The following is a 56,663-nucleotide window of genomic DNA, read 5'->3' as shown; positions in this document are numbered from 1 at the left end:
CTGCGGGTGGCGAGCGAAGTCCACATCGTTACCATATCGAGCGATACCAGCGAATTTCCACCGATGGACGCAAGCCGATATCTCGCCCGGCATGGCATAGGTTCTCAGTTGCACGAATGGCCCCAAGAGGCGCGCACGATCGCGCAGACGCTTTTGGACGCAGCGGGAGAACTGGCGGCATCTTCTCTCGTTATGGGAGCCTACGGGCACTCTCGGCTGCGTGAGACGGTGCTCGGCGGGGTGACCCGCGACCTCCTGTCCGACACGTCCGTTCCGCTGCTGCTGGCGCATTAGCCGCTCCGTGAGAATATCCGGTGGCGCCCAAGCACAGCAGGCGCTCCGCACATGATCCAATTCTATTGACGGGATGCTGAGCGGACGTGTGCGGCATACGAACTGAGAATCGGATTTTCGGCAGCATTGTTGACCTGCGATCCGGGGAAACCGCTTGCGCGGATTGAGCCGTTGGCCGTCCCTGGGTCCTTCGAAGGATTATCCGAATATGGCTGTTGGACAGATTGCTTTCATGCCTCATCGGGACTGGCGAGTCGTGCTGTTCGAGGCGGACGGCACGCGCCATGACTCCGTAGATACACTTATTTCGAGTCTCTTCCGGATCGGTCACCGTGGCCGCCATCAGAAATTGCGGCGTCGCAACGAGCTTCGGGCTTGTCCTCGAACGCCTGGCGCTGGGCGTGGTGGCCCTGTGTTAGGGCGCACGGAAAAATGCCGCGCAAGACAACAGGAGGCCGGAATATGTCGACATCGAACGCACTCTTCCCAGGCCGCGCCGACACGCAAGCGGGAACCTGTCACGTCGTCGCGTGCCTGGATCGATCCGAGCACGCGGCCGGCGTCGTTTTCCATGCATTTGCGATCGCCCAGGCGCTCGAGGTTCCGGTAACGCTGCTGCAGGTGCTGGAAGGCCAGCCGGCAAAGGAGATGCGGCCTGACCCGATCGAATGGGATCTTCGCCGGCACGAGGCGAGACGCAATCTGGGGAAACTGGCAGCCGCTCCCGAGCCCTCGACTACCATCGCCGAGATCAAACTTGCAGAGGGTGCAACTGCCGAGGAAATCTGCCGGTTCACCTGCGGACAGCCCGATTGCCTTCTCGTACTTGGCACCCAGGGCGAGAATGGCGCAAGCCAGAAAGGCATTGGCGGCACGGCCCACAATGTTCTCGATCGGGCGCCCGGTTCGATCCTGCTGGTCCCGATCGCGGCCTCTGCCGCGCCGGCGCCGAGCTATCGGCGCATCCTTGTGCCCGTGGATGGATCGACCTGGGCCGAAAGCGTCATCCCGCTCGCGGCCCGGCTTGCGAAATCGGCACAAGCGGAACTGATCCTCGCGCACGTCGTCCCGACGCCGGAACTCACTGAAACCAGGCCCCTCGAGCCTCGCGATCTCGAACTCCAACGGCATGTTGTCGAACGAAATGAAGCGACGGCGCGCGCCTATCTCGACCATGTTCGGACATATGTGGCGGCCATGGGGCTGACAGTTCGGGCGATCTCGATGCGCAGCGAGGATGTTCGCGCTGCTCTGGCCGGGTTGATCCGCGCCGAAGCGGCCGACCTCGTCGTGCTGTCGGCGCGCGGCCATGGCGGCCGCCATCACATGGACGTTCCCTATGGCAGCGTCGCCGCCTACCTCATGACCCATTCGCCCGTGCCGATGCTGATCGTTCGTCCATCCGTGACTGCAGTGGAGCCGATGGTGCTGGCGAATGTCCAGAATGCTCGCCTCCCGGCCGTAGGTCCGGTCTGAGAATGGCGGATGTCGAGGATGCGGACCCGATAGTCGCCGCTGCGCACGAGCTTGCGCGCCGTCACCGTCTTGTGGGCTTGGCCCGCAGAGCGGCGCCGCTGACAACCTGGTCGCAGCTGCCGGCATTGCGTGCATGGCTGAGTATGGCCCGGATCGCCGCTGGCGCCGCGGAGCCGCAAAGCAGCTCGGCGGCCGAATGGCTGCTCGACAACGATTATCACGTTCAACGCGCAATCCTCCAGATCAAGGAGGATATGCCGGCCCAGTTCTACCGGCGCCTGCCCGGCCTCGCGGGTGAGGCGGCGAAGGGCCTGCCTCGCATCTATGCCCTGGCCCATGGGCTGCTCCACGCGTCGCATCTGCAGATATCGCTCAATACCGCGATCCCGATCATCGAACGCTATCAGGATGAAGAGCCGCTGAGCATTGCCGAGCTCTGGGCGTTTCCGGCCATGCTGCGCCTGGCCTGCCTCGAGCTTCTGGTAACCGGCTTCGGACGCATATTCCCGGATGTGGCGCCGCCGTTCGAGGTGGGGCCCGATGCCGCCAAATCCGCCGCAGCGGACGATACCGAATGCGTTTCGCGCGCGATCGCCAATCTCGCGGTGATCTCGACGATCCAGTGGAAGGACTTTTTCGACCGGACAAGCCGCGTCGAGGCGATCCTGAGGCTCGACCCTGCCAAGGTTTATCCGCACATGGATTTCGACACGCGCGACCGCTACCGGCATGCGATCGAGCAGCTGTCTGATCATGGCGGCCTTCCCGAATGGGAGGTCGCCGAACGCCTGCTCATTCAATGCAGGGCCAATGACGAGGCGCCGGCCGATCATGTCGGCTACTGGCTGGTCGGCGAGGGCCGGCCGGCGTTCGAGGATGCGATCGACGTGCGGCCGTTGGCGCTGGAATCGATCGGCCGCAGACTCCTGCGCTATCCTGCGGCGCTTTATACCGCGGCGCTGTTCTTGGCCGGACTTGTCAGCTTTGTCGTCCCGGCGCTCTACCTTGCGCTGGTCGAGGCGACCGCAATGGGGTGGCTGCTGGGCATCGCGCTCACCGCGCTGCCGGCTACCATCCTGAGCGTCACGATCGTCAACTGGGTCGCGACACTGCTCGTGTCGCCCCGGGTGCTTCCGAAACTCGATTTCGAAAAGGGGATCGCCGACGATTGCCGGACAGCGGTCGTAATGCCGGTGCTTGTCGCGCATCCGGCGGACGTGGCGGCGATCCTCCAGCGGCTGGAAGGCCACTATCTCGGCAATCCCGATCCAAGGCTGCAGTTCGTTCTGCTGAGTGACCATGCCGACGCCGACAGCGCAAGCCTTCCTGGCGATGCGGATGTCGAGGCCGCGCTGGAAAATAGCGTCAAACGCCTCAATGATACCTATGGCAGCGCGGGCAGCGGCCCGTTCCATATGCTGCACCGGCCGCGTCTCTATAATTCCGCTCAGTCGGTCTGGATGGGATGGGAACGCAAGCGCGGAAAGCTGGAGCAATTCAACGGCTATATCCTGCGCGGCGACCTCAGCCCTTTTTCACTCACCGCCGGCCGCGTCGAAGCGCTTCGCGCGGTCCGATTCGTCGTGACCGCAGACGCCGATACCCGCCTGCCGCCGGGTGTAGTCAATCGGATGGTGGCGACGCTCGCCCATCCGCTCAACAAGGCCCGTTTCGATCCGCGCACCGGGCGGGTGGCAAGCGGCTACACGATCCTCCAGCCGCGCGTCGAGATCGCACCTGAAACCAGCGGACGATCGCTGTTCACACGCTACTTCGGCGGCGACACCGCGATCGATATCTATTCGCGCGCCGTATCCGACGTCTACCAGGACCTATTCGGGTCCGGCATATTCGTCGGCAAAGGCATCTATGACGTCGCCGCCTTCGAGCGCAGCGTCGAAGGGCGAATTCCCGAGAACAACCTACTCAGCCATGACCTGTTCGAAGGGCTGCATGGTCGCGCGGCGCTCGCCAGCGACATCATCGTCTATGAGGGCTTCCCTTCCGGCTATCTCGATTACCGCCGGCGCTGGCACCGCTGGGTGCGCGGCGATTGGCAGCTGCTGCCCTGGCTGCTTCCCCTGGTGCCGGGCCGCGCGGGAACGCGCCTTCACAACCGTCTCACCTGGTTCGATCGGCTCAAGATCTTCGACAATCTTCGCCGCAGCCTCGTGCCGCCCAGCCTCGTCGCCCTGCTGCTGGGTGGATGGTTCATCCTGGGCGGCAACCCCTGGATATGGACATCGCTCGCCATCGTCGCGCCGGCAGCCTATCTGTTCACCGACGTCGTCACCGGTCTCGCGCGCGGCCGCCGGCGCGGCGTTCTCCAGGGTGTCCTGCGACGGCTGGGCGATGAACTGGGACGATGGGCGCTGTCGATCGCCTTCCTGATAAGCGATGCCGCCATCGCGCTCAATGCGATACTGATCACGCTCTGGCGGCTAGGCACCGGGCGTGGACTGCTGGAGTGGACGTCTGCAGCGCACACGACAGCGCATTTTGCCGCGCTCGATCCGCGGCGGGCCGCTTGGCGCGAGATGTGGGTGTCACCCGCATTCGCGCTTGCAGTCGGCTCGGGGCTGGTGCTGGCACATGCTGCGGCCCTCCTGCCCGCCGCGCCGCTACTGATGCTGTGGGTGCTGGCGCCTGAAATCGCGTACCGGATAAGCCGTCCGCGCCGCTCCTCGGTCGAGACGCTGGGCGCCGAAGACCGTCTGTTCCTGCGCAGCATCGCACGGCGGACATGGTTGTTCTTTGAAACCTTCGTGAGGCCGGAGGACAACTGGCTGCCGCCCGACAATTACCAGGAGCCGCCCGAGGAGGAGATCGCCCATCGGACGTCGCCGACCAATGTCGGCATGATGCTGCTCTCCACGCTGACGGCATGGAAGCTGGGGCATATCGGCGTGACCGATCTCGAGATGCGACTGCGTAATGCGCTGGACGCGCTCGACCGGCTCGATCGCTACCGGGGACATATGCTCAACTGGTATGATACCCGTACATTGCAGCCGCTCGAGCCGCGCTACGTCTCCACGGTCGACAGCGGCAATCTGGCCGTCAGTCTTGTCGTCGTGAACGAGGCGTGCCGCGATGCTGTTCGAGCCCCCGTGCTTTCCCCTGCATTATGGTCCGGTCTCGACGACACCCTCGATCTGCTTGTCGGCGCGCTTGCGGCCGATCGCGCCGACCCGGATCATGCCTGTCGTACTCTTGTTGCGGCGATGCGGGACGCCGCAACTGCGGCGCGGGACGACAGCGCCTGCTGGGGCGACCGGCTGGACGCGCTCTGCGATCGGGACTGCCCCGAGCTGCAGGAAAGGATCCGCAATGGCATCGCCAACGCGGGGACACTCCCGACGAACGTGATCCGCGACGTTCAGCTGTGGCTCGAGCGGGTTGATCATCATCTGCGCAGCATGCGCCGCGACGTGCAGATATTCCTCCCGTGGCTGACGCTGTTGACGCGCGCGCCCGCCGATTGCGCCGACATCGCCGCCCGGATCGGCCCCATGCTCGCGGGCGAGCGCACGCCCGCCGAAATCGAGGCCGCGTGCGCGGAGGCGAGCGCGCTGCTGGACACATTCGGCGGCTCCCTCGATACTTGCGAAGCAAGGAGCTGGGCGGAAGAACTCGGTTCGGCTCTCGCCCGCGCCGCGGATGCCCATAAGACCATGCGCGACCGGCTGGATGGCATCGCCCGGCGAGCGGGCGCCTGGGCCCATGGCATGGATTTTGCTCTGCTGTTCGATATGAGCAGCCGGCTGTTCCATATCGGCTACAATGTCACCGCCGACCGCATCGATCAGCACCATTATGACCTGCTGGCGAGCGAAGCGCGGCTAGCGAGCTTTTTTGCCATCGCCAAGGGCGATGTGCCTCCCGAGCATTGGTTCTTCCTCGGCCGCCCGATCACGAAGAAGGCCTCGGGCCTGTCGCTGGTCTCGTGGAACGGCTCGATGTTCGAATATCTCATGCCAAACCTGTTCCTGCGCAGCGATCCCGCAACACTTCTCGGCCAAAGCGACCGGACCGCCGTCGATCTTCAGCATGCCTACGCGGCCAAGCATGGCATCCCCTGGGGCATATCCGAATCCTCCTTCGCCTCGATGGGTTCCGATCGCGTGTATCGCTACCATGCGTTCGGCGTCCCGGGGCTGGGCTTGCGCCGTGGGCTTGCGCGCGATCTGGTGGTGGCCCCCTATGCGACTGTGCTCGCACTCGCTGCGCGAACGGTCTTGGCAGTCCGTAACCTTCGTGATCTCGCGGGGCTGGGCATGCTCGGGCGATACGGCTTCTACGAGGCCATCGACTTCACACCCGAGCGGGTACCGGACGGAGAGCGCTTCGCGGTGGTTCGATCCTATATGGCGCACCATCACGGGATGAGCATGGCCGCTCTCGGCAATGCGCTGTGCGGCGATATGTTCGTCCGCTGGTTCCACGCCGACCCCCATATCCGCACGATCGACCTCCTCCTCAACGAACGCATTCCCTGGGAACTCCCGCCCGAGATTTCGCGCATCGAACTCCGCGAGCCGCAGCCGGTCGCCGAGGGCGCGATCCCCCGTCTCCAGCCCTGGAACCCTGGCTCCATCGGCGGTTCCACTGCGCTGCATGCGATCGGCAATGGTCGTCTGACCAGTCGTCTGGCGGCGAATGGGGGAGGGGGGCTCTACTGGCAGCGTTATGCGCTCACCCGCCCCGATCGGATCCCTGGCGACGCCGGGCTCTGGATCTATGTCCGCGATCGGGACACCGGCGCGCTTTGGTCGGCGACGCCGGAGCCGGTGCGCGCGCCGGCCACCCAGGCGCGCGTTCTCTTCGAGGCGCATCGGGTCGAATATCATCGTCGGGATCACGATATCGCTCTGACCATGGCTGTCGGTATCCCGCACGGGGACGATCTGGAGATCCGCCGGGTCACTGTCGTCAACGAGAGTGACCGGCCGCGAACACTCGACTTCACGAGCTATGCCGAGGTCATGCTCGCGCCGCCGCTCGACGGCGCGCGCCACCCGGCGTTCAGCAAGCTCTTCGTCGGCAGCGAGCTGCTGCCGGGCGTGAATGGCCTGCTGTTCACGCGCCGACCACGCGATGCTGACGATCGTCCGCCCGTGCTGCTTCACCGGATCATTGCCGACGACAAGGGCTTCACGTTGCGGGGTTCCGAAACCGATCGCGCGGCCTTCTTGGCGCGCCACGGTAATCAGGCGGACCCCGCCGCGATGCACTCTGATGAACTGGGCGGCACGACCGGCTGGACCCTCGATCCGATCTTGGCGATGCGCGCGGAGTTGGAGCTTCCGCCGCACGGGAGACGCGAACTCGCCTTCGTCACGATCGTTGCGGGCTCACGGGAATCCGCTCTGGAGCTCGCCGAGCGCTATGCGACTTTGACGGCACTCGAATGGGCAATGAATGACGCCCTGGCGGATGCGGCGCGCGAGATGCATCAACTTGGATTGGCGCCTGACCGCGTGCGGGACGCACAGATGTTGCTGTCCGCGTTGCTTCAGCCCGTTCAGTCATCTCCCGGCATGCAGAATGCGCTTGTTGCCGACCGTCACGGCAGAGGCGATCTCTGGGCGCTTGGAATATCGGGCGATCATCCCATTCTGCTGGTGCGCGCAGGCGACGGCCAGCGAACTGCCCTGCTGCGGTTTCTTGCGGCAGCCCAGCAGCTGTGGCGGAGGCGGGGCATCGCGATTGATCTCGTGATGATGCACGAAGGGGCAGCGGGCTATCTTGAGCCGGTGCGCGAGCGGTTGATCGAGATCCTCCGCGAGGCGGGCGTGCAGGAGCAGCTCGGGCAAAATGGCGGAATCCACCTCGTGGGGATCGGGCACGGCGACACCGATCGCGCCCAATTTCTGGAACGCGCCGCGCAGATCGTGCTCGACGAAGCGGCGGGTGCGCTCGGCGACCAACTCGCGCGCGCCGAATCTCCCCAGCTTCGGAGCCCGCGCTTCGAGCCGGTCGGCAGCACCGGGGCGTCGCCAAGCGCCAGTTTGGGCTTGCTCCCGCTCAAGGAGCTGGCGTTCGACAATGGTCGCGGCGGGTTCACGCCGGAAGGCGAGACCTATGTGATCCACCTCGCGCCGGGTGAGACCACCCCCGCGCCCTGGTCGAACGTCCTCGCCAATGACGGCTTTGGCACCATCGTCACCGAGGCCGGTCTCGGTTTCACCTGGGCGATCAACAGCGGCGAAAACCGACTGACCCCATGGAGCAACGATCCCGTTCGGGATCCGCAGACCGAGATCCTGTATCTGCGTGACGAGGAAAACGCGCATCTGTGGACCCCGACGCCGCAGCCCGCCGGGGCCGGAACCGCCTGCCGCATCCGACATGGCGCGGGCTATACGAGCTGGGAGAGCAGCAGCGAAGGCCTCGAACAGGAACTTCAGGTTTTCGTCCCCGTCGACGATCCGGTCAAGATCGTCCGGCTGAGGCTTCGCAACCTGTTGCCCCATGCCCGCCGGATCACGGCGACCTATTATGCCGAATGGCTGCTGGGCGCGGTTCACGGCGAACCGGCCCCGCTGCGGACCGCGCATTATGATGCCGAAGTCCATGCACTGATGGCAAACAACCCGTGGAACGAAGAATTCGGCGAGCGGACGGCTTTCCTGACAAGCAGCCATCCACCGCACAGCCTGACGACGTCGCGACGGGATTTTATGGGCGGCGATGGCGATTCACGCCGGCCCGAAGCGCTGCTGAACTGGGATCTGGGCGGTCGCCAGCAGTCAGTCGGCGCGGATTGCTGCAGCGCCTTGCAGGTCCATCTCGATATCGGCGCCGGGCAAGCCGCCGAGGTCGTATTCGTACTGGGGCAGGGGGATCACCGTGCCCACGGCCGAACGCTGGCGCTGCGGTGGCAGGATAACGCTGAGGTGGAGCGTGCCTTCCAGCAATGCCAGGATGATTGGGACAGGCGTCTGGGCGCCGTCAAGGTGAAGACGCCGGATCCTGCGTTCGACATGCTCGTCAACAGATGGCTCCCCTACCAGACAATTAGTGCGCGTCTGCGGGCCCGTGCGGGTTTCTATCAGGCCGGCGGCGCCTTCGGCTATCGCGACCAGCTACAGGACGTGCTCGCGTTGCTGCATGCCGATCCCGATCTGGCGCGACGGCACATTCTCGCGGCCGCTGCTCACCAGTTCGAGGAGGGCGACGTCCTCCACTGGTGGCATCCGCCGCTGGATCGGGGTGTCCGGACGCATTGCTCGGACGACCTGCTCTGGCTGCCTTTTGTCACTGCCGCCTATGTGGAGGCCACGGGCGACGTCGGCATTCTCGCGGAAGAGGTGCCGTTCCTGCGCGGTCCCCCGCTGGCCGGGGACGAGGCCGATCGCTATGCGCGATTTGATATCACGGATGAACGCCGATCCCTGTTCGAGCATTGCGAGCGTGCGCTCCAATGCGGTCACCGGCTCGGGGCCCATGGGCTGCCGCTGATGGGCACCGGAGACTGGAATGACGGCATGAACCGCGTGGGCGAGCAGGGGCGTGGTGAAAGCGTCTGGCTGGCATGGTTCCTGATCGCCACGATCGACGGGTTCACAGGCCTTTGTGATCGGTTGGAGCGCAACGATCTGGCTGAACGCTGGAAGCCCCGTGCAACGGCGCTGGCCAAGGCGGCCGAACAATCCGCCTGGGATGGCGAATGGTATTTGCGGGCGTTCGATGATGACGGCCGGGCTTGGGGTTCGGCTTCGGACAGCGAATGCCGGATCGACTCGATCGCTCAATCCTGGGCGGTGCTGTCGGGCGCCGGCGGTTCAGAGCGGATCGCGCGCGCCATGTCCGCGGCCCAGCAGCATCTGGTCCGCGACGACGATCGGCTGGTCCGGCTTCTCTCGCCCCCCTTCGACGCGACGCCACGCGACCCCGGCTATATCAAGGCCTATCCACCCGGCATTCGGGAAAATGGCGGCCAATACACGCATGCCGCCGTCTGGCTCGGCATCGCCCTTGCCCGGCTTGGCGATGCCGAGGGCGCGATGCGGGTCTTCGATCGCATCAACCCCATCAATCAGACCCGCTCGAGCGAAGACGTCGCGCGCTATCGAACCGAGCCCTATGTGCTGGCGGCGGACGTTGCCGGCACGCCGCCCCATGTCGGCCGCGGCGGCTGGAGCTGGTATACGGGCGCGGCCGGCTGGACGTGGCGACTGGCGGTCGAGGAAATATTGGGGTTGCGGCTGGTGGAAGGCCGGCTGCATCTCGCGCCTTGCCTGCCGGCGGCATGGCGATCCTTCGAGGCAACGATCACCAGGACGGCGGGCAGCCTGCATATCCGGGTCGACAACCCCGAAGGACTTGCGCCAGGCGACGCGCACATCACGGTCGATGGGGCCGGGCCGCCAGGGGATGGCATTCCGTTTCCCTCTGGAGGCGAGATGCGTGAAGTTCGGTGTCTCCTGACCCCCCGCATTGCCTTGGCATCGTGATTTTTCGCAGGATGGTAACGCTGCAATTGCCGGTTAGATCTTCAGAATATATCACGTAGGCGGGCCGGATATTCGGACGGCCACAGTTGCCATCGAACCAATTCCGACCGTCGGAAGTCCTTTGGTTCCGCCATGGCGCCCAACCTTGGACGTGGCGCTGTTACACGGGAGAACAATCGAAAGAGCATGCGCACGGACACCATAATCATGGACAGCCGGTGGCAGATCAGCTGCTCGAAAAAGTCCGGTTCGCGGCATCATGATCGAGCCGGGAATGACCGCTGATCAAGTCGATCATGCGGGCAATAGCTGGTACTTCTGCAGCGCCTGATGCCGCCGCAGGTGCCGGCCAAAAGTCGTTCCTGTCGCCGCGATGTTTGGGGAGGGGATTTTCAGTCAATCCAGCGCAGCTGCGGCGGGTGGCGCGGGACTGGCGCGATCGGCGCCGTTGGATATCCGATAATGATCGGGGCAATCGGCACGAACGCGTCGGAAACGCCAAGCGTTCGCTTGCCGTCCGCCGTTTCGAGCCATCGCTGGGCGAAGCCGATCCAGCAGGATCCCAGGCCCAGCCCGTGTGCCGCCAGCATCAGGTTCTCCGCCGCAAGTGTGGCATTTTCGATAGCCCATCCTCCGGCGCGTGCCGAGACGGTGATGAGGACCGGTGCATGGTAGAAGATGTGGAAATCTGGACTTCCGAGAGTCTCGTGGAGATGTTCCGGAAAGGATCCGCTCGGCATCGTCTCAATCATATGGGCTTTGGCCGCCGCAGAAATCCGATCGAGCAGCGATGTGTTCTGGATAATGGTGAAGTCCCACGGCTGTTCGTTGACAGCGCTCGGGGCCTGAACGGCGGCATCGACCAGGCTCTTCAGCACCTCTTTCGGGACAGGAGCCGCCGTGTAGGCACGTGTCGCGCGGCGTCCGTAGATCGCTTCGGTCAGGTCCATGTGATGCACTCCGCAATAGATTGAAATCCTGGTTCGTCCGATGCCGCGGGCGCGGGTGGGCAATCGTGCGCCGCGGCCTTTTGGTCGGCTCAGAGTCGATCGGAAATGCGGAAGCTCCAATCCGTATAAGAACGGAGTGTCCAAGGCGCCCGAGGGACTAGACTGGCTGTAAGATTCTCCCTTTTGAACGGCTGCCGGATGGATGTGATCGATATGGGGCTGACAGCGAGGAATACGGTACTCTGCCGTGGCCCTTCGGGATCGCCACATGCGCCGGAACAGCATCCTGCCTCCGCGCGAGATGTGGCGTGACGGAGCTGAATACAGCGATCGATCAGGCTGCGTCGCCTGGTATCCCGGCTGGGAACGCCGGTCTGGTCATTCAAACCTCTGAACTGTCCAAATCCTTCGACGGCCGGGTGGTGGTGGACCGGGTGGATCTGCAAATCCACAGTAGGGAGATTTTCGGACTTATCGGTCCCAACGGTGCGGGCAAGTCGACGCTGATCAAGATGCTGACGACCTTGCTACCGCCGTCGGCTGGCAATGCCCGGGTCGCTGGCTATGATCTGGCCCGGGAACCAAGGGCGGTGCGCAGTCACATCGGCTACGTACCCCAGCTTCTATCGGCCGACGGTGCCCTGACCGGCCAAGAGAATCTTCTTCTCTCCGCACGGCTGTATCTCATTCCTCGGGCTCAGCGTGCACAGCGGATCAGGGAAGCCCTCGAACGGACGGAGCTGACCGATGCCGCCGGTCGGCTGGCTCAGCATTATTCCGGCGGCATGCTGCGCCGGCTGGAGATCGCCCAGAGCACGATGCATCGGCCGGCGCTGCTCATCATGGACGAACCCACGGTCGGCCTCGACCCGGTCGCCCGCAACACGGTGTGGGCCCATGTCCGCGATCTCCGCGATCGCTATGGGACGACGATCCTGCTGACGACGCACGTCATGGAGGAAGCCGACGCCCTGTGCGACCGCGTCGGCATCCTGCGCCAGGGCCGGCTCGAAAAGGTGGGAACGCCGGCCGAGCTGAAGGCCGGGATCGGCCCGGACGCCACGCTCGACGATGTCTTTGCCCGGATCGCGGGCGGCGACGAGCAGACGGGCGGCGACATGCATGACGTTCTCCAGACGCGCCGGAGCGCGGCCGAGCATGGCTGACATCCTCGTCCGGATCGGCAACTATGCCACGGAAGTCCATGCGGTGGCGGACGCCGAGCTGCGCAAGCTCCGGCATGACCCGACCGAACTGCTCACCCGCGCCATCCAGCCGGCGATCTGGCTCCTATTGTTCGGCGAGGTGATGGCGCAGGTCCGCGGGCTGACGAGCGGCAACGGCCGATATCTCGATTTCCTGGCACCGGGCATTCTTGCCCAGAGCGTGCTGTTCGCGGCGATCTTCTATGGCATTGCGGTGATCTGGGAGCGCGATCTTGGCGTCCTCCATCGTTACATGGTCAGTCCGGCGCCCCGCAGCGCCCTCGTCCTCGGCAAGGCGATTTCCTCCGCCGTGCGGGGGCTGTCACAGGCGATCATCGTCTATGTGCTTGCCTTGGCGCTCGGCATCGCGATCGATCTCCATGTCCTGCATCTGCTCGGAGTCGCCGCCCTGATCATCTTGGGCTCGGGCCTGTTCTCGACATTTTCGCTGATCATCGCCTGCATCGTGCGGACTCGTGAGCGGTTCATGGGGATCGGGCAGGTGCTGACCATGCCGATCTTCTTCGCCAGCAATGCGATCTATCCGATCGAGATCATGCCGGGATGGCTCAGGGCGATCTCGCTGGCCAATCCGCTCACCTATGAGGTCGATGCCCTGCGCGCACTCATGCTGACGGGCGAGGCGAGCAAATTCGGCGTGGCCACCGATTGCATCGTGCTCGTCGTGATCTCCAGCCTTCTCGTCGTTGTCGCCACGCGCATGTATCCTCGTATGACGATGTAGGCGTTGCAAGGTTCGAGGGTATCGTCGTGCCGGGGCTGGCGCCAGGCACATGAGAAGGGCTGGCGATTTCGGCGGAAAGCCCGGCCGTTGTGCGACACCGCGCAACATCGGCAAGACGGAAATGAGGGAGCAACGGCAATGCCTGCAATCGCCGCCAACAATCGCGAACCAATGCGGCCATTCCCGTTGCCGGAGGTTTACCAACTGCTTGAGCCCGGACCGGTTGTCCTGCTGACGACAGCGCATCGAGGCCGAAGCAATGTAATGACCATGTCATGGCATATGATGGTGGAGTTCACACCGCCATTGCTGGCCTGCGTTGTCAGCAGGGCCGATTTCAGCTTCACAGCACTGCGCGCGACAAGGGAGTGCGTGATCGCCGTCCCGGCCATGGATCTCGCCCCCAAGGTCGTGGAGATCGGCAACTGCTCCGGCCGCAACGTCGACAAGTTCGCCACGATCGGACTGACGCAGCTTCCCGCCGCGCTGGTGGCGCCGCCACTGGTAGCGGAATGCTTCGCCAATCTCGAATGCAGGCTCGTCGAGACACGCTTGGTCAACAAATATAATCTGTTCATTCTGGAGGTCGTCGCGGCCTGGAGCAATCCGGCCCAGAATGATCCGCGGACGATCCACCATCGCGGCTACGGCAGGTTCGTTGTGGATGGTGAGACGATCGTGCTGCCGTCGAGGATGCCCTGATCGTCCACCGTGACGCACAGGCGAAGGATTTGGCGTCAATACGTATGGCGCATCATCCACGTGCGGGGGGATGCTCCCAAAGTCGAGAGGGGCTAAATGCTTGCACACAATTAGGGATACTGACGCATCGCCCATGAGGAATGCCCGCGCGGAATACGCGGGTTCAATCTCTTGCATCCACTTTGGTCCACCGTCGTTCGCCCGCGGGAGCGTCTCGTGCGCGGCCTATGTTTCCGGATCGGGACAGATCACCGCAGCACCGGTCAATCGACCCTCGCGCAGCCGTCGCAATGCGTCGTTCGCGCGCTCCAGTGGAAAAGATTCGGTCACGGTCCTGATCCCCGCCCTTTCCACCATCTCGAAAAAGGAGGTGCCATCCTCGCGCGTCAGATTGGCGACGGAGAGGATCGCGCGCTCACCCCACAAATCGGCGTAGGGGAAAGCAGGGATGTCACTCATGTGAATGCCCGCGCAGACAACGCGGCCGCCCTTGCGTACGACCTTTAGCGCGGCCGGAACCAGCGCTCCTACCGGCGCAAAGATCAGTGCGGCGTCGAGCGGAACGGGAGGGGCCGCCTCGGACGACCCGGCCCAGATACAGCCGAGCGACCGCGCGAACGCCTGTCCGTCCTCGTCGCCGGCCTTGGTGAAGGCATAGACCTCGCGCCCCTGCCATGTCGCGACCTGGGCGAGGATGTGCGCAGCCGCGCCAAAACCGCACAGCCCGATCCTCTGCCCGTCGCCGGCGAGACGCAGCGCGCGCCAGCCGATCAGACCGGCGCACAATAGCGGCGCAGCCTCCACGTCAGTGAAGCGATCCGGCAGCGGGAAGCAATAGCGTGCGTCCGCGACGACATGGCTGGCATAGCCCCCATCGCGGGTACAGCCGGTAAACTCCGGCTGATCGCAGAGATTCTCGTGACCGCTCCTGCAAAAGCTACAGACGCCGCAGGTGTGGCCGAGCCAGGGGACACCGACACGTTGGCCGATCGCGAAACCTGCCGTTCTTGCGCCCATGGCAATCACGCGTCCGACAATTTCGTGGCCCGGGACGATCGGATAATGGGCCGGGATTTCCCCGTCGAGCACATGTAGGTCGGTGCGGCAGACGCCACATGCGAGCACCTTGATCAGGAGCTGTGCCGGACCGGCAACAGGCAGCGGCCGCGTGACCATGCGCAAAGGCTTGCCGGGTCCGTCGAGTTGCATGGCATGCATTTGGCCCATGTCATGATCCTTTCATTGACGGCACGGTAAGTCTCGCACGACTCGCCGGACAGCGCGCTAGGTAGACTTACGCAACGCGATGAAGCTCTCGTCGCGGCACATGACGCTGGCTGGAAGAACGATATACTGAAGGATCCAGCGAGGCAGCGGCCCCCGCCAGCACCATTGTAAGCGCAAGACCAAGCGTCTCGGTTTCAGAGTGGGCTGCTCCCTTGGATGAACCTCGTTGGTTTACTCGCCTTAATGCATCATTGCACAGTCTTGCCATTCTGGCGCAGCCACGCCTGCAGGGCATCGATCTCACGGTTCTGGTCCGTAATGGATTGCGTAGCCATCCGGTTCACGGCGCCCTCAGGCTTGCCGGCGAGGATTAGCCGCGACATCTCCACCGCACCGCGATGATGTTCGATCATCTTGCGGACATAGGTTTCCGTCGCGTCGGCGCCGATCGCATGCATCATCGCCATGTGCATCTTCATCTCGACATGCGGGAAAGGATTGGCAGCGGTCGGTTCCATCATCGGCATCTGACCCATGCCCTGCATGCCACCGCCCATGCCGCCCATCGAACCGGCTGCCGCGGTGCCATGGTCATGTTCGCTGTGGGTATCCGGTGGAAGAGCCGGTTGCGTTGGGGCGGGCTGCACCTGACCGTGGTCATGGTCCGTAGTGGGCATCGGCCCGGGCTGGGCGAACGATGGAGAACTGGCCAAAGTCAGGGCCATACAGGCTGCGAGGGTGACTGCTTTCATTGTTCTGCTCCTGTGAAATCGTTCTAGGCCATACGCAGGCGGCGCATTTTCCCCTCCAATCTCCGCGATTTTTTTTCAGGCGCGACTTGGAGCAGTCGTTGAAGACGCGCTGCGTGGCTATGTGCCGCAGGACGCGGTCGCCAAAATAGGTCGGCTGGTTCAGCTCGGACCTACCCTGGCTCGGCCCGCCGGTGGTGCTGCGGGTAAGCTTGGAAGAGGCTAACGCCGCGTTCGAGGCGGGACGCGAGCAGGACTCTTGAAGGCAGACGCCCTTCTCGACAGCAACCTGCTCATCGCGATGTTAGCGGAAGCCCACGATCATCATGCGCTCTCTCCAGACTTGCTGATCGGCGAAGCGGCGATCGTTCACGACGTTCCGGTGGTCGTCACCTGAAATGTCGGCCACATGCGGAGCCTATTTCCTTCGCTGACTATCGCGACACCCAAGGACGTTGGAAAAGGTCTCGTTCGCTGGGAAATGTTGCATGATCCGACCTATCGCGCTGGCTGCCCCAGGATCACTGAACCGACCTCTTTCCCCGCTAGAGCATCGAGGTGCACGGATGCTGCCGCCACCCTTCATGAACGATGGGCAGCGCATATGTTTGGCCAGCAGGTCCGGTTCGTCGGCAATGACAAGGATACCTTCCACCGACCCGGCTGTTGGCGCGCTCGCTTCGAAATGACGAGGCAGGTCGATCACAGACGAATGACCCGCAATCGCAAGGCATTGGTGATGACGCTCACCGATGACAGCGCCATGGCGGCCGCTGCAATGGCAGGCGAGAGCATCCAGCCAAAGGTTGGATAGAGCGCGCCGGCTGCGATCGGAATGCCCGCGACATTATAGGCGAAGGCGAAGACCAGGTTCTGGCGAATGTTGCGCATCACGGCGCGCGACAACCGCCGCGCGCGCAGGATACCGTTGAGATCGCCTTGCAGCAGCGTAACCCCCGCGCTTTCTATGGCGACATCCGCCCCCGCTCCCATGGCGATCCCGACCTCGGCTGCCGCCAGCGCCGGGGCGTCGTTGACGCCGTCGCCCGCCATGGCGACGCTGCGGCCGTCGGAGCGCAGCTTCTGCACAACGCTGGCCTTGTCTTCGGGCAGAACCTCGGCCTCGACATTATCGATGCCAAGGCGGGCCGCAACGGCAAGAGCGGTAGTGCGATTGTCCCCGGTCATCATGACGATACGGATGCCGTCTGCCTTTAGCTCGCGGACGGCTTGAGCCGAAGTTTCCTTGATAGGATCGGCTATGCCCAGAAGTCCGGCAAGCTTGCCATCGACGCTGGCAAAGATCGCGGTCGCGCCCTCGGCGCGCATCGCCTCGGCCGCTTCGTTGAGCGCAGCCGTATCGATCTTCTGCTCCGCCATGAACCGCGGGCCACCAAGCAGGATATGCTTGCCCGACACTGTGCCGGTCACGCCGCGCCCGACAGGCGAGTCGAAATCGCTCGCCTGTTCGAGCGCCAGCTTGCGGTCCTGCGCGGCGCGCAGAATGGCGTCAGCCAGCGGATGTTCGCTGCCCCGTTCGAGACTGGCCGCAAGGCGCAGAATCTCGTTCTCGTCCCATCCGCTGATGGTGCGGATACCAGTCACAGCGGGTCGGCCTTCGGTCAGCGTTCCGGTCTTGTCGACCACCAACGTGTCGATCTTCTCGAACCGTTCCAGCGCCTCGGCATTCTTGATGAGTACGCCAGCCTGCGCGCCGCGCCCGACGCCGACCATGATCGACATCGGCGTGGCAAGGCCAAGGGCACAGGGACAGGCGATGATTAGCACCGAAACGGCGGCAACGAGGGCATAGGTCAGGCGCGGGTCGGGACCGAACACCGCCCAAGCGGCGGCCGCGATCAGCGCGACCGCGATCACTACGGGCACGAACCAGCCGGAGACCTGATCGGCCATGCGCTGGATCGGCGCACGGCTGCGCTGCGCGTCGGCCACCATCTGGACGATCCGCGAAAGCAGCGTCTCGCTCCCGACCTTCTCGGCGACCATGACGAAGCTGCCCGTCTTGTTGAGCGAGCCGGCGATGACCTTGGCGCCTGCTTCTTTGGTCACCGGCATGGATTCGCCGGTCACCAGTGATTCATCGATCGATACTCGTCCTTCGGCGATGACGCCGTCCACCGGCACCTTCTCGCCGGGCCGAACCCGCAGATGATCGCCGACAATCACGAGGTCGAGCGTGACTTCCTCGTCCTGTCCAGCGGCGGTCACCCTGCGGGCGGTCTTTGGCGCCAGATCAAGCAGGGCCTTGATCGCGCCGGACGTGCGCTCACGCGCGCGCAATTCCAACACTTGGCCGAGCAGGACCAGGACAGTGATGACGGCGGCCGCCTCGAAATAGACCGGCACCGTGCCCATCGAATCCCGGAAGGCGGGCGGAAACAGCGATGGCGCGAAATGGGCAACGAGGCTGTAGACATAGGCGACGCCTACACCCATGGCGACCAGCGTGAACATGTTGAGATGGCGAGATTTGAGCGAGGACCAGCCGCGCGTGAAGAACGGCCAGCCCGCCCACAGCACGACCGGCGTTGCGAGGAAAAACTGGATCCAGTTCGATGTCTGCTTGCCCACGAACATCATAAGGCCGGTCAGATGCCCGCCCATCTCCAGAGCAAAGACCGGAATGGTCAAGATAAGCGCCACCCAGAAACGGCGCGTCATGTCGGCGAGCTCGGGGTTGGGGGCGCTGTCGGCCGATACCATTGCCGGCTCGAGGGTCATGCCGCAGATCGGGCAGGAGCCGGGTCCGATCTGCCGCACCTCGGGATGCATCGGGCAAGTGTAGATGACAGCGTTTGCGACGGCACGGGCCGGTGGCACGTCTTTCTTGTCCAGATACTGGTCCGGGTTTGCGACGAACTTCGACAGGCATCCTGCACTACAGAAGTGGTAGCCTTGGCCCGCATGGGTCGCATGATGCTCGGTCGCTGCTGGATCGACCTTCATGCCGCACACCGGATCAAAGGCAGTGGCCGTACCGCTCGCTTTCGTGTTGCTGCCACAACAGCCCGCACCATGATGATGCGCCTTGTGATCAGTCGATGTCATATCGATTCTCCTTCAACGCAGCGTCATGTGGGGTCTGACATCATGTCAGGGTCAAGCCCTCATTTGCCGGAACACGGTTCATCTCGGGCTTGAGGTTCGCCATTTCGGAAAGAAGCCGCCGGTGCGCGCCATATATTGGCGATAGGCATCGCCAAATTGAGCGATCGCAACCTTCTCTTCGTGGTGGGCAAGGCGGACGTACATGACGACGAGAACCGGATACATGGCCAGCGTCAGCAGCGTCGGCCATTGCAGCAGGAACCCGGTCAGAATGAGGATGAAGCCGGCATATTGCGGGTGCCGCAGCCGTGCATAAATGCCGGTGGTCGCCATTGCGTTGTGTTGCTGCGCCGCATGGAGCACGGCCCAGCCGACCGAGATCATCGAGAAACCACCGCCGATCAGGACAAAGCTGGCAATGTGGAATGGACCGAAATGCGGGTTGATCCGCCATCCGAACATCATCTCGAGCAGATGGCCGGCATCATGCGAAAACCAGTTGACGCTGGGATAGTGCGACTGGAGCCAGCCCGCGAACAGGTAGATGGTAAGCGGGAAGCCGTACATTTCGGCGAAGAGCGCGACGAGAAAGGCGCTGAACGCGCTGAAACTGCGCCAGTCCCTTGCCGATTGCGGTTTGAAGAAACTCAGAGCGAACAGAATGAACACCATCGAGTTGACGAAGGCCAGGCCCCAGAGGCCGAAGCCCTGCATTTGATGCGCGCCCATGGTGCCCTCCATCATTGCACACCGGCGTCACCGGTCCCCTGTGATTTGCTTGAAGGAGTCCCGCCGCCATGTTTGTGACCATGGTGCATGAAGAGGTGCATGATCGGGCAGGACAGGAAGAGCAGGAATGGCAGCGCGTTCAGCACATGCGCGGTATGCTCGGTGAAGAGATAATAGCCCGCGACGACGGCGAACCCGACGAAGATGAGTTTGGCGCGGCCCGACATCTTGCCGCCGTAATGGGCCTCATGATCCGACATGGGGTGTTCCTTCGAGACGAGGGGAAGCTTGGTGGCACGCATTGCCTTGCGAAGGGGCGCTGAAGCTGGTCACCAGCCTGGTTCCAGGATTCCGAGCCACGCAACCTGTCCAAGGACCAGGACTGCGGCGGCAAACTCCACCGCCATGGTCGCCTTGATCCGCCCCAGCGCCGTTCTCGAGGCTGGAAGCACGCTCGATCGCAGAGGAACAAGCCGAAACCGGTGGAGCGCAGCCAGCGCCAGCATGAGGCCGAACAGCGCAAGCTTGCCGCCCATCAGAACCATATAGGTCGAGCCGGAGGGAGGGCTAAAAGGTTGTGCGCCGAGGACGGCCATGCCGTTGACCAGGCCGGTCGCGATCAGCAGCGCGACGATAATCGACCCCACGATGCCGAAACCGCTGAGGGATCGCTGCGCGACCGCCAAGTCAACGAGCGAGGCCGTTGGGCGACCCACTATGAAGAAAAAACAGGCAATGGCGCCAATCCATGCGCCTGCGGCCAGAAGATGCACGATGTCGGCAAGGAGATGTGGCCATGCCAATGCGCCTTCTGTGGCGACACCGTGCCCGTTCCAGGCCAGCGATGCGAGGGCGATACCGCTGAGCGCGGCAGCGCTGGCCATCGTATCTGTTCGACGCACCGGTGCGAGCAGGACAAGGCACAAGGCCAGCATGGTCGCGGCAAGCCGCAGCGCGAAGGCCCAGCCAACCCGAGTGTTCAGCAGGATCAAACGGGCAAGTTCGAGGTCGAGGCCGTCGATCGATGTGCCCGACATGCTGGCCAGCAACAGGGCAAAGCCGACGATGTTCAGGCCTGCAGCACATAGGCTGAGCGGGATCAGCCATGCTCGGAACGGGATCTGGCCCCGTTGCGGCGCACGCAGGGCGTAGAGACCGAAGAGCGGGACGCCGAACAGGAGCCCCTCGATCGCAAAGAGGCCGAAGCGGACAGCAATGACCGGCCCCTCGGACATGGCCTTCAGTTGACCGTGAAGGCGAAGTGGTTTTCGACCCGGTGGGTGTCTGCGGCTACCGCATGCCAGGTCACGATATAGCCGCCGCGCGGCAATGCGCTCGCCAAAGTCGCGATGAGGGTTTTGCCATCCGAGGAGATTGTCGTTTTCACTACCGGCACAGACGTTATGGCCATGTGTGCCATATGATCCGAGTGCGGCATGCCAGCCATGCCGGCAGGCGTGATCTCAAGACCGGTCAACTGGGGCAATAGCCGTTCGGTGAAGCGCAGCATGACCTGCCGGGCCGAAGCAACGGATGCCTGGGCGGCGGGAATCGACGCAACCAGCCTCGGGTGCGCCAGCGCGGGCATGGTCGTCGTCATTGCGGCGGCGGCGAGGGCAGTGGCGATGATTTTGATGGCCTTCATGAAGCGCTCCTCGGATATCTCGCTGTCCATACGCAGGCCGAGCGCTCACCCCTCGGATCGTGCGGCCATTAATTTGAGGGGTCGGAGTATTCCTTGCGTATGACGAAGCGCGCAGTTCGGAGAAACAGAATGACAGATATAGAAAACGCGCTCGCGCGCCTGCGAGCGTTGCCGGTGGATCCCCGGCTCAACGCGATCGATGCAGCGGTACTCAATGGCTTGAATCAGCAATTGGCCGGCGATCGCTCGTCCGGGCGGCTGTTCGTCACGGCCGCCGCCGTCGCGCTTGTGACCGGCATCCTAGGATCGAGCTTTCCGGGTGAACCCGCAACTGCGGCAACCACCGCCTTTCCGTTCGGCGCTCCAGCAGCGCTCGCACCGTCAACATTGCTGGCGGGCGCGCGATGACCGATCGGTCCCGCTTCCTGTTCGTTATATTGATCGCATTCGGCGCGGCATTGGCGGGCGTCTTTGTCGGCCGCAGCTATATCGTGGCGCCGCCGCCGGTCGAAAGCGAGCTCCATCAACTGCTCCACGAGGAGCTCGATCTTGATCCCACTCAGGAAACCAGGATAGAGGCAATCGAAGCCCGGTTCGCCATCCAGAAACAGGCGCTCGAACTGGAATTGCGCGCCGACAATGCCCGTCTGGCGCAGGCCATCCAGACCGAACATGGCTACGGCCTGCAGGTCAGCGCTGCCATCGACCGCTCACACAAGGCGATGGGTGAACTGCAGAAGGTGACGCTCGAGCATATCTTCGCGATGCGTGGCGTGCTCCGACCCGAGCAGGCCACACGTTTTGACGACGCAGTGGTCAAGGCGCTGACCGTCGAGGCAAAATGAGCCTCGATCTCGCCGAATGTTCGGACGGCGAACTGGCGGCGCTGGCGATCGGGGGGCGGCAAAGCGCTTATACCGAATTGATGCGCCGGCATCGCGAAGCCATTTTCCGCTTCGCCCGCGCGCACACCGCCGATGACGATGCGGCGCTCGATATCACACAGCAGACCTTCATCGCCGGCTTTGCGGCGCTGAAGCGCTACGATCGGTCGCGACCGATGAAACATTGGCTGACCCGCATTGCGCTCAACAAATGTCGGGATTGGGGACGGCGCCGAAAGGTGCGTGCGCTCTTCGCCTTTGCTGCGCCCTTGGAAGGCGCGCCCGATCCGGTTGACACGTCCGCCGACGTCGAGCGCGAAGCCAGTGACCGCCAGGAACTGGCCGAAGTGATGCACGCAATGGTCAAACTGCCCGCAAAGCTCAAGGACGTGCTGGTGCTGCGCGCCATCGAGGGGGCGTCGCAAGCAGAAGCTGCCGCGATCCTGGGCATCACCGAGAAAGCCGTCGAAACGCGGCTTCATCGCGCGCGAAACAAATTGCAGGAAGTTTTGAGGGCCTGAAGCGCGATTTGCGTATTGGCGCACAACAGATCCCGAACAGGCAGCCCGTCCATGACGACCTCTCCCGTCTCGCTACCGGCCCTTGATCGCCGGACGCTCCTGCGTGGCGCCGGCCTTGGCGGCGGGGCCCTTGCGCTTGCCGCGTGGATGCCCGTCTGGGCGCAGCCGGTATCGCGCGGTATCGCCAAACCCTTGCCCGAGCTTTCGGGCGACAGCATCTCCTTGCGGGTCGCGCACGAGACGGTGAAGGTCGACGGACGGCAGGCACATGTGATCGCCATGAATGGCACCGTTCCTGCCCCATTGCTGCGCCTGCGCGAAGGGCAGACCGTTCGAATCACCGTCGATAACGCGCTGGATGAGCAGACGTCGCTGCACTGGCATGGCCTGTTGGTGCCCTTCCAGATGGACGGCGTCCCGGGCCTGAGCTTCCCCGGCATCTCCGCGCGCTCATCCTTCACCTATGAGTTTCCGATCACGCAGTCGGGCACCTACTGGTATCACAGCCATTCGGGTCTGCAGGAGGCGATGGGGCAGTACGGCCCGATCGTCATTGACCCCAGGGGCGCCGATCCGATCGCCTATGATCGCGAACATGTCGTGATGTTCTCCGACCACAGCTTCGTGCATCCGCACAAGCTGTTCACCAAGCTCAAGCAGGAGCCGGGCTACTATAACCGACAGAAGCAGACGCTGGTGGGGCTGCTCGGGGGAAAGGACCAGAAGCACGCTGATCGCCTGGAATGGGCGCGGATGCGGATGGACCCGACCGACATCCTTGATGTGACGGGTGCGGCCTATACCTATGTCGTCAACGGCTATGGTCCGCAGGACAATTGGACCGCGCTGTTCAAACCGGGCGAGCGGGTGAGGCTGCGGCTGATCAACGCCGCCGCCATGACGATCTTCAATGTTCGCATCCCGGGCCTGCAAATGACCGTGGTTGCCGCCGATGGGCATCCGATCCGCCCGGTTGCTGTCGATGAGCTCCAGATGACGATCGCGGAGACCTATGACGTCATCGTCACGCCCATTGAAGACCGCGCCTTCGCCATCGTCGGCGAGGCGATCGACCGTTCCGGCATGGCGCGCGCCACGCTCGCGCCGCGCGAGGGCATGGCCGGCGAAGTGCCGCCGCTGCGCGATCGACCGCTGCTGACGATGACGGACATGGGCATGGGCGCGATGGAAGCGCCGACCGGGCCGAGCGGCCAGGCCGGGCAAGAAATGGTGGGTATGGACATGCCCGGGATGGATATGTCCGGAATGAGTCATGGTGCGGGCCATGCCGCGCCAATGCATCATGGTTCCGCCAGCGCGTCTGGGCATTCGATGAAGATGCGCGATGGCGTCAATGCACCGCAGGTGGTGCTGGGACCAGGCGTTCAGACCATCGCACCGATGCCGATGGACCGCACTGGCGAACGCGGCGTCGGCCTGGAAAGTGCTGGACACAAGGTGCTCACCTATCGCGACCTGGTCGCGCTCGATCGCAATCCCGACGTCCGAGCTGCCGCGCGCGAGGTCGAACTGCATCTCACGGGCAACATGGAACGCTATATGTGGTCCATCGATGGCCAGACGCTGTCGGAATCACGGACTCCGATCCCGGTTCGCACCGGCGAGCGGGTGCGCATAACGCTTATCAACGACACCATGATGAACCACCCCATCCACCTGCACGGCCATTTCTTCGAGCTGGTGACGGGGCATGGCGATCATTCCCCGCGCAAGCACACGGTCAACGTGCCGCCGGGCGGCAAGGTCAGCTTCGACATGACCGGCATCTATGGCGACTGGGCGTTCCACTGCCACATGTTCCTCCACATGCACGCGGGTATGATCCGCGTGGTGCAAGTGCGCAATTCGCGAGATGCCGCATGAACGCGCTCGGACTTCTCGGGCTTTCGCCACTCCTGTTCGCCGCATCGGTGTCCGCTCAGACGACGGATCAGTCGGGCCATCAGGGCCACGACATGTCGACCATAGCGATGCCGGCGCAGCCGGCGACGCTGCCCGATCCGCATGCTGGTCACGCCAAGCCAAACCCGGACACGCAGTCGCAGGATCGCCGGGACATGGGCGCCATGCTGATGCCTGCCGCGGCGTCAGGCAAGCCCGCTGGCCCGGCGGGAACCGACGTCGACCCCGGCAGCGTGCCACCACCGCCGGTTGTGATCGACCGGCCTGCCGATCGCTATTTCGATCCGCAGGCGATGGCCGCCGCCCAGGCCAATCTGCTGGGCGAGCATGGCGGCATGACCTTCCATAAAATACTGTTCAATCTGGCTGAATATCAGGCGCGCAAGGGTCGCGATGGCTACCGCTGGGACGCGAGCGCATGGTTCGGCGGCGACATCGACCGGTTGGCGCTCAAATCTGAAGGTGAGGGTAGCTTCGGCGAACCGGTCGAGCAAGGCGAAGTGCAGGCGCTCTGGTCGCATGCGGTCGATCCCTATTGGAACGTGCAGGGCGGTGTTCGGCAGGACTTCGGCAAGGGACCGAACCGCACCTATGCCAGCATCGGGATCGAAGGCCTCGCGCCCTATTGGTTCGATCTTGGCGCTTCAGCCTTTGTGTCGACCAAGGGTGACGTGCTGGCCCGCGTGGAAGGCGACATTGATCAGCGCATCACCCAGCGGCTGATCCTCCAGCCCCGCGTCGAAGCCAATTTTGCCGCGCAGAACATCCCCGAGAATGGGATCGGCGCCGGCCTCTCGAATCTCGAGCTCGGATTGCGGTTGCGCTATGAGGTCGCCAGGGAATTCGCGCCCTATGTCGGCGTTTCCTGGGACCGAAGGTTCGGCGAGACGGCGCGCATCGCGCGGGCCGCAGGAGAACGAGCGTCATCCACGAGCTTCGTCTCTGGGATTAGGTTCTGGTTCTAGCCCTACCGCCAGCCCGAAGCGCGCGGTCCGAACGTGGCGCTACGCAGGGACAGACCGATCAGCAAGAAGGCGACCCCCTGGAATAGCAGGTCGATCGACAGAATCAGTCCGAGAACCCAGATCGAATTGACTGGCCAGCCGAGTGCAATCACCAGCGCGGCGGCAATGCTCGCGACGGCCGAGACGGCCATCCATCCCCAACCAGACGGCGTGCGCGTTGTCAATGCTATGAAGAGGCGCAGCGCGCCGGAGAGCCCGAGCGAGACGGCGAGGAACAGGGTGAGCAGGGTGGCGGCGAACAGGGGATCGAGGAACATCGCGACGGCGGCCGCAAGATAAAGCAGGCCGCTCAGGAGCCAGAATGCGAACCGCGCCCACTTTTTGACGCCGAAGGCATGGATGATCTGGAACGCGCCGGCGGCGAGCATGATGGCGCCGACGTAAAAAGTCGCTGCAACGGTCGTGATGAACAGATTCGCGGAGGCGATGGCCCCCAGCAGGATAAGTGCGATGCCGAGCACCGTGAACCAGCACCATGCGCCGCGTTGCTCCAGCGAAGCCGGACCGTCGCCGAAGCGCGATCCTTGCGTGTTGATCATGATGTTCGTCTCCTCTGTGTGTGCGGTCCAACGCCCAACGACTGCTTGCTAGGCTCCGGCGGTGTCCCGCACACTCCGTTTATCTACGGATTGGCGCCCCGAGGGTCAGTTCAGCGCATTGTCCAGACAATGTCGGCGCGAATGCCGACGCCGTCGCAGGAGCTGCCAGATGTCGCCGCCGACGAGGAAATCCCGACCCATGGCTTGTGACCCTATGTAGCCAGCCAGAGTCTACCTTGGCGGCGGCGCGATCGTGTTCCTTGCGACGGCGGTTTTCCTGATCCGTGATGCGAATGCCCGGGACTCGATATCACCATTTTCGAGCAGCTTCACCGCCCGGTGGCGGGGGGAACCCGGGCGATGAGCATGTGCTGCATGGCCGCCAGATGCTCGAAAGCAAATCTGTGCACCTACGACCTGTTATCCGAGAGTTCGACGCTCAACGAGAGCCGGACGGTCACCGAGAAAATATTCGAGAGCGCGGCCGTTCTGGTGTGGCGAACGGCGATGCGCCATATCGACCAGCGCATTTCGCAACGATATCGTCGCCTACCAGAGCCGACCAACGCGCGTTTACGCGATGATGATGTCGTTCCGCACATCGGTCACGCCCGGCGCGGCCCATGCCGTTGCCGCAGCGACTTGCCTGTCATGGGGCGAGTGAACCGTTCCGGCGAGCACGACATTCCCCTCCTGCGCGCTGACCGTGACGGTCTTCGGGTCGAAAAACCAGGAGCGATGGAGCGCGTGCATGATCTCGTCGCTGATATTCGAGACATCGACCTTGCGCTTGATCGTGACCTGGTTGGACACGCCGATAACGCCGAGCAGCCGCCGGATATCCTGTTCGGCGCTGTCCCTCTGATAGTGCCAGTCGACCTCGCCGGTCAGGGTGATCCACCCCTTTTCAACCTGTACCTTGATGGCGTCGCGTGGAACGGACACGTCCCAGGCGAGCCGATCGACTGCGGCTGCCGCTATATCGTCGTCATCGCGCTGACTATCAAAGGGGAGCCGGATCTCGATCTCTTCGGCCACGGCCTTGACGCCCTTCACCCTGCGGGCCGCAGCCTCGGCTGCCTGCTTTTCCGCGAAACTCTCGACATGGCCCGTGAGCGTCACGACGCCTGCGTTCGCAGTGACGCCGATATGGGCGGCGGTCACGCTCGGTTCCCAGCTCAGCTCGGCGAGCACGGACTGTTGAAGATGACTATCCTGGGGACATGATGTTCTCCAAAGCGATCGACAAAGGGAAGCTGCGCGTCTTGATCGACGATCCTCCTTACAGGTGTCATGTGACAGACAGGCGCAAACTACCTTCGCTCCGACGGAATTTGACTCCTGTAGAGGCAACTCGTCGCGCATCGGCCTTCTAAGCCGGGCTTGCAGGGCCGGCATTCCGGAGTTTTACTGGCGGGTCGTCCACGCATAAGCATCTGGGATCGGCTTCCGCACCGCCGAGATTCATCGCGCTCGTTTTGATGCGCAAGCAGGGCGTTACGAGTCTCTCGGTGCTCCTGGACGTCGCGTTCCTGTATCGCGACATGCTGGTGTGAGAGATTCGCCTTTGGCCAGCCCCACGGAAAGCCGAAACCCGTCGGATGTCACGCGACGCCGACAGGATTCGCCCCCTCCGTTGATTTACGGATAGGTTCGGCGCGAGTCCGGGTTCAAATCGCGGGACTTGATCATCGGCCCTGGAGGGATGCGCCCAGGGCGCACGCCGACATTTCACCACAAAGAGGTTTGTTCATGAAAGCGCTCGTTTATCAGGGTCCTGGCGCCAAGGCGCTCGAGGACCGACCCAAGCCTGAAATCCGTGATGCCGGCGACGCCGTCGTCCGCATTACGCGGACGACGATCTGCGGGACGGACCTGCATATCCTGAAGGGCGACGTCGCGACCTGCGCGCCGGGCCGCATTCTCGGTCATGAAGGCGTGGGCGTGGTCGAGGCGATCGGCGCGGGCGTCACCGTCTTCAAGCCGGGCGACCGCGTGCTCATCTCATGTGTCACCGCCTGCGGCCGGTGCGACTATTGCCGTCGCGGCATGTATTCGCATTGCACGACGGGAGGCTGGATCCTCGGCAACGAGATCGACGGCACCCAGGCCGAATATGTCCGCATCCCCCATGCCGACACCAGCCTCTACCCAATCCCCGAAGGCGCCGACGAGGAGGCCCTGGTGATGTTGAGCGACATTTTGCCGACCGGCTTCGAGTGCGGCGTGCTCAACGGCAAGGTCGCGCCGGGGGGCAGCGTCGCCATCGTCGGCGCGGGTCCGATCGGACTCGCGACGTTGCTGACGGCGCAATTCTATTCTCCCGCCCAGATCATCATGATCGATCTCGACGACAACCGGCTGGAAGTCGCCCGCCGTTTTGGTGCGACGCATGTCGTCAACAGCGCCGACGGGAAAGCGGCGGACGCGGTGAAGGCGCTGACCGAGGGACGCGGCGTCGACGCCGCGATCGAGGCCGTGGGCGTCCCCGCCACCTTCCTGCTGTGCCAGGATATCGTCGCGCCGGGCGGCGTAATCGCCAATATCGGCGTCCACGGCTCCAAGGTCGATCTCCATCTGGAGCGGCTCTGGTCGCACAACATCTCGATCACGACGCGGCTGGTCGACACCGCGACGACGCCGATGCTGCTCAAGACGGTCCAATCGAAGAAGATCGATCCCAAGCTGCTGATCACGCATCGCTTCGCGCTGGCGGACATTCTCGACGCCTATGATACCTTCAGCCGCGCCGCCGCGACCCAGGCGCTGAAAGTGATCATAGAAGCTTGACCACCGGGACCGACCCTGGTGCCCTGCCGCGCTATCGCTCCAATCTCCAGGGCGAGGTCGACGGCGCGGCGGTCTATGCGGCGCTGGCCGAGAGCGAGGCCGACCCGAAGCTCGCCGAAGTGTTCCACCGGCTCGCCGCTGTCGAGCAGGCCCATGGCGAGTTCTGGCGCAAGCGGATCGAAGCGGACGGCGGTCATTTCTCGCCCGCGCCTTCGGCAAGCGCACGCATCCTCTCCTGGCTGGCGAAGCGATTCGGACCGGCTTTCGTCCTGCCGGCGATCGCGGCCAGCGAGGCGCGCGGCAGCACAGCCTATGACGCTCAGCCCGAGGCGAAGGCCGCCGGGCTTCCGGGCGACGAGCGATCGCATGCCGTGCTGATGCGGGCCGCCGCCGGCAGAGGAGGTCTTTCAGGACCGACGATCGCGCTCCTCGAGGGACGCCACCGCGGCGGTGGCAACACCCTGCGCGCCGCCGTGCTCGGGGCCAATGACGGTCTCGTCTCCAATCTCAGCCTGGTGATGGGGGTGGCCGGCGCCGCCGTGGCGGACAATACGCTGCTGCTTACGGGACTTGCCGGTCTTGTCGCGGGCGCCTGCTCGATGGCGATGGGCGAATGGCTGTCGGTTACAAGCTCGCGCGAACTCTATCAGAGCCAGATCGAGACCGAAGCAGAGGAATTGCGCGAGGTTCCCGAGGAAGAGAAGGAGGAGCTGGTCCTGATCTATCAGGCCAAGGGCATTTCCGAACCGCAGGCACGCGCGCTGGCGGAGCGACTGCTGAGCAATGAAGGAACCGCGCTCGACACGCTGGCGCGCGAGGAGCTCGGGATCGATCCGGATCAGCTCGGCGGGTCAGCCTGGACGGCCGCGACATGGTCGTTCCTGCTCTTTGCGACCGGCGCGATCATCCCGGTCGCGCCGTTCCTGCTGCTCTCGGGGCGACCGGCGCTGATCGCCAGCCTGGCCGCCAGCGGTCTTGCCCTCGCGCTGATCGGCGCCGGCACGAGCCTTTTCACCGGCCGTTCCGCGCTGTTCTCGGCGGCGCGCCAACTCGTCATCGGGATTGCCGCGGCCGCAGTCACCTATGGTGCCGGGGCAATCGTCGGCGTGTCGCTCGGCTGACGGCCACGATAAAGCCGTCGCCAAGAGCCCGCGGCGTGAAACATCAATATGGAAGGACACGAGCACGGGGGATCGACCCCTAAGTAACATTCCCGATTCTCCGGGCGCTTCCTGAGAGGGACAAGAAATGCGTCAACGGAGGGCGCCATGCACAGTGTCTCACTTCACCGGGATCCGGATATATCCACGCGCGAGACTATTCACGATCTGCGCAACCTCTTCGGCGTCGTGGCCTCCGCGCGGCACATGCTGGACGACAGGCCGACGGGCGATCGGCGGACATTACTGCTCGACGCGATCGAGGACGCCGCGTTGCGCGGGGGACGACTTACCAGCGCGATGCTCGGGCAAGGCCGATCGGGAGGCGCCGCGACGCGCTTCGACCTCAACGAGCATCTCGCCGGTCTCGGGTCGCTGATGCGCGCGCGCGCCGGCCGGCACGTCGAAATCCGGTTCGAACCGGCCGTCGGCTCACTGCCCGTGAAGCTCGATCCCGCCGATCTGGACGCCGTGATCCTGGAGCTGATCTCCAACGCCTGCGCGGCATTGGTGAGACCGGGCGTCATCCGGATCCGGACCAGACGGCTCGGAGGCCGCGTCCGGCTCATCGTCGCCGACAATGGGCGCGGCATGAGCGCCGCCGAACTCCACAGGGCGCTGCATCGACTGGAGCAGTTCTCCGAGACCGGCACCGGCCTCGGCCGCGTCCGGCATTTCGCGCAGAGCGCCCATGGCCGTCTGCGGATCCGGAGCCGCGAGAACAGCGGCACGATCGCTTCCCTGAACTTACCGCTGGTCCTCAAGGTCGCCGGCGCTGAGACCTCCGCGACGGCCCTCGCCCGGTGGAATAGAAAGACCCCCAAGGAGATCAGACATGAAAAGCGACAGTCAATTACAGCGTGATGTCCTCGATGAGCTGGAATGGGAGCCGAGCATCGACCAGGCCGATATCGGCGTGGCCGTGACCGATGGAGTCGTCACCCTTTCCGGATTCGTCAAAAGCTATCCGCAGAAGATGGCGGCGGAGAAGGCAACCCGGCGCGTTGCTGGGGTCAAGGCAATCGCCGAGGAGATCAAGGTGCGCTTCGCCTCCGATCCGAAGACCGCCGATCATGAAATCGCCAAGCGCATCCTCGACATGTTCGCCTGGAACGTCTCGATCCCCGACGACAAGATCGCGGTGAAGGTCGAGCATGGGGTATCTCAACGTCGTCGGGCCTCTTGGGAAGAAAATTATCGTTCCTGACCCCGACCTCGCACCCATCGTAACCCGCGTCTTCGAATGGTTCGAGACTGGCGATTATGCTCTGAAGGACGTTACACAAAAAGCGAGATCTGCCGGCCTCCGCTATCGTCGCAGCCAACGGCCGGTTGGAATCAGCACAATCCACTACATGCTTCGGAACCGGCTCTACGCAGGGGCTTTCGAGTGGGCAGGACGCCTTTTTCAGGGGACCCATGAGCCGATCGTAACCCGTGAGACATGGGAGAACGTCCAGGAGGTTCTGGACGGTCGCAGCGCGAGCAATGTTCGTGCCGAGCCATTACGATTTGCGTTCACGGGCCTTATCACGTGCGGACACTGTGGGTGTGCGGTCGTGGCTCAGATGCAGCGTGGCCGCTACATTTATTACCACTGTTCCGGATTCAAGCAGAAATGCCCGGAGAAGTACGTCCGAGAGGAAGCCTTAGCAAAGGCATTTTCGGAGCAACTCGCCCGTTTGCACATGGATGACGAGGTCTTCTCGCTCATCGAGCGGGCTATTCGCGAATCTCATACAGATAAGAGCCGGGAGCGGGTTGAGGCGATTGCCCGACTGCGGGCAGCCGCCGATCGGCTACAGCACCGCCTGGACACTCTTTATGTCGATAATCTTGACGGTCGGATATCGAGCGACATGCATGATCGAATGGCAGCGACGTGGCGCGAAGAGCGGGCGGTCTGTCTACGGCGACTAGATGCCCTCCACAATGCGGAAGACGCTTTCGTCGACGATGGTATCGCGCTGCTGAATCTTGCTCGGAAGGCTCACTCAACCTTCAACCTACAGTCACAAAACGGCAAAAACATCGCTTTGAATCTGTTGGTTTTGAACAGCACGTGGGCAAACGGCCAGCTGACGGTCACCTTCCGCGAACCATTTGATATACTTGAGAAAATTGTGTCTGGAGCCCCGCCCGCCGAGCCCCCGACCGGGTCGGGTGGCTCTGGAGTTTCAAGTTGGCTCCCCGAGTAGGATTCGAACCTACGGCCATTCGATTAACAGTCGAATGCTCTACCGCTGAGCTATCGGGGAGCAGCCTAGCCTTCGCCGGGCAGGCCGCGCCTATAGCAGCGAGATTCGTGGAATGGCAAGCGCTAATCCGTGAAAATTTCAGGCTATGAACTGCTCGGCGGCAATGCGATCGTCGAGCGTATGTTCCGGGTCGAAAAGCAGCGTCAGAGGGGTCGCGCGATCAATGGCGACCTCCACCCGCGCGACGTCGCGGACTTCACGCTGGTCCGCCACGGCGCTGACGGGACGCTTGACGGGATCGAGTACGGTGAAGCGGATCGTCGTGCTTTCCGGTAATATGGCGCCCCGCCAGCGACGGGGGCGAAAGGGGCTGATCGGCGTTAAAGCGACAAGGCCCGATCCAAGGGGAAGGATGGGCCCATGTGCTGACAGGTTATAAGCCGTCGATCCGGCGGGGGTGGCAACCAGAACGCCGTCGCATACGAGTTCGGGCAGGACCGTGCGGTCGTTGACTTCAACTTCCAGTCTGGCGGTCTGGCGGGTTTCGCGCAGCAGCGATACCTCGTTAATGGCGGGAATGGAGAAGCGCTCGCCATCCACCGTGTCCACAGTCATCCGTAACGGCGTGACCTTGAACGCCTTGGCGGAATGCATCCGCTGCTCGAGCCGTTCCAGCCGCCATTCGTTCATCAGGAATCCGACAGTGCCCAGGTTCATGCCGAAAATGGGTAGGATGCGGCGGCTTTCGAGCATGGAATGCAGCGTCTGGAGCATGAAGCCGTCACCGCCCAGGGCGACGATCATATTCGCCTCGTCTTGCGGCACGAAGTCATAAGTGGCCCGCAGCCGCTCTTCGGCCGCTTTGGCCGCCGGAGTTGGAGACGCGACGAGGGCGCGCCGCACTTCGCCGCTCATCCGCCCGTAACACTCATATGACGGTTAACAGCGGCGGCTGGAGCGTCCGCTCCGATTCGGAAATCATGCCGCGCGGGTTTTAGGCGCAGGGCACGGTCGATCAACGGCTGAACCGCATCCAGACCGCCTTCGCGCAGCGCAGCGCGGAAATCGACATGATCCTCATGTCCCAGGCACATGAATATCTTGCCCTCGCATGTCATACGCATCCGGTTACAGTCGGCGCAGAAATTATTGGTGAGCGGCGTGATAAGCCCGAGGCGTGCGGTCATGCCTTCCACGGCATGATAGCGTGCAGGGCCGCCCGTTCGATGAGGCAGAGCCTTCAGTACATGGTGCCGCCCGATATGCTCCATCACCTGCGTCAGCGGCAGATAATGGTCCGTGCGATCCTCACCCGTATCGCCCAACGGCATGGTTTCGATGAGGGTCAGATCGAAACCCTGGCTGTCGCACCATTGGAGCATAGGTAGAATTTCATGTTCGTTCACGCCTCTGAGCGCGACCATATTAATCTTGACGGCGAGGCTCGCTTCGCGCGCGGCATCCAGCCCTTGCAGCACTTTGGAGATATCGCCGCCACGCGTGATATGCGCGAAACATGTGGGTGAAAGGCTGTCCAGGCTGACATTGATGCGCCGAACGCCAGCATTGTGCAAAGCAGCGGCATGTCCGGCCAGCCGCGTGCCGTTGGTGGTGAGTGTAAGTTCGTCCAGACCCTTGCCCAGATGACGCCCGATCCGGTGGACCAGATCGGGCATATCGCGTCGAACCAGCGGCTCGCCACCCGTCAGTCTGATCTTCCTGATGCCGCGGGCAATAAAAAGATCCGCCAACAGGGCGATTTCTTCCAGCGTCAACACCTGGTTCTTGGGTAGAAAGGACATGCGCTCCGCCATGCAATAACGGCAGCGCAGGTCACAGCGGTCGGTGACGGATATCCGCAGATAATCGATCCGGCGGCCGAGGCCGTCAGTCATGGGCGCGCGGGAAAGATCGACCATGGCCATGACCTCTTAGCTAGGCGATGCATCGGGCAGGTGCAAGCGCTGCCAGTTGCGGGACGGTCAAGAGGTCAGTAACCGATTGCTGTTAAGGGGATGCAATGCGCGTCCTCAAGGAGTCGATTGTGTGAGCGGTTCAGCCGCGCCCGATGGGCAGCGCAGTGTTTTCATTCTGTCTCCGCATGACCGGGACAGGCTGTGCCATGCCGTGCAGGCGGCCGGATGGCATGCCATCGGCGCACGCAGATCGTCGGACGCCCCCCAACGTTATTTGCGGAGCGAGGCGCAGATCGTGCTGATCGACATGCGGGAAGGGCCTGAGCTTGAAAAGCTGCTGACGCCGCTGGTGCCCGCTACGGTGGCGGGTGGTGGCGCGTTGATCGTTCTGGTGGACGCCATAGACACAGGCTCGATCCCCGCATTGCTGGCGGCGGGCGCGACGCATTTCCTGACCGAACCTTTCACCCAGGCCAGCCTGACGGCGACCTTATGGTCGGCCGAGCGGCTGGTCGAGCGGCTGGGCGGCGGCGCGATGCACAGCAGTCGCGCCCAGCGTATTCGGCGAGGCGACGCGCTGTATTGGGAAATGGATCGCAAGCGCGGCGCATTGCGGTTGAGCGAAAATCTGGTTCGGCAACTGGACTTGCCGAATCAGTATATGGCGCCGTCCAAATTGCTGCGCCGCCTGTCGCGGCCGGAAAGGCGTGCGGCGCTGGCCGCATTGGAGGGATTGAAGCGATCCGGCCGTTCCGCCGCCTTCGCGCATGATGTGCCGGAGCGGGCGGGCGACAGGCTGGTTCATCATCTGCGCTATGCGGATGGCGCGCCGGCGGCGGATGTTGAATGGTTGCATGGCGGGCATGAACAGGACGGCATCGGTCGTGACTATCTGACGGGACTGCGTTCGCGCCAGGCCGCGCTTGAATGGCTGGATGGCCGGGCGGGGCTGGCGACGACGATCCTGTTGCTTTCGATCAGCCAGTTCGACCGAATGAACGCGGCCTATGGGCAGGTGGTGGGCGACGCTCTGCTGGGACGTATCGCGCGCCGGATCGAGCGCGTGGTGGACGATGTGGCGCAGGGCGCGACTGTCGCGCGCATCGCAGGCACTGAATTTCTGGTCGGCTTGACTGGGGAAGCAGCCGAGCGCGACCGGGCGACGTTTCTGGCACGTCAGATCATCGGAGCGATCGGCAGGCCTTTCAGCGCGGGCGATCATCTCATCCGTCTGACGGCGCGCTGTGGCATCGCCCAATCCCGTCCGGAGGATGATGCAACGCAATTGTTGAAGCGGGCGGGAACGGCCCTCGCGGACGCCAAGCGAACGGACGGGGAAGGGATACGCATCCTTTCCGCGGAAAAGCGCAGCCGCCAGGTCGATTCCGATCAGCTCGAAACGGATTTGCGTCTGGCGCTCGACCGGGGGGAGATAGGCATTGTCTTTCAACCACAATATCCTGTGGGGCAGGAACGGATTATCGGCGTGGAGGCGCTCGCCCGCTGGAATCATTCGCAATATGGGCCGTTGGGCGCCGGGATATTGTTCACGACGGCGGAACGGTCCGATTATATGCTACCCCTGTCCGCGCATATTCAGGCGGAAGCCCTGCGGCAGGCCGCCGCATGGCCGCGCGCGCTGTCGGACCTGCGCCTTTCGCTGAACGTCACGGCGGCGGATATTGCCCAGCCCGGATTTCTGCTGGAGTTCCTGGATCTGGTTGACCGGACTGGCTTTCCCCGATCCCGCCTGACGGTTGAAATCACGGAAAGCGGCTTGATAGAGGATGTGAGCGCCGCTGCCGCATTGCTGACGGCGTTGCGGGCCGAAGGACTGGCTGTCGCGATCGATGATTTCGGCACCGGCTATTCCAGTCTTGCCTATCTCAAAAATCTGCCGCTCGACTATCTGAAGATCGACAGTGGCCTCGCGCAGGATATTTCCGGTACGGCACGGGACCGGATCATCGTGCGGGGCGTCATCCACATGGCGAAATCCCTTGGCCTGCGGGTGATCGCGGAGGGTGTCGAAACCGAGCAGCAACTGAATCTGCTCGCCCATGAAGGCTGCGATTTTTATCAGGGATTCCTGCGCTCGGCGGGCGTGTCGTCCGACGAGCTTGTGGCGCTGGTGTTACAGGCTTAGGCCGAAACGCGCGATCAGGGTCGCGCCGGTATGCGCGCTGCCGGGGCCGTCAATGTCGCTGTTGGCGTAGCGAAGCCCGGCGAACCAGCGATCTTGCAGATAGTCGATGCTGACGCCATGGTCCCAATAGGCGCCGTCCGGCCGCAGGCGCGCGGCACGGGCCGGATCGTCCACATCGCCCGATGATCGTCCGATGCGTGCTGACAGGGTGAGCGGGGTCCCCGGCACGCCGATGGCAGCGGAGGCGGCAATATACAGATTGTCGCCGCCGATGGACGACTGCGTCGGTGCATAATTTGCGGTGAGGTCGATGCTGGCCGGTCCGATCAGAAATCCCGCTCCGGCCCCCAGTTCGCCATAGCCCTGATGAGAAGAGCCGGGGAACAGATGGTAGCGCCCCTCGGCGGACAGGCGCCAGCCGCCGACCTGCCGCACATAGGTCACCCCGACATCGGCCACGCCGTCAGCTCCGCCATGCCGGTCGCTTCCCCAGAGGGAAACAGCGGCGGCGTCGAGGCTGAGGCCCTCGGCGACAGGCAAGGACAAGGTGCCGCGCAGTACCGGATCGCCGTCGCTCCAGCTGATGCCGCGACGGCGTTCGTCGCTGGCGACCTCCACTGTGGCGGACAGGCCGTTGACATATTGGGCGTGAACCGGAGCGGCACTTGTCGCGGCGATAGCGCAGCAAGCGAGCGCCGCCCAATCCATCCGATCAATTCGAGGCAAGATTGTAAATGGCATCAAGCTCCGCCAATAGCGGCGCATGGTCCTGCTGTGCAACCGTCATAAGATGCACGCGGATCTGATCCTGATACTTTGCCATCTGGCGCACGCCGATGTCACGGCCAGAGGTGCAGGCGCCCGCCTCGCTGCCCGAAAATTCGCGGTCGGTAGGGATGGCGCGCGTCAGGGGGGGGCTATGGCTCAACTGGCGGTCGACCATGACGGTCGCTTTCCAATGGCAGCGGCGCATGTCGGCGCGGTTGGGCGTGTGCGCGCCCACCGTGCGCGTCTTGATGTCGGCGCGGGCGGCATAGGTCGCTTCGACCGGCGCGCCGCGATGGTCGATCTGGACGGTATGCGTCGCGACTGCCGCCGCGAGCGCGATAAGGGTTAAACTCATGTCATTCTCCTGCTGCGAAGCCGGGCTATGTTGCCCGATCGTCCACGCAGGATTTAGGAAAGGACTGTTGCTGCTCTTTTGCTGGGCGATAACAAAGTCCTGCCTTCTTCATACAATCGTCAGCCTGCCGCCTTGGCGAGCCCTTTGGACAATTGCAGCGCGCCGTTGAGCCGTGCGCCGGGATCGGCCCATAAGCGGTTGACCACGACCTTGCTGTCGGGACGAAGCCGCGCTACGCCATCGAGACGCTGGATATAGCTTACGAGGCCCGCCGGATTGGGGAAACGGTCTTCATGAAAGCTGACCAGCGCCCCCTTCGGCCCCACGTCGATCTTGGCGATATTCGCCTTGAGGCAATTCTGCTTGATTTCGATGATCTTGAGCAGGTTCTGCGTCGGCGCGGGGAGCTTGCCGAAACGATCGATGAGTTCGGCGGCGAAGGATTCGAGGCCCTGCCGATCCTCCATTTCGTTGATCCGGCGATACAGGCCCATGCGGAGGTCGAGATCGGGAACATAATCGTCCGGGATCATGATCGGTGCATCGACGCTGATCTGTGGCGAGTAGCTGTCGCGCGGGCGTTCGAGGCCGACGCCGCCCGCCTTTGCCTCCATGATCGCGTCCTCCAGCATCGACTGGTAAAGTTCGAATCCGACTTCCCTGATGTGCCCCGACTGCTCGTCGCCCACCAAATTGCCCGCCCCGCGAATATCGAGATCGTGGGAAGCCAATTGGAACCCTGCGCCCAGTGTGTCGAGGTCGGACAGCACCTTCAGCCGCTTTTCCGCCGTTTCGGTAATGACGCGATTGGCGGGCGTGGTGAAATAGGCATAGGCCCGCGTCTTGGCCCGGCCCACGCGCCCGCGCAGTTGGTAAAGCTGGGCGAGGCCGAAGCGGTCGGCGCGGTGGATGATGAGCGTGTTGGCGCTGGGGATGTCGAGGCCGCTTTCGACGATGGTGGTCGACAGCAGCACGTCGTAACGCTTGTCGTAGAAGGCGGACATGCGTTCTTCCACCTCGCTCGCCGCCATCTGGCCATGGGCGACGACGGGGCGGACTTCGGGCACTTCGGTTCGCAGATATTCCTCTATGTCGGCAAGATCGGAGATGCGAGGCACGACGAAGAAGCTCTGCCCGCCGCGATAATGTTCGCGCAACAGCGCCTCGCGAATGACCACGGCGTCCCACGGCATGATATAGGTGCGGACGGCGAGGCGATCCACGGGCGGCGTCTGGATGACGCTGAGTTCTCGCAGGCCCGACATCGCCATCTGGAGCGTGCGGGGAATGGGGGTGGCGGTCAGCGTCAGGACGTGCACGTCGGTCTTGAGGCTCTTGAGCCGTTCCTTGTGCGTGACGCCGAAGCGCTGTTCTTCATCCACGATGACGAGGCCGAGGCGCTTGAACTCCAGACCCTTGGCGAGCAGCGCATGGGTGCCGACTACGATGTCGACGGTGCCGTCCGCCAAACCGGCTTTCACGGCTTTTGCCTCCTTGTCGGGGACGAGGCGGGAGAGGCGGCCGATATTGACCGGGAAGCCGCGGAAGCGTTCCACGAAATTCATGTGATGCTGGCGAGCGAGCAGGGTGGTGGGGCAGATAAGCACCACCTGCATCCCCGCCATCGCCGCGACGAAGGCGGCGCGCAGGGCGACCTCGGTCTTGCCGAAGCCAACATCGCCGCAGACGAGCCGGTCCATCGGTTTGCCCGCGCCCAGATCCTCGACCACGTCGCTGATGGCGCGGTCCTGATCGTCCGTCTCCTGATAGGGGAAGCGGTCGACAAAGGCGGGATAGCCCGCCGCATCCGGCTCCGCGACGATTGCGGGGCGCAGGGCGCGTTCGGCGGCGGTTTTGAGGAGTTCGCCTGCGATCTCGCGGATGCGTTCCTTCATCCGCGCCTTGCGCCGCTGCCACGCTTCGCCGCCCAGGCGGTCGAGCGTGACGCCATCACTCTCGGAGCCGTAGCGGGAGAGGACTTCGAGATTTTCGACCGGGACGTAGAGCTTGTCGCCGCCTGCATATTCCAGCGCGACGCAATCATGCGCGGCCTTGGCGACTGGGATCTGGGTCAGCCCCTCATAGCGGCCGATGCCGTGGTCGCGGTGGACGACGAGGTCGCCGGGGGAGAGGGTTGCCAGTTCCTGGAGGAAGGCGTCGGCGCTCTTCTTGCGCTTGGCGCGGCGGACGAGGCGGTCGCCCAGCATGTCCTGTTCGGTGAGGACGGCGACATCGGGCGTGGTGAAACCATGATCGAGATGAAGAACTGAAAGCGTTGTTGCGCCGGTGGCGGCGAGGCCGAGGGCTTCCTGCCAGTCGTCGGCGGCCGCCAGCCTTTTGACGCCGTGGTCGGCGAGGAGGCCGGACAGGCGTTCGCGCGCGCCGGGCGAATAGGAGGCGATGATCACCCTTTTCCTATCGCGCTGAAGGGCGGCGATATGTTTTCCAACAGCTTCGTATATATTCGCATTCTGGGCGCGTTCGGGGGCGAAGTCGCGGGGGCCATCGACGTTGAAGTCGATGACGGCCGCGCTTTCCGGCTCATGGAAGGGCGTGGTCGCGTGCATCGGCCAGTCGCGGGCCACAGCTTCCCACTCCTGCGCGTCCAGATAGAGCGCCTTTGGCTCCAGCGGGCGATAGGCGCCGGGGTCGGAGGATTTCGCGGCGATGCGGTTGGCGTGATAGTCGCGGATCGCCTCGAAACGAGCCTCCGCCGCGCCCGCGACGCCATGGTCGAGGATGATGACGGTATCCGCGCCGATATGATCGGTGAGCGGGACCAGCCGTTCCTCGAACAGGGGGAGCCAATGCTCCATGCCCGCCAGCCGCCGTCCCTCGCTTACCGCCTGATAGAGCGGGTCGCCTGTTGCGGTCGCCCCGAAGGTTTCGCGATAGCGGCCCCGGAAACGCTTGATCGTTTCCTCGTCCAGCAAGGCTTCGGAGGCGGGGAGGAGGGTGAAGCCATTAACGCTGCCAGTGGTGCGCTGGTCGGCGGGATCGAAACGGCGGACCGTCTCAATCTCATCGCCGAAGAAGTCGAGGCGCAGGGGCTGTTCCTCGCCGCCGGGGAAGAGGTCCACAATGCCGCCGCGAATGGCGAACTCGCCCCGGTCGTGCACGGTGTCGGTGCGGACATAGCCATTGGTTTGCAGCATGTCGGCAAGCCGCTGGATGGCGATCCGTTCCTTGGGCGCGAGCTTTGCGACAAGCTGGCGGACGCGGAAGGGTGTCAGCGTCCGCTGGGTCAGCGCGTTGAGGGTGGTGACGACGAGTTGCGGCCCCCTGGGCGTGTCCTGAAGCCTGTGAAGGCCCGCGAGCCGCGCCGACGCGCTACGCAGCGACGGGCTGGCGCGGTCATAGGGCAGGCAGTCCCAGGCCGGGATTTCGATGATCTCAATCTCTGGCGCGAAATAATGGGCGGTGTCGGCGACGGCGCGCATCAGCGCATCGTCGGGGGCGATGAACAAAGCGCGGCCTTCCCCCGAACCGAAGGCTGCGCGGGCCATGTCGGCGAGCAGCCAGGGCTGGAAACCCGCGGGGACGCCGGAGAGGGTGAGCGGGGCTTTCGCCTTCAGGATTTTGGGGAGGTCGGTCATATGGGGAATATTGTCTTTCGGCTCAATCATGCTCCTGCGAAGGCAGGGGCCCGGGCCCAAGGTCTGAACTGGGCTTCTGCCTTCGCAGGAGCGCGTGGATGCGCTGTGATTAGACGACCTTTACGAAATCGAGCTTGAGAAAGCGGTCCATCATCGGGCCTTGCCATTCATCGGGCACAGGAATGGTGCCCATGGCCCAGCCCATGATGTCGGCATCCTGTTCTTCCATCAACCGCTCGAACCATGCGGTTTCTTCTTCGCTCCACGTCGCGTGATAGCGGTCGAAGAAGCCGCCGACCGTATAGTCCGCTTCCCGTGTGCCGCGATGCCATGCCCGGAACTGGATGCGGCGCATCTGGGGATTGTCGTTCATGATGTGTTCCTTTAACGGGCAAGCCAAATGCGCCGATCGGATGTTTGCGCCACCGTCCCGGCTGGTGTTTTTGTTGGAGGCATTTTCCGAGTCGCCGGACATACCCTCCGGCTCGAAAATGCTCTAGAGCGACGTCAGATAGACATGCGACCCGATATTCTCAATCCGCTCTTTGCCGAAATATCGGCCCTGAAAGGCGTCGGACCCTCGCTGGCGAAGCCGTTGGAGCGGCTGGCGCTGGCGCGTGCGGTCGATGTGGCCTTCCATCTGCCGGTCAGTTTCATCGACCGCAGGCTGACCGACGAACTCAGCATGGCGGATGCCGGGCGAGTGATCGGGATCGAATTGACGCCGGTGGATTACCGGGCGAGCGGGAGCGCGCGGGCACCCTTCCGGGTGCAGGCGGTGGATGGGCACGGCAATGCGGTCGCCCTCGTTTATTTCGGGCGGAACAGCGCATGGCCGCGCAAGCTGTTGCCGCTGAACGAGCCGCGCTTCGTATCGGGGAAGCTGGAGAGTTATGGCGATAACCTCCAGATCGTGCATCCCGACTATGTGCTGCCGCCGGAGGAAGCGGAGACGGTGCCGGCGCGGGAGGCGGTCTATGGGCTGTCCGAAGGGCTGACCAACAACCGGATGCGCGATCTGGCGGGGCAGGCGCTGGCCCGCGCGCCGGAATTGCCCGAATGGATCGAACCGAGCCTGCTGGCGCGCAAGGGATGGCCCGGCTGGCGCGAGGCGCTGACCCGCGCCCATGCCGACCCGTCCGATGCTCTGGCGCGGGAGCGGCTGGCCTATGACGAGATATTCGCCGGGCAACTGGCGCTGATGCTGGTGCGGCAATCCTCGCGCAAGCGGCGGGGCGTGCCGATTGCCGGGGATGGGCGCTTGCGGGCGATGCTGAACCTGCCCTTTGCGCCAACGGGGGCGCAGCGGCGGGCCTTTGGCGAGATTGAGGGCGATATGGCGCAGGGCGTGCCGATGCTGCGGCTGCTTCAAGGGGATGTGGGGTCGGGCAAGACGCTGGTGGCGTTGATGGCGCTGCTCAACGCCGTTGAGGCGGGCGCACAGGGGGCTTTGCTGGCCCCGACCGAGATACTGGCGCGACAGCATTATGAGGGGCTGCGGCGGATGGTCGCGGGCCTGCCGGTGGAGATCGCCATCCTGACGGGGCGGGAGAAGGGCAAGGTGCGCGAGGCCACGCTGATGGGCCTGGCGGACGGCAGCATCGACATATTGGTCGGCACCCATGCGATTTTCCAGGAGGCGGTGCGCTATCGCAATCTGGCGCTGGCGGTGATCGACGAGCAGCATCGCTTCGGCGTGGCGCAGCGCATGATGCTGGCGGCCAAGGCGGAGCGGACGCCGCATTTGCTGGTGATGACCGCGACGCCTATCCCGCGCACGCTGACGCTCACCTATTATGGCGAAATGGACGTGTCGCGGCTGGACGAGATGCCGCCGGGCCGCCAGCCGATCCAGACCCTCGTCATGTCTTCGCAGCGGCTGGAGGAAGTGGTGGAGGCGCTTGCCCGCCATGTCGAAGGGGGTGGGCAGGCCTATTGGGTGTGCCCGCTGGTCGAGGAAAGCGAAACAAGCGATCAGGCCGCGGCCGAGGCGCGGGCGGAGGCGCTGAAGATGCGCTTTGGCGAGCGGGTCGGCCTGGTCCACGGGCGGATGAAGGGGGCGGACAAGGACGCGGCGATGGACGCCTTTGCCGCCAACCGGACGCAGATATTGGTGGCGACGACGGTGATCGAGGTGGGCGTGGACGTGCCCAATGCCAGCCTTATCATCATCGAGGGGGCGGATCGTTTTGGCCTGGCCCAGTTGCACCAGTTGCGCGGGCGCGTGGGGCGCGGGGACAAGGCTTCGGTCTGCCTGCTGTTGCGGGGAGGCGCGCTTTCCGAAACGGCGCGGGCAAGGCTGGCGCTGATGCGGGAGACGAATGACGGCTTTCGGATCGCGGAAGAGGATTTGCGGCTGCGGGGCGCGGGGGAGATATTGGGCACGCGGCAGTCGGGGGAGGCGCAATTGAAGCTGGCGACGCCCGAGCATCTGTCCGCCCTGATCGATGCGGCGCGGGACGACGCGCACCTGCTGATGGAGCGGGATGGCGGGCTGGCGCAGGAGCGGGGGCAGGCGGCGCGGACCTGCCTCTACCTGTTCGAGCGCGACGCGGCTGTGGGCTTGCTGCGGAGCGGGTGAGGGGGCGGGATGACGGTGGCGGCTTTGCCGTTAAGCAAGCCGTGCTCCTGCGAAGGCAGGAGCACGATGTATGGGAGATAAGCGTACGGCCCGCAAACCACCCAAACCGGACACCGCCGCATATTTGCAGTGCATCGCCAAAAATTTCCCGCGATTCACCAATAGTCCTAACGGAAAATTAACTTCCGTTCTTCATGCCTCGTTTACGAAGGAGTGAAGCTATGGCGTTTTCCCGGTCTTGTTGCGCGGCTGCTATGCTTATGACTTTGCCGCTCGTCGCATGCGGCAAGGATGACAAGAACGCCAATCTCGCCGCGCTCGACGCGCAGCTCACCAACAATATGGTCGATCCCGCGCTCAAGAGCGCGCTCGCCGACCAGATCGTCGTCGATCCGAAACTCACCGGCCAGTCCAACCGCAACGCCGTGCGTCCCGCCGACAAGCCCGCCAATGCCGCGCTTCCGGTGCTGACGGGCGATGCGGCCAAGGCGCTGGCGCAAGCGGTACAACGCGCGGGCGGCAAGCTGCTCGCCGCGCCCGCTCCGGCGCAGGGCGGACAGATGGAATCGACCGTGACGCTCGGCGCGCTGGCTCGCGAACAGGCGCAGCGGACCGGCGGCAAGAATTGCAGCAAGCAGCTCGTTTACGGGATGCAGTGGTCGCAACGCCTGCCCGAACCCTTCACCCTCTATCCCGGCGCGCAACTGCTCGAAGCAGCGGGCGCGGAGAAGGACGGCTGCACCCTGCGCGCCGCCAGCTTCACCACGCCGGTGCCGAAAAAGAGCGTCATCGATTACTATTTCACGCAGGCGCGGCGGGCCGGTTTCGACGCGGAACATCGCATCATCGACGGCGACAATGTGCTGGGCGGCACGCGCAAGGATGACCGTGCAGCCTATTTCCTGCTGTTCACCGATGCGCCTGGTGGCAGGACGAATGTCGATATCATCGCCGACAACGGGAAATAGTAGCCCATAGCGCCATTTCCTTTGCCGCGTTTTCCCTTTAGGGCGGGCGGCATGAATAATCTGCTTCTCGTCATGGGTGGCGGTGCGGTCGGTTCCGCGCTGCGTTACCTGCTGGGGCGGCTGGCCGGGCACATGCTGCCGGGCGCGGCCTGGCCCTGGGGGACGTTTGCCGCCAATATATTGGGCGGCCTCGCCATGGGCCTGCTGGCGGGATGGCTGGCGCGGTTCAGCACTGGGTCGGGGGAACCGATCCGACTGTTGCTGGGCGTTGGCCTGCTGGGCGGTTTCACCACCTTTTCCTCCTTCAGTCTGGAAACCATGTTGATGATAGAGCGCGGGCAGGGAGCGATGGCGCTGGGCTATGCGCTGTTTTCCGTGGTCTGCGCGATCGGTGCGCTGGCGGGCGGCCTCCTGTTCATGCGGAGCGTCGCATGAAGGGGCGTCCTCCCGGCAAGCCTTCCGGCCCTTCGCGCGGCGGCAAGTCCGGTGGCGCGGGGAAATCGGGCGGCACAGGCAAGCCCGGCGGGCAGGATGCGCCCGGTCGCGCGCGCGGCGGAGCCAAGGCGGCGCAGGCGCGCAAGTCCGATGGCGCGAAACCCGCCCGCAGGCCGCAGTCGAAGCCTGCTGCCAAGCCCCGGTCCAGGCCCGAAACCGCCGCCGCAGCGGCACCGGCAAAGGCCGCGTCCGGCAAGGGCGTGACGCTCGACGTGCGGCAATATCGGGTGGGCGCGGACGATGACGGTATCCGCCTCGACCGCTGGTTCCAGCGCCATTTGCCCGATGTCGGCTTCAACATCGTGTCGCGCTGGTCGCGCACCGGCCAGCTCCGCGTCGATGGCGCGCGCGCCGCGCCGGGCGACCGCATCGCCGAGGGACAACTGATCCGCGTGCCGCCCGCCGAGCCGAAGGCCGCGGCCTCCGACAAGCCCAAGCGCGCCCGCGTCATCGACCTGACGCCCGATGAGGTCGCCTTCGCGCAGGAAATGGTCATCCATCGCGACGCGCAGGCGATCGTCATCAACAAGCCGCCCGGCCTCGCCACGCAGGGCGGCACCAAGACCGACGATCATGTCGACAAACTGCTCGACGGCCTGATGTTCGATCTGGAGACGCGCCCCAAGCTGGTGCACCGGCTGGACAAGGACACGTCTGGCGCATTGCTGATCGCCCGCACGTCCCGTTCGGCGGCGCATTTCGCCAAGGCCTTCTCCAGTCGCACCGCGCGCAAGGTCTATTGGGCCATCGTCATGGGCGTCCCCAGCATCGCGGATGGCATGGTCGAACTACCCCTTGCCAAGCAACCGGGCACGGGCGGCGAGAAAATGCATGTGGACGAGGCGGAAGGCCTGCCCGCCCGCTCGCGTTATCGCGTGATCGAGCGCGCCGGGAACCGTGCCGCATGGATCGAACTGCAACCCTATACCGGCCGCACCCACCAGCTTCGCGTCCATATGGCGGCGATCGGCCATCCTATTGTCGGCGACGGCAAATATGGCGGCAAGGACGCGTTCCTGTCCGGCTCGATCAGCCGCAAGATGCACCTCCATGCCCGCCGCATCCGGGTGGATCATCCCGATGGCGGACGGATCGACGTGAAGGCGGACCTGCCGGACCATTTTGCCGCCAGCCTCGTTTCGCTGGGCTTCGACCTGTCGGCGGGCGACCTGCCGCTGGACGATGAGATCGAACGCAAGGTGACGCGCGAGGACGAAAAGAAGTTCGCCCGCCAACACGCCAAGCAGGTTCGCAAGGAGCGGCGGGGCGAACGGCGCTCGCGCGGCGCTGGCGATGCGAAAGGCCCCGGAAGGCGCTGATGAGCAACCGGCTTGCGGTTTTCGATTGCGACGGCACGCTGGTCGACAGCCAGCACAGCATCTGCGCGGCGATGGCCCGCGCCTTCGAGGATCAGAAACTGCCCGCGCCGGATCGTCTGGCGATCCTGTCGGTGGTCGGTCTGTCGCTGCCCCATGCCATCGCCCGCCTGCTTCCCGATGCGGAGCCGGATTTTCACGATTACCTGTCCGAATGCTACAAGCTGGCTTTCCAGCAGATGCGCCGGGACAATGCGGTATCGGAACCGCTTTATCCGGGCATGGCCGATCTCATCGCCCGGTTAGACGGCGATGGCTGGCTGCTTGGCGTGGCGACGGGCAAGTCCGACCGGGGCCTGAACCTCTGTCTTGCCCATCATGGCATCGCCGCGCATTTCGTGACGCTCCAGACCGCGGACCGTCATCCCTCCAAACCGCATCCCTCCATGCTGCGGGCCGCCATGGCCGACGCGGGCGCGGTCCCTGAAAGCACGGTGATGATCGGCGATACGGTGTTCGACATCGACATGGGCCTTGCGGCGGGCGTTCGCACGATCGGTGTGGGCTGGGGTTATCATGCGCCGGACGCGCTGATCGCGGCCGGTGCCGTCGCGGTGGCGATGGACAGCGGCGAATTGCACGGCCATATCGGCGCATATGGATGACATGACGCCCCCACCCCCGCCGCCGGTCGATCCCGAAAAAGTCGCACGCCAGCGGTTTTTCGCCATCGGCCTTTTCCGCTTGTCGGGCGCGGTTGTCGTGATGTTCGGCATCCTGATCCTGATGGAGCGTTTTTCCTGGGTGCAGGGGAGCAAGGCCAAGGCGATGGGCCTGATCTTCGTCATCGTCGGCCTGTTCCAATATATGATCGTGCCGCGCCTGCTGCTCAGTCTTTTTCGCCGGCACCCGCCAAAATGAGGCGCTTCTACAAGGATGCCGCCATCGTTCCGGGCGATGCGGGCTTCGAAATTCAGCTGGACGGCCGCCCTGTAAGGACGCCCGCCCGCGCCCTTCTGTCGCTGCCCAATGCCGCGCTGGCGCAGGCGGTGGCGGAGGAATGGCGCCGACAGGGCGACAGCATCGACCCGCGCGCTATGCCCTTTACCGGGCTGGCTAATGCGGCCATCGACCAGATCGCGCCCGCTCGCGAAGCCTTTGCCGCCGGTGTCGCCCGTTATGCCGAAACGGACCTGCTCTGCTATCGCGCGGAGGGACCGGATAGGCTGGTCGCGCGGCAGGCAGCGGCCTGGAATCCGCTGCTGGATTGGGCGCGGACGCGCTATGACGTGACCTTTCGCGTGACGCAGGGGATCATCCATATCGCGCAACCACCCGAAACGCTGGAGCGGCTCGCGACAACCGTTGCGGCGTTCGATCCCTTCACGCTGGCGGGCCTTTCGACGCTGGTGACGCTCAGCGGATCGCTGGTCTGCGGGCTGGCGGTGGTGGATGGCGCGCACGATCCCGAAGCCGTCTGGGCGGCGGCGGAGATCGATGAAGCCTGGCAGGTCGAGCAATGGGGCGAGGATGCCGAAGCCGCCGCCCGCACTGCCCTTCGCCGGGAACAATTTTCCACGAACTGCGCCTTTTGCGCGTTGACGCGAGCCTGACGGGCTGGGAACCAACCTGCCTTTTCGTCCATTATTCCGTTGAAAGGCGTTCGATGCGCCTGACCTGTGTGAACGAAAATGGAGAGTCTGCTTTGTCTCGACCGGTTTATATTGCCCTTATGACCCTTGCCGCGCCGCTGGCGATGATGACCCCCGTGCAGGCGCAGGAAGCGCCTGCCGCGGCTGAAGCAGCTCCCGCCGCCCCGGCTGAAGCCGCGCCTGCCGCGGGTCAGATGACGCAGGAACAGATCGCCGCTTTCAATCAGGCCGTGACCGACTTCACCGCGGGGCAACAGGCCCAGCAGGCGGGCGATAATGCCGCCGCCACCGCGAAATATGAAGCGGCGCTGCCCGCGATCCGCACGGCCGTCCAGGCCCAGCCCGCCAATATCGACAATGTGAATTTCCTCGCCAACGCGCTTTATGCCGACGCCGCCGCGCAGGGCGCTCAGGGCCAGATGGACAAGGTGATCGCCCTCTATGGCGAATCGCTGCCTCACTGGCGCAAGGTAGTCGAAGCCAAGCCCACAGATGCCGCCAGCCGCAATATCCTGGCGGGCATCCTGATCCAGCTGGGCAACCAGAAGCTGGGGGCCAAGGACATGACCGGCGCTGATCCTTATTATAAGGAAGCCGTGACGCTGGCTCGCAAGTCCGTGGCGGAAAATGCGGCGGACAAGACCAACAAGAACATTCTGTTGTCCGCCCTGATCGGTGCAAGCCAGACAGCCAATGACGAGGCGCTTCGCAAGGAAGCGCTGGATATGGGCAAGGCGATGATGGCCGATGGCACGATCGACGCCATCAACAAACCGTCGATCGAAGTGATGAGCGGCCAGAAGGCGGGCTGATCTATTTCCGCCCGGATGCTCATGGCATCCGGGCGGAGAAGAACGCGACATTCGATCCCGTGTCATGGGGACTGGAGGTTGATTGCTCTTCGCTCAGAATGAAAAACCGGTCTCCTGCGTAGGCAGGAGCACATAGCATCTCAACCCTAAGCGCCTGTCACGATGATCTTGTCCGCATAGACCATGCGGCCCGGCCCCAGCAGGCCGACAAGCTGCGGCAGCATGTGCCGCGCCACCGCCAGGCAACCTTCGCTGCGCCCGCATTTGCCCCAGGCGGCGATGTGATCCTCGCTCACATAATCCGCGCCATGGATAACGATGGCGCGATTTTCCGCATTGTTGTTGGTCGGATCGAGACCGATGAGGCGCATCGCCTGCCCATGCTGGCCGTAATAAATGTCGCTCGTCCGATAGGCGCCCGACGAACTGGCCAGTGAATTGGGCTCGTTGGAAAAGCTTTGGAGCCATCCTGAATGGCCGGGGTCCGAACCGCGGCCATGAGCGACCAGATAGGAACTGGATTGCCCGCCGATCAGGTCCACCACATGCAGGCGCAAATCGCGCGAGGGCGCGTTGAAATCGGCGATAGCGATTCGGTCGCGCAGGGTGAAGGCGTGGGCATGGCTGTCCAGCGCGGCCTTCGCCTTTTCCAGCAGGCGCGCATAGGGCTTGCCCGCGAAGGACACGGTGCGCGGCGCGGCGGGAACCGGCGCTGGCGGCGGGTTTTTGGGAAGAAGTCCTTCCGGCGCGGCGGCTTTGCCGATGCTGTCGGAAAGAAACGATAAGGCCAGTCCGCTTAAAGCGAACTTTGTAAAACTGCGGCGATCCATGGAAGCAATATAGCAGAGCGGCGGCCCCAGTCCAAGGCCGCCGCGATGCGCCTTAGCCGCCCGCGTTGCTCGCTTCATCCGCATGATGGTCCGCCTCGGCCTGTGAGGGGAGGCGCGAGGTCATGCCGGTGGCGGCGGCATCGTCCAGCATCTGCTGGTCTTCGGACACTTCGGGCGGCGGCGCGGCCGGGGCCGTGTTGGTGACATTCTGGCTCGGCTCAGGCGCGGCGTCCGGTTCGTCGATGATGACATTTTCGATCGGCGGTTCGACCAGATTGTTAGTCGCGGGGGCCTCTTCCTGCTTCTTGCCGCAAGCGGAGAGGGCGAGCGCGCCGCTAAGGGCGATAAGGGCGATCTTGTGCATGGGGTTCAATCCTTCGATGCGATGGCGGTCGAATGGTCGGTCGTGGGATCGACGCGGCGGCTGGACGCCTCGATCTTCTGGGCGAGCAGCTTGTCCCAGCCATAGGGGTCCGACCGGAAGTTCATCACCCCGTCGCTCCCCGGAAAGGCAGTCCAGTAAAGCAGGTAGACGGCCACTTGCTGCGGCAAGGACACGCGCTGCGTCTTGCCTTCGTCGATCAGCGTCTGGATCTGCCCCGCCAGCTTGGGATCGCCCGTCACCATCATCTCGGCCAGCGGCACCGGCTTTTCGAGACGGATGCAGCCATGGCTGGCAAGCCGGTCATAGCTCTGGAACTTCGCCCGCGCGGGCGTGTCGTGCAGATAGACCGCGAAGGGATTGTTGAAATCGAACTTCAACCGGCCCAGCGCGCTGTTCGGCCCGGCGGGCTGGACGATGCGCTGCCCGCCTTCCGGCGTGCCGATGATCTTGTATCCCTGCTTCAGCAACGTTGCGCGGCCCTTGGGGAACAGTTCCTTCTTGGCGATGGAGGCCGGAACGTTCCACGGTGGATTGACGACGATCGAATGGATGCTGGACGACAGCATCGGCGTCTGGTTGGTCGGGCTGCCGGTGACGGCGCGCATCGACTTCACCGGCTGATCGCCTTCGAACATGGTGAGCACGGCGGCCGCGATGTTCACCTGAACCCGGTTGACTGGCAGGGTGCGCGGCATCCAGCGCCAGCGTTCCATATTCGCCATGATCGCGGCGATGCGGTCCTCCACCGGCACGTTGAGTTCAGCGAGCGTCCGCGCGCCAAGCTGGCCCGTGGGATTGAGACCATAGCGCCGCTGGGCGCGCTGAAGCGCGTCCACCAGCTTTTCACCGGGCGTCACGGCCTTGTCCTCGATGGCGAGGCGCTTGCGGATCGCATCGGGCGACGCATCCGCGCTCAGTTTCGGCCAACCGCCATCGTCGCGGATGCGTTCATAAGCGACCAACCCCTTGCGAAGGCCGTCATAGCCCGAATAGGGCGGCGTCAGGCTGGCGGCCCATTGCGGCAGCCGGTCCTCCGCGATCGCCGTCGCCAGGGACGGGCGGGGATCGAAGGGCGCGGGGCGCAAGGCCCAGATATTGAGGAAGTCGGCGGTGTCTACGCGCCCGGTGCTGAGCGCCCGCGCCCGGTCCAGCGTGGCGGAAAGCAACGCATCGCCGGTCAGCGCCGCGCTGGCCTTGCTTTTTGCCATCAGACCTTCGGCCGCGCCCCTGCGAAGCCAGTCGTTGAGCCATTTTTCCTGTGCAGCCGACATCGGCGGCAGCGGAAGGGGCGGGGGCGTCACTATGGCGGGTGGCGCTACAGGCGCCGGAGCAGCAGGCAGCGCCGGCGTCACTGCCGGGGGCAGGATGGAGGTTGGGGCGCTTTGCTGCGCGACAGCGGGCATGGCGGCGAAAGCCAGCAACGCCACGCCGGAAAAGCGGATCAGATCGGGACGGTTCATACTCGACCAGATAGCGCAAAGCCCGCGGCGATCAAACTTATGATCGCGGAAAAAGATGATGCTGCCTGTCGTTCACCATCGTGCCTATGTCTTTCCCGCAACGCAGGAGGGGCGAAGCGCATACTCCGTCAGTGCACGGTGTCTTCGATGGGGGAAGCAACGGCCGTGCCTTCCATCAGTTTCGCGGCGATCAGCCCCGCGGCAACCAGCCCCACGAAATCGCTGAGTGCGAGATAGAGGATATAGCCCCATGGCGCATGGTTGAAGACCGCCTGCCCGACATGGAGCCACAGCACGGCGGCCAGCGCGAACAGCAGCACCAAGCGCGCCCGGCTGCCGAAATCCGCTGCCGTGAAGCGCAGCGCCAGCGCGATCACCACGCCCACCACCAGCGCCAGCACGAAACCGCCGATCAGCGCAGACCCGTCTGTCACGGGGAAACCGCTGCTATTGTAGAAGATCATGCCGACCGGTCCTTTGCCGAACAGTACCGTTCCTTGCGCGGTGGCGGGATCGGGCACGACATAGACGCCGGTGCCTGTGGGATTGAGCGTCTGCGCCATGGCGGCTTGCAGATTGGCGCCCGCCTGTGGATCAGCGCGGCTGAACGCCAGCGAACCCAGCGGCGTGCCCCAGAAGATGAAGCCGGTGATATAGAGCGCAAAACCGCCCAGCAGCCCGCCTAAAACCGTCCGCACCATGATCGCCCTCCATTATTTCCCTCTTGCAATGAGGCTGGAGTATAAACGCGGCAGGGGCAATATCTTTCCGAAGGGCCGGATCAGTCCGGGCGCGCGGCCTTTTCGGCGAGACCCGACAGTCCCTCGCGCCGTTCCAGCTCATCCAGGACGGAATCGAGCGGTATGCCGCAATCGGCAAGCAGCACGAAAAGATGGAATAGCAGGTCCGCGCTTTCGCCGATGGTGTCGGCGGTGTCGCCGCTCAGCGCCGCGATGACGGTTTCGACCGCCTCTTCGCCCACCTTCTGCGCGATCTTGGCGCGCCCTCTGGATGTCAGCTTCGCCACATAGGATTGCGACGGGTCGGCGGACCGTCGCCGGGCGATGGTTTGTTCCAATTGATGAAGGGTCGCGCGCATGGCCGCCATCAAGCGCCAGGCACGCGACCCGTCAACTAAAAATCAGCGTGCGTTGCGCTTATTTGCGCTTGCGGCGGGCGCGAAAGGTGCGGAAGCCCAGAACCGCGATGCCCATGGCGAACAGGCCGAGCTGCTCCGGCTCAGGCACCGGCGTGGCGCCGCCCGACGAGCTGCCCCCCGATGAGTTGCCACCGGACGAGCCGCCGCACTGCTTCCACCATCCGCAGCCGAAGGTCGCCTGAGCGGGCGTGGCTGCACCGACCAGACCGGCGACGCCAGCGGCGAGAAGCATCTTGTTCAGTTTCATCCTCTTACTCCCTGTTTCCTGCAAATGGTGATGCAGGAAATTTAAGCAGGAGCTGTGCCAAGAGGAGCTGAGTCACGCATTTGCGGCGCCCTGAAAGGTTAATGCCCCTCCGGCCAGTCTGGTTAATGTAAAATAAGCCGACGCTTTTGCCGTCTTGTCAGGCGGCGCGCACCGGCACGCCCGCCGCCGCCAGCGCGCGGTGGGCCTCTGCAACCGTGTGCTGCCCGAAATGGAAGATGGAGGCGGCCAGCACCGCGCTCGCATGGCCCTCGATCACGCCTTCGACCAGATGGTCGAGCGTGCCCACGCCGCCGCTGGCGATCACCGGCACCGACACGGCATCGGCAATGGCGCGGGTAAGGGCAAGGTCATAGCCCTGACGCGTCCCGTCCCCGTCCATCGACGTGACGAGAAGTTCGCCCGCGCCCAGTTCGGCAAGGCGGATGGCGTGCTCCAGCGCGTCGATGCCGGTCGGCTTGCGTCCGCCATGGGTGAAGATTTCCCAACGGTCCTCGCCCACGCGCCGCGCATCGACCGATCCAACGACGCACTGACTGCCGAAGCGGTCGGCGATGTCGGCGACCAGTTCGGGCCGGGCGACGGCAGCGCTGTTCACCGCGACCTTGTCCGCCCCCGCGAGCAGCAGCGCGCGCGCATCTTCCGGGCTGCGGACGCCGCCGCCCACGGTGACGGGCATGAAGCAGACCTCGGCGGTGCGGCGCACCACATCCAATATGGTGCCGCGCGCCTCCTGCGTGGCGGTGATGTCGAGGAAGCAGAGTTCGTCCGCGCCCGCCGCGTCATAGACCTTGGCCTGCTCGACCGGATCGCCCGCATCGCGCAGGTCGACGAAGTTGACGCCCTTGACCACCCGGCCATTGGCGACGTCGAGACAGGGAATGACGCGTGTGCGGACGGTCATGCCTATATTCTTACCGAATGGATGAAATGTGTCACGCTCACGCCGCCGCCTGCGCCACCGCCAGCGCGGCTTTCAGGTCCAGCCGCCCGTCATAAAGCGCTCGTCCGGTGATGACGCCCTCAATCCCTTCATCGGCGTGGAGGCTCAGCACGCGAATGTCCGCGATCCCCGCGACCCCGCCACTGGCGATCACCGGAATATCGGTGGCGCGGGCAAGGTCCACGGTCGCGTCGATATTGCAGCCCTTGAGCAGCCCGTCGCGCCCAACATCGGTGAAAAGCAGGCTGGCGACGCCTGCATCCTCGAACCGGCGGGCGAGGTCCGCTACCGGCATGTCCGACTTTTCCGCCCAGCCGTCCGTCGCGACGAAGCCATCGCGCGCATCGACCGCGACGACGATGCCGCCGGGGAAATCACGCGCCGCCGCCTTGACGAAGTCCGGGTCTTTCAGCGCCGCCGTGCCGATGACGATGCGCGACACGCCCAGATCGAACCAGCGTTCAACCGCTTCCCGATTGCGGATGCCCCCGCCCAGTTGCACATGGCCGGGAAAGGCTTCGACGATCTTCTCCACCGCTTCGGCATTGACCGCATGGCCCGCGAAGCTGCCGTCCAGATCGACCACATGCAGATGCTGTGCGCCTGCCTGCGCGAACAGCAGCGCCTGTGCGGCGGGATTGTCACCATAGATGGTGGCGCGGTTCATGTCGCCTTCGGCCAGGCGGACGACTTGTCCGCCCTTGAGGTCGATGGCGGGAAAGACGATCAGGCTCATATCATCATCCGTGGGAGCGCGCTCAAGGACGCCACTCCAGAAAGCGGGAGAGGAAGGAAAGGCCATAGTTCTGGCTCTTTTCCGGGTGAAACTGGCAACCGATGATGGTGTCACGCGCGACGGCTGCGACCAGCGGCCCGCCATGGTCGGTGACGGCGGCGACATGGGCCGGATCATCGGCTTCGAAATGATAGCTGTGGAGGAAATAGGCCTCGCCTGTCTCCAGCAGAGGCGGGTCGCCGCGCAGGATCACGTCGTTCCAGCCCATATGCGGCACCTTGATCGCCGGATCGGCCGGCTCGATCAGCTTCACGGTGCCGGGGATCCAACCCAGCCCTTCATGCCGACCGAATTCCTCGCCCGCGTCCGCGAGCAACTGCATCCCCACGCACACGCCCAGAAAGGGAACGCCGCGCCGGTTCACCGCCGCGTCCATCGCCTCGACCATGCCGGGGATCGCCACCAGCGCATCGCGGCAGGCCCGGAAAGCGCCGACGCCCGGCAGCACGATCCGGTCCGCCTTCGCCACGACATCCGCGTCGGCGGTGATCGTTACATCTCGCGCGCCGGCCTTTCGCAGGGCGTTGTGCACCGAATGAAGATTGCCCGCGCCATAATCGATGAGGGCAAGGGAGGTCACAATATCCCCTTGGTCGACGGGATGGCGTCGGCCTTGCGCTGGTCGATCTCCACCGCTTGCCGCAGCGCCCGCGCCAGCCCCTTGAAGCAGCTTTCGACGACATGGTGGTTGTTGGCGCCATAGAGATTTTCGACATGCAGCGTGATCCCCGCCGCCTGCGCGAAGCTTTGGAACCAATGCTCGATCAGCTCGGTATCCCATTCGCCCAGCCGCTGTACGGAGAAGGGCGCCTTGAACACCAGCCAGGGACGGCCCGAAATGTCCAGCGACACGCGCGTCAGCGTCTCGTCCATAGGCGCATAGGCCGTGCCGTAGCGGGAGATGCCGCGCTTGTCGCCCAGCGCCTTGGCGACCGCTTCACCGATGGCGATAGCGGTGTCCTCGGTCGTGTGATGCTGGTCTACATGCAGGTCGCCGACCGTCTTGACGTCCAGGTCGATCAGCGAGTGGCGCGACAATTGCTCGATCATATGATCGAGGAAGCCGATGCCCGTCGAAACGGAATAGATGCCCGTGCCGTCCAGGTTGACGGTGACGTCGATCTGCGTTTCCGCAGTGTTGCGATGAATCTCGGCCCTACGCATGGCCGCCCTATAGCGCGTTGCGCGCGCCATGCAATGCAAGTGTATGGGAAATGACGGGCGGGCTTGACGCTTCGTATCGCCTCGCTAGGACTGACAGCCATGAGTGAAGACCTGCCCGACAGCCTGATTCCCTATGATGAAATCGTGCAGGAAGCGCTGCGCGCCGTCGTCGGCCGTGTGCTGGGGGAGGTGGAGGAGACCGGAGGCCTGCCGGGAAACCATCATTTCTACATCACTTTCAAGACGCAGGCGTCGGGCGTCGACATCCCGACCCGGCTGATCGAGCGCTTTCCCGACGAAATGACCATCGTGCTTCAGAACAAATTCTGGGATCTCAAGGTCAGCGAGGACATGTTCCAGGTCAGCCTGACCTTCAATCAGGTCGCGGCCCACCTTGTCATTCCCTTTGCGGCGATCACCGCTTTCGTCGATCCGGCGGTCAATTTCGCGCTCCAGTTCCAGGTGCAGGCCGATGCCGTGCCCGAACCGCATGAAGAAGCGGAAAACGACGTGCCGGACGTGAAGGCGGAAGACGGTTCCAATGTCGTGACGGTAGATTTCGGGAAGAAGAAATAAGCGTCCGTTTTCGGCTGGTTTCGGCTATTCCCGACACCCGTTCGCCCTGAGCAGGGGCTGAGCCCTTCGACTGACTGCTTGCAGCATTCGTTCAGGATAAACTTGGCCTCTGGCCAAGCCAAAGACCCATATTGAAGGGTATGGCACAACCTGTGTCCTTCGATACGCCCCTTCGACAGGCTCAGTGGCT

At 64.0% G+C, this 56,663-nt stretch carries 53 protein-coding genes and 1 tRNA gene (1 of these 54 running past the window's edge); 27 read left to right on the top strand and 27 right to left on the bottom strand.

The window, feature by feature from the left end:
• The 3 genes from LDB26_RS11040 to LDB26_RS11030 form a co-directional block, all read left to right on the top strand.
• Positions 1-294, top strand: the end of a protein-coding gene (locus LDB26_RS11040; protein ID WP_257538424.1) for a universal stress protein. It extends 519 nt beyond the left edge of the window; the window shows 294 of its 813 coding nt (coding positions 520-813); its start codon lies beyond the left edge, outside the window; its stop codon occupies positions 292-294.
• Positions 295-756: 462 nt separating this feature from the next.
• The gene (locus LDB26_RS11035; protein WP_257538423.1) at positions 757-1,770 is read left to right on the top strand and encodes a universal stress protein; all 1,014 of its coding nucleotides are present in this window, start codon (positions 757-759) and stop codon (positions 1,768-1,770) included.
• 143 nt (positions 1,771-1,913) lie between these two features.
• The gene (locus LDB26_RS11030) at positions 1,914-10,229 is read left to right on the top strand and encodes a GH36-type glycosyl hydrolase domain-containing protein (protein WP_257538422.1); all 8,316 of its coding nucleotides are present in this window, start codon (positions 1,914-1,916) and stop codon (positions 10,227-10,229) included.
• A 392-nt stretch (positions 10,230-10,621) separates the two neighbouring features.
• Here the strand turns inward: LDB26_RS11030 and LDB26_RS11025 are convergent, their stop codons facing one another.
• Positions 10,622-11,179: a nitroreductase gene (locus LDB26_RS11025; RefSeq protein ID WP_257538421.1), complete on the bottom strand. Its 558-nt coding sequence runs from the start codon at positions 11,177-11,179 to the stop codon at positions 10,622-10,624.
• A gap of 308 nt (positions 11,180-11,487) precedes the next feature.
• Here LDB26_RS11025 and LDB26_RS11020 point away from each other — a divergent pair, with 308 nt between their 5' ends.
• The 3 genes from LDB26_RS11020 to LDB26_RS11010 all read left to right on the top strand — a co-directional run bounded on the left by LDB26_RS11020 (position 11,488) and on the right by LDB26_RS11010 (position 13,831).
• Entirely contained in the window at positions 11,488-12,345 is an 858-nt protein-coding gene (locus LDB26_RS11020) for an ABC transporter ATP-binding protein (protein WP_257538419.1), read from the top strand.
• Positions 12,338-13,129, top strand: a complete 792-nt coding sequence (locus LDB26_RS11015) for an ABC transporter permease (protein ID WP_257538417.1) — start codon at positions 12,338-12,340, stop codon at positions 13,127-13,129. Before LDB26_RS11020 ends, LDB26_RS11015 begins: the two co-directional genes overlap by 8 nt.
• Positions 13,130-13,267: 138 nt before the next feature.
• The gene (locus LDB26_RS11010) at positions 13,268-13,831 is read left to right on the top strand and encodes a flavin reductase family protein (RefSeq protein ID WP_306812027.1); all 564 of its coding nucleotides are present in this window, start codon (positions 13,268-13,270) and stop codon (positions 13,829-13,831) included.
• A 225-nt stretch (positions 13,832-14,056) separates the two neighbouring features.
• On the opposite strand, the gene LDB26_RS11005 is transcribed toward LDB26_RS11010, so the two are convergent.
• Positions 14,057-15,049, bottom strand: coding sequence for a zinc-dependent alcohol dehydrogenase family protein (locus tag LDB26_RS11005; RefSeq protein ID WP_257538415.1), 993 nt, complete (start codon positions 15,047-15,049; stop codon positions 14,057-14,059).
• A gap of 257 nt (positions 15,050-15,306) precedes the next feature.
• Complete coding sequence (locus LDB26_RS11000; protein ID WP_257538413.1) at positions 15,307-15,810, bottom strand: DUF305 domain-containing protein; 504 nt, start codon at positions 15,808-15,810, stop codon at positions 15,307-15,309.
• A 256-nt stretch (positions 15,811-16,066) separates the two neighbouring features.
• Between LDB26_RS11000 and LDB26_RS10995 the strand changes: the two genes are divergently transcribed.
• The gene (locus tag LDB26_RS10995) at positions 16,067-16,204 is read left to right on the top strand and encodes a hypothetical protein (RefSeq protein ID WP_257538411.1); all 138 of its coding nucleotides are present in this window, start codon (positions 16,067-16,069) and stop codon (positions 16,202-16,204) included.
• 305 nt (positions 16,205-16,509) lie between these two features.
• On the opposite strand, the gene LDB26_RS10990 is transcribed toward LDB26_RS10995, so the two are convergent.
• From LDB26_RS10990 to LDB26_RS10970, 5 genes are all read right to left on the bottom strand, one after another.
• Positions 16,510-18,876 (bottom strand): heavy metal translocating P-type ATPase, encoded by a 2,367-nt coding sequence (locus tag LDB26_RS10990; protein ID WP_373886105.1) that lies wholly within the window; start codon positions 18,874-18,876, stop codon positions 16,510-16,512.
• A 78-nt stretch (positions 18,877-18,954) separates the two neighbouring features.
• Positions 18,955-19,605 carry an isoprenylcysteine carboxylmethyltransferase family protein gene (locus tag LDB26_RS10985; protein ID WP_257538409.1) on the bottom strand — a complete coding sequence of 217 codons (651 nt, stop codon included), beginning with the start codon at positions 19,603-19,605 and terminating at the stop codon, positions 18,955-18,957.
• A gap of 11 nt (positions 19,606-19,616) precedes the next feature.
• On the bottom strand, positions 19,617-19,865 hold the full coding sequence (locus LDB26_RS10980; RefSeq protein ID WP_257538407.1) for a DUF2933 domain-containing protein: 249 nt from the start codon (positions 19,863-19,865) through the stop codon (positions 19,617-19,619).
• A 69-nt stretch (positions 19,866-19,934) separates the two neighbouring features.
• Positions 19,935-20,840, bottom strand: coding sequence for a copper homeostasis membrane protein CopD (copD, locus tag LDB26_RS10975; protein WP_257538405.1), 906 nt, complete (start codon positions 20,838-20,840; stop codon positions 19,935-19,937).
• A 5-nt stretch (positions 20,841-20,845) separates the two neighbouring features.
• On the bottom strand, positions 20,846-21,250 hold the full coding sequence (locus LDB26_RS10970) for a copper resistance protein CopC (RefSeq protein WP_257538404.1): 405 nt from the start codon (positions 21,248-21,250) through the stop codon (positions 20,846-20,848).
• A 129-nt stretch (positions 21,251-21,379) separates the two neighbouring features.
• Here LDB26_RS10970 and LDB26_RS10965 point away from each other — a divergent pair, with 129 nt between their 5' ends.
• Genes LDB26_RS10965 through LDB26_RS10945 form a run of 5 tightly spaced genes read left to right on the top strand, consistent with a single transcriptional unit; the run spans position 21,380 to position 25,543 of the window.
• Positions 21,380-21,658, top strand: a complete 279-nt coding sequence (locus LDB26_RS10965) for a hypothetical protein (protein WP_257538403.1) — start codon at positions 21,380-21,382, stop codon at positions 21,656-21,658.
• Complete coding sequence (locus tag LDB26_RS10960) at positions 21,655-22,095, top strand: periplasmic heavy metal sensor (RefSeq protein ID WP_257538402.1); 441 nt, start codon at positions 21,655-21,657, stop codon at positions 22,093-22,095. Before LDB26_RS10965 ends, LDB26_RS10960 begins: the two co-directional genes overlap by 4 nt.
• Positions 22,092-22,655 carry an RNA polymerase sigma factor gene (locus tag LDB26_RS10955; protein WP_257538401.1) on the top strand — a complete coding sequence of 188 codons (564 nt, stop codon included), beginning with the start codon at positions 22,092-22,094 and terminating at the stop codon, positions 22,653-22,655. The genes LDB26_RS10960 and LDB26_RS10955 overlap by 4 nt, the downstream gene beginning before the upstream one ends.
• A 51-nt stretch (positions 22,656-22,706) precedes the next feature.
• On the top strand, positions 22,707-24,539 hold the full coding sequence (locus tag LDB26_RS10950; protein ID WP_257538400.1) for a copper resistance system multicopper oxidase: 1,833 nt from the start codon (positions 22,707-22,709) through the stop codon (positions 24,537-24,539).
• Complete coding sequence (locus tag LDB26_RS10945; RefSeq protein ID WP_257538399.1) at positions 24,536-25,543, top strand: copper resistance protein B; 1,008 nt, start codon at positions 24,536-24,538, stop codon at positions 25,541-25,543. The genes LDB26_RS10950 and LDB26_RS10945 overlap by 4 nt, the downstream gene beginning before the upstream one ends.
• Positions 25,544-25,545: 2 nt before the next feature.
• Here LDB26_RS10945 and LDB26_RS10940 read toward each other — a convergent pair whose 3' ends face one another.
• Both LDB26_RS10940 and LDB26_RS10935 read right to left on the bottom strand, forming a co-directional pair.
• Positions 25,546-26,142 carry an HdeD family acid-resistance protein gene (locus LDB26_RS10940; RefSeq protein ID WP_257538398.1) on the bottom strand — a complete coding sequence of 199 codons (597 nt, stop codon included), beginning with the start codon at positions 26,140-26,142 and terminating at the stop codon, positions 25,546-25,548.
• Between the two features lie 573 nt (positions 26,143-26,715).
• On the bottom strand, positions 26,716-27,507 hold the full coding sequence (locus LDB26_RS10935; protein WP_257538397.1) for a BON domain-containing protein: 792 nt from the start codon (positions 27,505-27,507) through the stop codon (positions 26,716-26,718).
• A 387-nt stretch (positions 27,508-27,894) separates the two neighbouring features.
• Between LDB26_RS10935 and LDB26_RS10930 the strand changes: the two genes are divergently transcribed.
• The 5 genes from LDB26_RS10930 to LDB26_RS10910 all read left to right on the top strand — a co-directional run bounded on the left by LDB26_RS10930 (position 27,895) and on the right by LDB26_RS10910 (position 32,290).
• Entirely contained in the window at positions 27,895-28,932 is a 1,038-nt protein-coding gene (locus LDB26_RS10930) for a zinc-dependent alcohol dehydrogenase family protein (protein ID WP_222885599.1), read from the top strand.
• A complete protein-coding gene (locus tag LDB26_RS10925) occupies positions 28,929-30,053 on the top strand; it encodes a VIT1/CCC1 family protein (RefSeq protein WP_222885600.1) in 1,125 nt (374 codons plus the stop codon). Before LDB26_RS10930 ends, LDB26_RS10925 begins: the two co-directional genes overlap by 4 nt.
• 147 nt (positions 30,054-30,200) lie before the next feature.
• On the top strand, positions 30,201-30,956 hold the full coding sequence (locus LDB26_RS10920) for a sensor histidine kinase (RefSeq protein WP_257538395.1): 756 nt from the start codon (positions 30,201-30,203) through the stop codon (positions 30,954-30,956).
• On the top strand, positions 30,928-31,299 hold the full coding sequence (locus tag LDB26_RS10915) for a BON domain-containing protein (RefSeq protein ID WP_257538393.1): 372 nt from the start codon (positions 30,928-30,930) through the stop codon (positions 31,297-31,299). The genes LDB26_RS10920 and LDB26_RS10915 overlap by 29 nt, the downstream gene beginning before the upstream one ends.
• Positions 31,247-32,290 carry a recombinase family protein gene (locus LDB26_RS10910; RefSeq protein ID WP_257538391.1) on the top strand — a complete coding sequence of 348 codons (1,044 nt, stop codon included), beginning with the start codon at positions 31,247-31,249 and terminating at the stop codon, positions 32,288-32,290. The genes LDB26_RS10915 and LDB26_RS10910 overlap by 53 nt, the downstream gene beginning before the upstream one ends.
• Here the strand turns inward: LDB26_RS10910 and LDB26_RS10905 are convergent.
• From LDB26_RS10905 to moaA, 3 genes are all read right to left on the bottom strand, one after another.
• A tRNA-Asn gene (locus tag LDB26_RS10905) sits at positions 32,276-32,350 on the bottom strand. The two genes, LDB26_RS10910 and LDB26_RS10905, sit on opposite strands and share 15 nt — an antisense overlap.
• A 78-nt stretch (positions 32,351-32,428) precedes the next feature.
• On the bottom strand, positions 32,429-33,205 hold the full coding sequence (locus LDB26_RS10900; protein ID WP_257538390.1) for an NAD kinase: 777 nt from the start codon (positions 33,203-33,205) through the stop codon (positions 32,429-32,431).
• A complete protein-coding gene (moaA, locus tag LDB26_RS10895) occupies positions 33,202-34,215 on the bottom strand; it encodes a GTP 3',8-cyclase MoaA (RefSeq protein ID WP_257538389.1) in 1,014 nt (337 codons plus the stop codon). Before moaA ends, LDB26_RS10900 begins: the two co-directional genes overlap by 4 nt.
• A 121-nt stretch (positions 34,216-34,336) precedes the next feature.
• Between moaA and LDB26_RS10890 the strand changes: the two genes are divergently transcribed.
• Positions 34,337-36,352, top strand: a complete 2,016-nt coding sequence (locus LDB26_RS10890; RefSeq protein WP_257538388.1) for a bifunctional diguanylate cyclase/phosphodiesterase — start codon at positions 34,337-34,339, stop codon at positions 36,350-36,352.
• On the opposite strand, the gene LDB26_RS10885 is transcribed toward LDB26_RS10890, so the two are convergent.
• The 4 genes from LDB26_RS10885 to LDB26_RS10870 all read right to left on the bottom strand — a co-directional run bounded on the left by LDB26_RS10885 (position 36,341) and on the right by LDB26_RS10870 (position 41,444).
• Positions 36,341-37,093, bottom strand: a complete 753-nt coding sequence (locus tag LDB26_RS10885) for a TorF family putative porin (RefSeq protein WP_306812026.1) — start codon at positions 37,091-37,093, stop codon at positions 36,341-36,343. The two genes, LDB26_RS10890 and LDB26_RS10885, sit on opposite strands and share 12 nt — an antisense overlap.
• Positions 37,065-37,475 (bottom strand): hypothetical protein, encoded by a 411-nt coding sequence (locus LDB26_RS10880; protein ID WP_257538387.1) that lies wholly within the window; start codon positions 37,473-37,475, stop codon positions 37,065-37,067. Before LDB26_RS10880 ends, LDB26_RS10885 begins: the two co-directional genes overlap by 29 nt.
• Before the next feature lie 119 nt (positions 37,476-37,594).
• Positions 37,595-41,071 carry a transcription-repair coupling factor gene (gene mfd, locus LDB26_RS10875; RefSeq protein ID WP_257542079.1) on the bottom strand — a complete coding sequence of 1,159 codons (3,477 nt, stop codon included), beginning with the start codon at positions 41,069-41,071 and terminating at the stop codon, positions 37,595-37,597.
• Between the two features lie 109 nt (positions 41,072-41,180).
• Positions 41,181-41,444, bottom strand: a complete 264-nt coding sequence (locus tag LDB26_RS10870) for a succinate dehydrogenase assembly factor 2 (RefSeq protein ID WP_257538386.1) — start codon at positions 41,442-41,444, stop codon at positions 41,181-41,183.
• 144 nt (positions 41,445-41,588) lie between these two features.
• Between LDB26_RS10870 and recG the strand changes: the two genes are divergently transcribed.
• The 8 genes from recG to LDB26_RS10830 all read left to right on the top strand — a co-directional run bounded on the left by recG (position 41,589) and on the right by LDB26_RS10830 (position 48,895).
• Positions 41,589-43,652 carry an ATP-dependent DNA helicase RecG gene (recG, locus tag LDB26_RS10865; protein ID WP_257538385.1) on the top strand — a complete coding sequence of 688 codons (2,064 nt, stop codon included), beginning with the start codon at positions 41,589-41,591 and terminating at the stop codon, positions 43,650-43,652.
• Between the two features lie 221 nt (positions 43,653-43,873).
• On the top strand, positions 43,874-44,620 hold the full coding sequence (locus LDB26_RS10860; RefSeq protein WP_257538384.1) for a hypothetical protein: 747 nt from the start codon (positions 43,874-43,876) through the stop codon (positions 44,618-44,620).
• 51 nt (positions 44,621-44,671) lie between these two features.
• Positions 44,672-45,055, top strand: a complete 384-nt coding sequence (gene crcB / locus LDB26_RS10855; protein WP_062066522.1) for a fluoride efflux transporter CrcB — start codon at positions 44,672-44,674, stop codon at positions 45,053-45,055.
• Positions 45,052-46,434, top strand: a complete 1,383-nt coding sequence (locus LDB26_RS10850; RefSeq protein WP_257538383.1) for an RluA family pseudouridine synthase — start codon at positions 45,052-45,054, stop codon at positions 46,432-46,434. Before crcB ends, LDB26_RS10850 begins: the two co-directional genes overlap by 4 nt.
• Complete coding sequence (locus LDB26_RS10845) at positions 46,434-47,096, top strand: HAD-IA family hydrolase (protein ID WP_257538382.1); 663 nt, start codon at positions 46,434-46,436, stop codon at positions 47,094-47,096. The genes LDB26_RS10850 and LDB26_RS10845 overlap by 1 nt, the downstream gene beginning before the upstream one ends.
• Complete coding sequence (locus tag LDB26_RS10840) at positions 47,089-47,352, top strand: hypothetical protein (RefSeq protein WP_062066512.1); 264 nt, start codon at positions 47,089-47,091, stop codon at positions 47,350-47,352. Before LDB26_RS10845 ends, LDB26_RS10840 begins: the two co-directional genes overlap by 8 nt.
• Positions 47,349-48,044 carry an ATP12 family chaperone protein gene (locus LDB26_RS10835; protein WP_257538381.1) on the top strand — a complete coding sequence of 232 codons (696 nt, stop codon included), beginning with the start codon at positions 47,349-47,351 and terminating at the stop codon, positions 48,042-48,044. The genes LDB26_RS10840 and LDB26_RS10835 overlap by 4 nt, the downstream gene beginning before the upstream one ends.
• 53 nt (positions 48,045-48,097) lie before the next feature.
• Entirely contained in the window at positions 48,098-48,895 is a 798-nt protein-coding gene (locus tag LDB26_RS10830; protein WP_373886104.1) for a hypothetical protein, read from the top strand.
• Positions 48,896-49,041: 146 nt separating this feature from the next.
• Here the strand turns inward: LDB26_RS10830 and LDB26_RS10825 are convergent, their stop codons facing one another.
• From LDB26_RS10825 to hisB, 10 genes are all read right to left on the bottom strand, one after another.
• Positions 49,042-49,725, bottom strand: coding sequence for a murein L,D-transpeptidase catalytic domain family protein (locus tag LDB26_RS10825; protein ID WP_257542075.1), 684 nt, complete (start codon positions 49,723-49,725; stop codon positions 49,042-49,044).
• Positions 49,726-49,777: 52 nt separating this feature from the next.
• Positions 49,778-50,089, bottom strand: coding sequence for a hypothetical protein (locus tag LDB26_RS10820; RefSeq protein WP_062066507.1), 312 nt, complete (start codon positions 50,087-50,089; stop codon positions 49,778-49,780).
• A 5-nt stretch (positions 50,090-50,094) separates the two neighbouring features.
• Positions 50,095-51,570, bottom strand: coding sequence for a murein L,D-transpeptidase (locus tag LDB26_RS10815; RefSeq protein ID WP_062066504.1), 1,476 nt, complete (start codon positions 51,568-51,570; stop codon positions 50,095-50,097).
• Positions 51,571-51,698: 128 nt separating this feature from the next.
• Positions 51,699-52,271, bottom strand: coding sequence for a hypothetical protein (locus LDB26_RS10810; RefSeq protein WP_197413610.1), 573 nt, complete (start codon positions 52,269-52,271; stop codon positions 51,699-51,701).
• Between the two features lie 80 nt (positions 52,272-52,351).
• Positions 52,352-52,669 (bottom strand): phosphoribosyl-ATP diphosphatase, encoded by a 318-nt coding sequence (locus LDB26_RS10805; RefSeq protein WP_062068903.1) that lies wholly within the window; start codon positions 52,667-52,669, stop codon positions 52,352-52,354.
• Between the two features lie 58 nt (positions 52,670-52,727).
• The gene (locus tag LDB26_RS10800) at positions 52,728-52,976 is read right to left on the bottom strand and encodes a PEP-CTERM sorting domain-containing protein (RefSeq protein ID WP_062066497.1); all 249 of its coding nucleotides are present in this window, start codon (positions 52,974-52,976) and stop codon (positions 52,728-52,730) included.
• A gap of 157 nt (positions 52,977-53,133) precedes the next feature.
• Entirely contained in the window at positions 53,134-53,898 is a 765-nt protein-coding gene (gene hisF, locus LDB26_RS10795) for an imidazole glycerol phosphate synthase subunit HisF (RefSeq protein WP_062066494.1), read from the bottom strand.
• A gap of 37 nt (positions 53,899-53,935) precedes the next feature.
• Positions 53,936-54,673, bottom strand: coding sequence for a 1-(5-phosphoribosyl)-5-[(5-phosphoribosylamino)methylideneamino]imidazole-4-carboxamide isomerase (gene hisA, locus LDB26_RS10790; RefSeq protein ID WP_062066491.1), 738 nt, complete (start codon positions 54,671-54,673; stop codon positions 53,936-53,938).
• Between the two features lie 22 nt (positions 54,674-54,695).
• Positions 54,696-55,313 (bottom strand): imidazole glycerol phosphate synthase subunit HisH, encoded by a 618-nt coding sequence (gene hisH / locus LDB26_RS10785; RefSeq protein WP_257538379.1) that lies wholly within the window; start codon positions 55,311-55,313, stop codon positions 54,696-54,698.
• Positions 55,310-55,897, bottom strand: a complete 588-nt coding sequence (gene hisB, locus LDB26_RS10780; RefSeq protein ID WP_062068901.1) for an imidazoleglycerol-phosphate dehydratase HisB — start codon at positions 55,895-55,897, stop codon at positions 55,310-55,312. The genes hisH and hisB overlap by 4 nt, the downstream gene beginning before the upstream one ends.
• A gap of 99 nt (positions 55,898-55,996) precedes the next feature.
• On the opposite strand from hisB, the gene LDB26_RS10775 reads away from it, so the two are divergent.
• The gene (locus LDB26_RS10775; RefSeq protein ID WP_062066486.1) at positions 55,997-56,473 is read left to right on the top strand and encodes an SspB family protein; all 477 of its coding nucleotides are present in this window, start codon (positions 55,997-55,999) and stop codon (positions 56,471-56,473) included.
• Positions 56,474-56,663 lie beyond the last annotated feature (190 nt).

This window comes from Sphingobium sp. CFD-1 (assembly GCF_024611115.1).
Lineage (GTDB): Bacteria > Pseudomonadota > Alphaproteobacteria > Sphingomonadales > Sphingomonadaceae > Sphingobium > Sphingobium baderi_A.
The sequence above is the reverse complement of the archived record's forward strand: the minus strand, read 5'-3'. Positions and strand labels throughout refer to the sequence as shown.

Bases quoted from the DNA above. Each gene is read 5' to 3' on its own strand.
- LDB26_RS11035 (WP_257538423.1), top strand. From the start codon at position 757: ATGTCGACATCGAACGCACTCTTCCCAGGCCGCGCCGACACGCAAGCG.
- LDB26_RS11030 (WP_257538422.1), top strand. From the start codon at position 1,914: ATGGCCCGGATCGCCGCTGGCGCCGCGGAGCCGCAAAGCAGCTCGGCG.
- LDB26_RS11025 (WP_257538421.1), bottom strand. From the start codon at position 11,179: ATGGACCTGACCGAAGCGATCTACGGACGCCGCGCGACACGTGCCTAC.
- LDB26_RS11015 (WP_257538417.1), top strand. From the start codon at position 12,338: ATGGCTGACATCCTCGTCCGGATCGGCAACTATGCCACGGAAGTCCAT.
- LDB26_RS11010 (WP_306812027.1), top strand. From the start codon at position 13,268: ATGCCTGCAATCGCCGCCAACAATCGCGAACCAATGCGGCCATTCCCG.
- LDB26_RS11005 (WP_257538415.1), bottom strand. From the start codon at position 15,049: ATGCATGCCATGCAACTCGACGGACCCGGCAAGCCTTTGCGCATGGTC.
- LDB26_RS11000 (WP_257538413.1), bottom strand. From the start codon at position 15,810: ATGAAAGCAGTCACCCTCGCAGCCTGTATGGCCCTGACTTTGGCCAGT.
- LDB26_RS10990 (WP_373886105.1), bottom strand. From the start codon at position 18,876: ATGACATCGACTGATCACAAGGCGCATCATCATGGTGCGGGCTGTTGT.
- LDB26_RS10985 (WP_257538409.1), bottom strand. From the start codon at position 19,605: ATGGGCGCGCATCAAATGCAGGGCTTCGGCCTCTGGGGCCTGGCCTTC.
- LDB26_RS10980 (WP_257538407.1), bottom strand. From the start codon at position 19,865: ATGTCGGATCATGAGGCCCATTACGGCGGCAAGATGTCGGGCCGCGCC.
- copD (WP_257538405.1), bottom strand. From the start codon at position 20,840: ATGTCCGAGGGGCCGGTCATTGCTGTCCGCTTCGGCCTCTTTGCGATC.
- LDB26_RS10970 (WP_257538404.1), bottom strand. From the start codon at position 21,250: ATGAAGGCCATCAAAATCATCGCCACTGCCCTCGCCGCCGCCGCAATG.
- LDB26_RS10965 (WP_257538403.1), top strand. From the start codon at position 21,380: ATGACAGATATAGAAAACGCGCTCGCGCGCCTGCGAGCGTTGCCGGTG.
- LDB26_RS10960 (WP_257538402.1), top strand. From the start codon at position 21,655: ATGACCGATCGGTCCCGCTTCCTGTTCGTTATATTGATCGCATTCGGC.
- LDB26_RS10955 (WP_257538401.1), top strand. From the start codon at position 22,092: ATGAGCCTCGATCTCGCCGAATGTTCGGACGGCGAACTGGCGGCGCTG.
- LDB26_RS10950 (WP_257538400.1), top strand. From the start codon at position 22,707: ATGACGACCTCTCCCGTCTCGCTACCGGCCCTTGATCGCCGGACGCTC.
- LDB26_RS10945 (WP_257538399.1), top strand. From the start codon at position 24,536: ATGAACGCGCTCGGACTTCTCGGGCTTTCGCCACTCCTGTTCGCCGCA.
- LDB26_RS10940 (WP_257538398.1), bottom strand. From the start codon at position 26,142: ATGATCAACACGCAAGGATCGCGCTTCGGCGACGGTCCGGCTTCGCTG.
- LDB26_RS10935 (WP_257538397.1), bottom strand. From the start codon at position 27,507: ATGCGCGACGAGTTGCCTCTACAGGAGTCAAATTCCGTCGGAGCGAAG.
- LDB26_RS10930 (WP_222885599.1), top strand. From the start codon at position 27,895: ATGAAAGCGCTCGTTTATCAGGGTCCTGGCGCCAAGGCGCTCGAGGAC.
- LDB26_RS10920 (WP_257538395.1), top strand. From the start codon at position 30,201: ATGCACAGTGTCTCACTTCACCGGGATCCGGATATATCCACGCGCGAG.
- LDB26_RS10915 (WP_257538393.1), top strand. From the start codon at position 30,928: ATGAAAAGCGACAGTCAATTACAGCGTGATGTCCTCGATGAGCTGGAA.
- LDB26_RS10910 (WP_257538391.1), top strand. From the start codon at position 31,247: ATGGGGTATCTCAACGTCGTCGGGCCTCTTGGGAAGAAAATTATCGTT.
- LDB26_RS10900 (WP_257538390.1), bottom strand. From the start codon at position 33,205: ATGAGCGGCGAAGTGCGGCGCGCCCTCGTCGCGTCTCCAACTCCGGCG.
- moaA (WP_257538389.1), bottom strand. From the start codon at position 34,215: ATGGCCATGGTCGATCTTTCCCGCGCGCCCATGACTGACGGCCTCGGC.
- LDB26_RS10885 (WP_306812026.1), bottom strand. From the start codon at position 37,093: ATGCCATTTACAATCTTGCCTCGAATTGATCGGATGGATTGGGCGGCG.
- LDB26_RS10880 (WP_257538387.1), bottom strand. From the start codon at position 37,475: ATGAGTTTAACCCTTATCGCGCTCGCGGCGGCAGTCGCGACGCATACC.
- mfd (WP_257542079.1), bottom strand. From the start codon at position 41,071: ATGACCGACCTCCCCAAAATCCTGAAGGCGAAAGCCCCGCTCACCCTC.
- LDB26_RS10870 (WP_257538386.1), bottom strand. From the start codon at position 41,444: ATGAACGACAATCCCCAGATGCGCCGCATCCAGTTCCGGGCATGGCAT.
- recG (WP_257538385.1), top strand. From the start codon at position 41,589: ATGCGACCCGATATTCTCAATCCGCTCTTTGCCGAAATATCGGCCCTG.
- LDB26_RS10860 (WP_257538384.1), top strand. From the start codon at position 43,874: ATGGCGTTTTCCCGGTCTTGTTGCGCGGCTGCTATGCTTATGACTTTG.
- crcB (WP_062066522.1), top strand. From the start codon at position 44,672: ATGAATAATCTGCTTCTCGTCATGGGTGGCGGTGCGGTCGGTTCCGCG.
- LDB26_RS10850 (WP_257538383.1), top strand. From the start codon at position 45,052: ATGAAGGGGCGTCCTCCCGGCAAGCCTTCCGGCCCTTCGCGCGGCGGC.
- LDB26_RS10845 (WP_257538382.1), top strand. From the start codon at position 46,434: ATGAGCAACCGGCTTGCGGTTTTCGATTGCGACGGCACGCTGGTCGAC.
- LDB26_RS10840 (WP_062066512.1), top strand. From the start codon at position 47,089: ATGGATGACATGACGCCCCCACCCCCGCCGCCGGTCGATCCCGAAAAA.
- LDB26_RS10835 (WP_257538381.1), top strand. From the start codon at position 47,349: ATGAGGCGCTTCTACAAGGATGCCGCCATCGTTCCGGGCGATGCGGGC.
- LDB26_RS10830 (WP_373886104.1), top strand. From the start codon at position 48,098: ATGCGCCTGACCTGTGTGAACGAAAATGGAGAGTCTGCTTTGTCTCGA.
- LDB26_RS10825 (WP_257542075.1), bottom strand. From the start codon at position 49,725: ATGGATCGCCGCAGTTTTACAAAGTTCGCTTTAAGCGGACTGGCCTTA.
- LDB26_RS10820 (WP_062066507.1), bottom strand. From the start codon at position 50,089: ATGCACAAGATCGCCCTTATCGCCCTTAGCGGCGCGCTCGCCCTCTCC.
- LDB26_RS10815 (WP_062066504.1), bottom strand. From the start codon at position 51,570: ATGAACCGTCCCGATCTGATCCGCTTTTCCGGCGTGGCGTTGCTGGCT.
- LDB26_RS10810 (WP_197413610.1), bottom strand. From the start codon at position 52,271: ATGGTGCGGACGGTTTTAGGCGGGCTGCTGGGCGGTTTTGCGCTCTAT.
- LDB26_RS10805 (WP_062068903.1), bottom strand. From the start codon at position 52,669: ATGCGCGCGACCCTTCATCAATTGGAACAAACCATCGCCCGGCGACGG.
- LDB26_RS10800 (WP_062066497.1), bottom strand. From the start codon at position 52,976: ATGAAACTGAACAAGATGCTTCTCGCCGCTGGCGTCGCCGGTCTGGTC.
- hisF (WP_062066494.1), bottom strand. From the start codon at position 53,898: ATGACCGTCCGCACACGCGTCATTCCCTGTCTCGACGTCGCCAATGGC.
- hisA (WP_062066491.1), bottom strand. From the start codon at position 54,673: ATGAGCCTGATCGTCTTTCCCGCCATCGACCTCAAGGGCGGACAAGTC.
- hisB (WP_062068901.1), bottom strand. From the start codon at position 55,897: ATGCGTAGGGCCGAGATTCATCGCAACACTGCGGAAACGCAGATCGAC.
- LDB26_RS10775 (WP_062066486.1), top strand. From the start codon at position 55,997: ATGAGTGAAGACCTGCCCGACAGCCTGATTCCCTATGATGAAATCGTG.